The 55,565-nt window shown below is 60.3% G+C and carries 57 protein-coding genes and 1 pseudogene (2 of these 58 running past the window's edge); 21 read left to right on the top strand and 37 right to left on the bottom strand.

Going from position 1 to position 55,565, the window contains the following annotated elements; all coding sequences use genetic code 11:
- From KHU30_RS03475 to KHU30_RS03465, 3 genes are all read right to left on the bottom strand, one after another.
- Positions 1-149, bottom strand: partial view of a hypothetical protein gene (locus tag KHU30_RS03475; protein ID WP_211441231.1) — the 5' portion only. The gene continues 94 nt to the left of window position 1, outside the view; the window shows 149 of its 243 coding nt (coding positions 1-149); it begins with the start codon at positions 147-149; its stop codon lies off the left edge, out of view.
- A 99-nt stretch (positions 150-248) separates the two neighbouring features.
- Positions 249-587 (bottom strand): hypothetical protein, encoded by a 339-nt coding sequence (locus KHU30_RS03470; protein WP_211441230.1) that lies wholly within the window; start codon positions 585-587, stop codon positions 249-251.
- 9 nt (positions 588-596) lie between these two features.
- A complete protein-coding gene (locus KHU30_RS03465) occupies positions 597-1,652 on the bottom strand; it encodes a site-specific integrase (protein ID WP_230427167.1) in 1,056 nt (351 codons plus the stop codon).
- A gap of 135 nt (positions 1,653-1,787) precedes the next feature.
- Between KHU30_RS03465 and KHU30_RS03460 the strand changes: the two genes are divergently transcribed.
- Together KHU30_RS03460 and KHU30_RS03455 are read left to right on the top strand one after the other, a co-directional pair.
- Entirely contained in the window at positions 1,788-2,828 is a 1,041-nt protein-coding gene (locus KHU30_RS03460) for a DNA-binding protein (RefSeq protein WP_211441229.1), read from the top strand.
- The gene (locus KHU30_RS03455) at positions 2,825-3,679 is read left to right on the top strand and encodes a hypothetical protein (protein WP_211441228.1); all 855 of its coding nucleotides are present in this window, start codon (positions 2,825-2,827) and stop codon (positions 3,677-3,679) included. The genes KHU30_RS03460 and KHU30_RS03455 overlap by 4 nt, the downstream gene beginning before the upstream one ends.
- A gap of 127 nt (positions 3,680-3,806) precedes the next feature.
- Here the strand turns inward: KHU30_RS03455 and KHU30_RS03450 are convergent, their stop codons facing one another.
- From KHU30_RS03450 to KHU30_RS03405, 10 genes are all read right to left on the bottom strand, one after another.
- Positions 3,807-4,085, bottom strand: coding sequence for a hypothetical protein (locus KHU30_RS03450; protein ID WP_211441227.1), 279 nt, complete (start codon positions 4,083-4,085; stop codon positions 3,807-3,809).
- A gap of 183 nt (positions 4,086-4,268) precedes the next feature.
- Positions 4,269-4,973 (bottom strand): hypothetical protein, encoded by a 705-nt coding sequence (locus tag KHU30_RS03445; protein ID WP_211441226.1) that lies wholly within the window; start codon positions 4,971-4,973, stop codon positions 4,269-4,271.
- Positions 4,974-5,682: 709 nt separating this feature from the next.
- Positions 5,683-6,723 carry an ATP-binding protein gene (locus tag KHU30_RS03440; RefSeq protein WP_211441225.1) on the bottom strand — a complete coding sequence of 347 codons (1,041 nt, stop codon included), beginning with the start codon at positions 6,721-6,723 and terminating at the stop codon, positions 5,683-5,685.
- On the bottom strand, positions 6,723-8,708 hold the full coding sequence (locus KHU30_RS03435; RefSeq protein WP_211441224.1) for a hypothetical protein: 1,986 nt from the start codon (positions 8,706-8,708) through the stop codon (positions 6,723-6,725). The genes KHU30_RS03440 and KHU30_RS03435 overlap by 1 nt, the downstream gene beginning before the upstream one ends.
- Positions 8,705-9,385 carry a hypothetical protein gene (locus tag KHU30_RS03430; protein WP_211441223.1) on the bottom strand — a complete coding sequence of 227 codons (681 nt, stop codon included), beginning with the start codon at positions 9,383-9,385 and terminating at the stop codon, positions 8,705-8,707. Before KHU30_RS03430 ends, KHU30_RS03435 begins: the two co-directional genes overlap by 4 nt.
- A gap of 1,415 nt (positions 9,386-10,800) precedes the next feature.
- Positions 10,801-11,310, bottom strand: a complete 510-nt coding sequence (msrB, locus tag KHU30_RS03425) for a peptide-methionine (R)-S-oxide reductase MsrB (RefSeq protein ID WP_211441222.1) — start codon at positions 11,308-11,310, stop codon at positions 10,801-10,803.
- A 104-nt stretch (positions 11,311-11,414) separates the two neighbouring features.
- Positions 11,415-11,888: a DoxX family protein gene (locus tag KHU30_RS03420; RefSeq protein ID WP_211441221.1), complete on the bottom strand. Its 474-nt coding sequence runs from the start codon at positions 11,886-11,888 to the stop codon at positions 11,415-11,417.
- 33 nt (positions 11,889-11,921) lie between these two features.
- Complete coding sequence (locus KHU30_RS03415) at positions 11,922-12,674, bottom strand: HvfC/BufC N-terminal domain-containing protein (protein ID WP_211441220.1); 753 nt, start codon at positions 12,672-12,674, stop codon at positions 11,922-11,924.
- Entirely contained in the window at positions 12,658-13,506 is an 849-nt protein-coding gene (gene bufB / locus KHU30_RS03410) for an MNIO family bufferin maturase (protein WP_211441219.1), read from the bottom strand. Before bufB ends, KHU30_RS03415 begins: the two co-directional genes overlap by 17 nt.
- 21 nt (positions 13,507-13,527) lie before the next feature.
- Positions 13,528-13,806, bottom strand: a complete 279-nt coding sequence (locus tag KHU30_RS03405) for a BufA1 family periplasmic bufferin-type metallophore (protein WP_211441218.1) — start codon at positions 13,804-13,806, stop codon at positions 13,528-13,530.
- Positions 13,807-14,029: 223 nt separating this feature from the next.
- Here KHU30_RS03405 and KHU30_RS03400 point away from each other — a divergent pair, with 223 nt between their 5' ends.
- From KHU30_RS03400 to KHU30_RS03385, 4 genes are all read left to right on the top strand, one after another.
- Positions 14,030-14,671 carry a DUF1109 domain-containing protein gene (locus tag KHU30_RS03400; protein ID WP_211441217.1) on the top strand — a complete coding sequence of 214 codons (642 nt, stop codon included), beginning with the start codon at positions 14,030-14,032 and terminating at the stop codon, positions 14,669-14,671.
- A 140-nt stretch (positions 14,672-14,811) separates the two neighbouring features.
- A complete protein-coding gene (locus KHU30_RS03395; RefSeq protein WP_211441216.1) occupies positions 14,812-15,384 on the top strand; it encodes a sigma-70 family RNA polymerase sigma factor in 573 nt (190 codons plus the stop codon).
- Positions 15,381-16,022 (top strand): DUF1109 domain-containing protein, encoded by a 642-nt coding sequence (locus KHU30_RS03390; protein WP_211441215.1) that lies wholly within the window; start codon positions 15,381-15,383, stop codon positions 16,020-16,022. The genes KHU30_RS03395 and KHU30_RS03390 overlap by 4 nt, the downstream gene beginning before the upstream one ends.
- A 191-nt stretch (positions 16,023-16,213) precedes the next feature.
- Positions 16,214-16,843: a malonic semialdehyde reductase gene (locus KHU30_RS03385; RefSeq protein WP_211441214.1), complete on the top strand. Its 630-nt coding sequence runs from the start codon at positions 16,214-16,216 to the stop codon at positions 16,841-16,843.
- A gap of 167 nt (positions 16,844-17,010) precedes the next feature.
- Here KHU30_RS03385 and KHU30_RS03380 read toward each other — a convergent pair whose 3' ends face one another.
- The 4 genes and pseudogenes from KHU30_RS03380 to KHU30_RS03365 form a co-directional block, all read right to left on the bottom strand.
- A complete protein-coding gene (locus tag KHU30_RS03380; protein ID WP_211441213.1) occupies positions 17,011-17,382 on the bottom strand; it encodes a helix-turn-helix domain-containing protein in 372 nt (123 codons plus the stop codon).
- A 511-nt stretch (positions 17,383-17,893) separates the two neighbouring features.
- Positions 17,894-18,616: a formylglycine-generating enzyme family protein gene (locus tag KHU30_RS03375; protein ID WP_230427166.1), complete on the bottom strand. Its 723-nt coding sequence runs from the start codon at positions 18,614-18,616 to the stop codon at positions 17,894-17,896.
- Between the two features lie 17 nt (positions 18,617-18,633).
- Positions 18,634-19,350, bottom strand: a complete 717-nt coding sequence (locus KHU30_RS03370) for an aspartate/glutamate racemase family protein (protein ID WP_211441212.1) — start codon at positions 19,348-19,350, stop codon at positions 18,634-18,636.
- Between the two features lie 367 nt (positions 19,351-19,717).
- Positions 19,718-20,437 (bottom strand): annotated as a pseudogene (locus KHU30_RS03365) (GNAT family N-acetyltransferase); the annotation flags it as partial.
- 138 nt (positions 20,438-20,575) lie between these two features.
- On the opposite strand from KHU30_RS03365, the gene pdxR (KHU30_RS03360) reads away from it, so the two are divergent.
- The gene (gene pdxR, locus KHU30_RS03360) at positions 20,576-22,060 is read left to right on the top strand and encodes a MocR-like pyridoxine biosynthesis transcription factor PdxR (RefSeq protein ID WP_211441210.1); all 1,485 of its coding nucleotides are present in this window, start codon (positions 20,576-20,578) and stop codon (positions 22,058-22,060) included.
- A gap of 32 nt (positions 22,061-22,092) precedes the next feature.
- Here the strand turns inward: pdxR (KHU30_RS03360) and KHU30_RS03355 are convergent, their stop codons facing one another.
- The 6 genes from KHU30_RS03355 to KHU30_RS03330 form a co-directional block, all read right to left on the bottom strand.
- On the bottom strand, positions 22,093-23,037 hold the full coding sequence (locus KHU30_RS03355; RefSeq protein WP_211441209.1) for an AraC family transcriptional regulator: 945 nt from the start codon (positions 23,035-23,037) through the stop codon (positions 22,093-22,095).
- The gene (locus tag KHU30_RS03350; RefSeq protein WP_211441208.1) at positions 23,021-24,466 is read right to left on the bottom strand and encodes an aldehyde dehydrogenase family protein; all 1,446 of its coding nucleotides are present in this window, start codon (positions 24,464-24,466) and stop codon (positions 23,021-23,023) included. The genes KHU30_RS03355 and KHU30_RS03350 overlap by 17 nt, the downstream gene beginning before the upstream one ends.
- Positions 24,467-24,618: 152 nt before the next feature.
- Complete coding sequence (locus tag KHU30_RS03345; RefSeq protein ID WP_211441207.1) at positions 24,619-25,899, bottom strand: TRAP transporter large permease; 1,281 nt, start codon at positions 25,897-25,899, stop codon at positions 24,619-24,621.
- Positions 25,890-26,450, bottom strand: a complete 561-nt coding sequence (locus KHU30_RS03340) for a TRAP transporter small permease (protein WP_211441206.1) — start codon at positions 26,448-26,450, stop codon at positions 25,890-25,892. The genes KHU30_RS03345 and KHU30_RS03340 overlap by 10 nt, the downstream gene beginning before the upstream one ends.
- Before the next feature lie 31 nt (positions 26,451-26,481).
- Entirely contained in the window at positions 26,482-27,456 is a 975-nt protein-coding gene (locus KHU30_RS03335; protein ID WP_211441205.1) for a TRAP transporter substrate-binding protein, read from the bottom strand.
- Positions 27,457-27,865: 409 nt separating this feature from the next.
- Positions 27,866-28,018, bottom strand: coding sequence for a hypothetical protein (locus KHU30_RS03330; protein ID WP_211441204.1), 153 nt, complete (start codon positions 28,016-28,018; stop codon positions 27,866-27,868).
- A gap of 313 nt (positions 28,019-28,331) precedes the next feature.
- Between KHU30_RS03330 and KHU30_RS03325 the strand changes: the two genes are divergently transcribed.
- On the top strand, positions 28,332-30,152 hold the full coding sequence (locus tag KHU30_RS03325) for a phospholipase D-like domain-containing protein (RefSeq protein WP_211441203.1): 1,821 nt from the start codon (positions 28,332-28,334) through the stop codon (positions 30,150-30,152).
- Positions 30,153-30,210: 58 nt separating this feature from the next.
- Positions 30,211-30,591, top strand: a complete 381-nt coding sequence (locus KHU30_RS03320) for a tautomerase family protein (protein WP_211441202.1) — start codon at positions 30,211-30,213, stop codon at positions 30,589-30,591.
- Between the two features lie 67 nt (positions 30,592-30,658).
- On the opposite strand, the gene KHU30_RS03315 is transcribed toward KHU30_RS03320, so the two are convergent.
- Together KHU30_RS03315 and KHU30_RS03310 are read right to left on the bottom strand one after the other, a co-directional pair.
- Positions 30,659-31,912, bottom strand: coding sequence for a hypothetical protein (locus tag KHU30_RS03315; RefSeq protein ID WP_211441201.1), 1,254 nt, complete (start codon positions 31,910-31,912; stop codon positions 30,659-30,661).
- A 206-nt stretch (positions 31,913-32,118) separates the two neighbouring features.
- Positions 32,119-33,273 (bottom strand): tyrosine-type recombinase/integrase, encoded by a 1,155-nt coding sequence (locus KHU30_RS03310; RefSeq protein WP_211441200.1) that lies wholly within the window; start codon positions 33,271-33,273, stop codon positions 32,119-32,121.
- Positions 33,274-33,495: 222 nt separating this feature from the next.
- Between KHU30_RS03310 and KHU30_RS03305 the strand changes: the two genes are divergently transcribed.
- Positions 33,496-34,377, top strand: coding sequence for a DNA-binding protein (locus KHU30_RS03305; protein ID WP_211441199.1), 882 nt, complete (start codon positions 33,496-33,498; stop codon positions 34,375-34,377).
- 69 nt (positions 34,378-34,446) lie between these two features.
- On the opposite strand, the gene KHU30_RS03300 is transcribed toward KHU30_RS03305, so the two are convergent.
- Positions 34,447-34,716, bottom strand: coding sequence for an acylphosphatase (locus tag KHU30_RS03300; RefSeq protein WP_211441198.1), 270 nt, complete (start codon positions 34,714-34,716; stop codon positions 34,447-34,449).
- A gap of 222 nt (positions 34,717-34,938) precedes the next feature.
- On the opposite strand from KHU30_RS03300, the gene KHU30_RS03295 reads away from it, so the two are divergent.
- The 4 genes from KHU30_RS03295 (at position 34,939) to KHU30_RS03280 (ending at position 36,701) form a co-directional block, all read left to right on the top strand.
- Entirely contained in the window at positions 34,939-35,262 is a 324-nt protein-coding gene (locus KHU30_RS03295) for an ArsR/SmtB family transcription factor (RefSeq protein WP_211441197.1), read from the top strand.
- Positions 35,259-35,666: an SRPBCC family protein gene (locus tag KHU30_RS03290; RefSeq protein WP_211441196.1), complete on the top strand. Its 408-nt coding sequence runs from the start codon at positions 35,259-35,261 to the stop codon at positions 35,664-35,666. The genes KHU30_RS03295 and KHU30_RS03290 overlap by 4 nt, the downstream gene beginning before the upstream one ends.
- Positions 35,663-36,217 (top strand): cytochrome b, encoded by a 555-nt coding sequence (locus KHU30_RS03285; RefSeq protein WP_211441195.1) that lies wholly within the window; start codon positions 35,663-35,665, stop codon positions 36,215-36,217. The genes KHU30_RS03290 and KHU30_RS03285 overlap by 4 nt, the downstream gene beginning before the upstream one ends.
- 64 nt (positions 36,218-36,281) lie before the next feature.
- Positions 36,282-36,701, top strand: coding sequence for a DUF1801 domain-containing protein (locus KHU30_RS03280; RefSeq protein ID WP_211441194.1), 420 nt, complete (start codon positions 36,282-36,284; stop codon positions 36,699-36,701).
- Between the two features lie 72 nt (positions 36,702-36,773).
- Here the strand turns inward: KHU30_RS03280 and KHU30_RS03275 are convergent, their stop codons facing one another.
- The 4 genes from KHU30_RS03275 to KHU30_RS03260 all read right to left on the bottom strand — a co-directional run bounded on the left by KHU30_RS03275 (position 36,774) and on the right by KHU30_RS03260 (position 42,108).
- Positions 36,774-37,733, bottom strand: coding sequence for an alginate lyase family protein (locus tag KHU30_RS03275; RefSeq protein ID WP_211441193.1), 960 nt, complete (start codon positions 37,731-37,733; stop codon positions 36,774-36,776).
- 79 nt (positions 37,734-37,812) lie between these two features.
- Complete coding sequence (locus tag KHU30_RS03270) at positions 37,813-38,187, bottom strand: DUF427 domain-containing protein (protein WP_211441192.1); 375 nt, start codon at positions 38,185-38,187, stop codon at positions 37,813-37,815.
- Positions 38,188-38,388: 201 nt separating this feature from the next.
- Positions 38,389-40,857: a phosphocholine-specific phospholipase C gene (locus tag KHU30_RS03265; RefSeq protein WP_211441191.1), complete on the bottom strand. Its 2,469-nt coding sequence runs from the start codon at positions 40,855-40,857 to the stop codon at positions 38,389-38,391.
- Between the two features lie 216 nt (positions 40,858-41,073).
- Positions 41,074-42,108, bottom strand: coding sequence for an AraC family transcriptional regulator (locus KHU30_RS03260; protein WP_211441190.1), 1,035 nt, complete (start codon positions 42,106-42,108; stop codon positions 41,074-41,076).
- A 98-nt stretch (positions 42,109-42,206) separates the two neighbouring features.
- Here KHU30_RS03260 and KHU30_RS03255 point away from each other — a divergent pair, with 98 nt between their 5' ends.
- Positions 42,207-43,094, top strand: coding sequence for a sterol desaturase family protein (locus KHU30_RS03255; RefSeq protein ID WP_211441189.1), 888 nt, complete (start codon positions 42,207-42,209; stop codon positions 43,092-43,094).
- 31 nt (positions 43,095-43,125) lie between these two features.
- Here the strand turns inward: KHU30_RS03255 and KHU30_RS03250 are convergent, their stop codons facing one another.
- From KHU30_RS03250 to pdxR (KHU30_RS03240), 3 genes are all read right to left on the bottom strand, one after another.
- Positions 43,126-43,473: an EF-hand domain-containing protein gene (locus KHU30_RS03250; protein ID WP_211441188.1), complete on the bottom strand. Its 348-nt coding sequence runs from the start codon at positions 43,471-43,473 to the stop codon at positions 43,126-43,128.
- 41 nt (positions 43,474-43,514) lie between these two features.
- The gene (locus KHU30_RS03245) at positions 43,515-45,239 is read right to left on the bottom strand and encodes a S10 family serine carboxypeptidase-like protein (RefSeq protein ID WP_407928016.1); all 1,725 of its coding nucleotides are present in this window, start codon (positions 45,237-45,239) and stop codon (positions 43,515-43,517) included.
- 75 nt (positions 45,240-45,314) lie between these two features.
- Positions 45,315-46,745 (bottom strand): MocR-like pyridoxine biosynthesis transcription factor PdxR, encoded by a 1,431-nt coding sequence (gene pdxR / locus KHU30_RS03240; RefSeq protein ID WP_211441187.1) that lies wholly within the window; start codon positions 46,743-46,745, stop codon positions 45,315-45,317.
- Positions 46,746-46,951: 206 nt separating this feature from the next.
- Here pdxR (KHU30_RS03240) and KHU30_RS03235 point away from each other — a divergent pair, with 206 nt between their 5' ends.
- Together KHU30_RS03235 and KHU30_RS03230 are read left to right on the top strand one after the other, a co-directional pair.
- Positions 46,952-47,392, top strand: a complete 441-nt coding sequence (locus KHU30_RS03235; RefSeq protein ID WP_211441186.1) for a carboxymuconolactone decarboxylase family protein — start codon at positions 46,952-46,954, stop codon at positions 47,390-47,392.
- Positions 47,393-47,580: 188 nt separating this feature from the next.
- On the top strand, positions 47,581-47,913 hold the full coding sequence (locus KHU30_RS03230) for a TfoX/Sxy family protein (protein WP_211441185.1): 333 nt from the start codon (positions 47,581-47,583) through the stop codon (positions 47,911-47,913).
- A 22-nt stretch (positions 47,914-47,935) separates the two neighbouring features.
- Here KHU30_RS03230 and KHU30_RS03225 read toward each other — a convergent pair whose 3' ends face one another.
- From KHU30_RS03225 to KHU30_RS03215, 3 genes are read right to left on the bottom strand one after another with little or no spacing between them, the layout of a single operon-like run.
- A complete protein-coding gene (locus KHU30_RS03225) occupies positions 47,936-49,204 on the bottom strand; it encodes an MFS transporter (RefSeq protein ID WP_211442181.1) in 1,269 nt (422 codons plus the stop codon).
- Between the two features lie 40 nt (positions 49,205-49,244).
- On the bottom strand, positions 49,245-49,808 hold the full coding sequence (locus KHU30_RS03220; protein ID WP_211441184.1) for an isochorismatase family protein: 564 nt from the start codon (positions 49,806-49,808) through the stop codon (positions 49,245-49,247).
- Between the two features lie 48 nt (positions 49,809-49,856).
- The gene (locus tag KHU30_RS03215; RefSeq protein ID WP_211441183.1) at positions 49,857-50,306 is read right to left on the bottom strand and encodes a MarR family winged helix-turn-helix transcriptional regulator; all 450 of its coding nucleotides are present in this window, start codon (positions 50,304-50,306) and stop codon (positions 49,857-49,859) included.
- A 166-nt stretch (positions 50,307-50,472) separates the two neighbouring features.
- On the opposite strand from KHU30_RS03215, the gene KHU30_RS03210 reads away from it, so the two are divergent.
- From KHU30_RS03210 to KHU30_RS03195, 4 genes are all read left to right on the top strand, one after another.
- A complete protein-coding gene (locus KHU30_RS03210; RefSeq protein WP_211441182.1) occupies positions 50,473-51,246 on the top strand; it encodes a VOC family protein in 774 nt (257 codons plus the stop codon).
- A gap of 154 nt (positions 51,247-51,400) precedes the next feature.
- The gene (locus KHU30_RS03205) at positions 51,401-52,297 is read left to right on the top strand and encodes a TauD/TfdA dioxygenase family protein (protein WP_407928015.1); all 897 of its coding nucleotides are present in this window, start codon (positions 51,401-51,403) and stop codon (positions 52,295-52,297) included.
- An 89-nt stretch (positions 52,298-52,386) separates the two neighbouring features.
- A complete protein-coding gene (locus tag KHU30_RS03200; RefSeq protein ID WP_211441181.1) occupies positions 52,387-52,995 on the top strand; it encodes a cysteine dioxygenase family protein in 609 nt (202 codons plus the stop codon).
- On the top strand, positions 52,992-54,626 hold the full coding sequence (locus tag KHU30_RS03195; protein ID WP_211441180.1) for a rhodanese homology domain-containing protein: 1,635 nt from the start codon (positions 52,992-52,994) through the stop codon (positions 54,624-54,626). The genes KHU30_RS03200 and KHU30_RS03195 overlap by 4 nt, the downstream gene beginning before the upstream one ends.
- 10 nt (positions 54,627-54,636) lie before the next feature.
- Here KHU30_RS03195 and gcvT read toward each other — a convergent pair whose 3' ends face one another.
- Positions 54,637-55,565, bottom strand: the 3' portion of a protein-coding gene (gcvT, locus tag KHU30_RS03190; protein WP_211441179.1) for a glycine cleavage system aminomethyltransferase GcvT. Its footprint extends 202 nt past the window's final position; the window shows 929 of its 1,131 coding nt (coding positions 203-1,131); its start codon lies beyond the right edge, outside the window — the gene reads right to left on this strand; it ends in the stop codon at positions 54,637-54,639.

The following is a 55,565-nucleotide window of genomic DNA, read 5'->3' as shown; positions in this document are numbered from 1 at the left end:
ATTTTTTGCGCAACCCGTATTTTCACAACCATGCGTCTAGCTTCTTCCGCTTGGCGTTGCCGGCTTTCCGCGTCGGTATGTGACAAGGATACTTGCGCTGTTGCTTCCGCCATTTGTTTTTGAATGTCCCTGAGTTCCATCACGGCCATATCGCGCGCTGTGATCCCGGTCAGTCACCGGTATCACATTTTCCGTACCGCTAAAATTTGATCGTTTTTGACCGACACTCCCAGAGTGCCACCCTCGTCCTATTCCAATTGCATAAACAATTCATCAGGTAGCACTAAAACCGCGTCGCCGGAACCATCGCCAGCATCGACCAGCTTTGTCTGCCAGGTCGGTGGATTCGCTTCTAGCATTTTCGTATTGGGCAGGTGTTGGAGCAAGATGTTCAGTAATTCTTTGTCGTCATCTGGCAACTGTAGCCACATTGCACAGTGGTTTTCTGAATAATCCAGCCACATGCTCACAGCCTGCAGCGGCGTCACGGTGCGCGCACTGACCAGCAGGCAGTGTTGTATGCGTGCGATGTCGTTGCCGCATTGGTTAAGTAATTCCAGACGCTCTTTCCTGGATGTCGCCATCATCAGTTCCTGTCAAATTGTGGGCTTTTCGTCCGGTTCTTCGCCCGCCAGCTTCAGCGGCGGCAGCATGCGTTCAATGCGGCTTCTATTGAACGGATCTACACCGTCGACGTAGCGCATCGCCGATTGTATATTTTTCCATCCGACATATTCCATCAATGTTTTGAGATCCCAGCCGTTCGATGTCGCCCAGTTGGCAAATCCACGACGCAGTGAATGTGCGCTGTATTGGTCGGCATCGAGAATGCCGGCTTGGTCAAAGAGCGATCGCAACAGTGGAATAATGCTGGCTGGATTCAAGCCATCCTCATTGAGCCTTCCCCAGCGAGTAATCGATCGGAAGACAGCGCCGCTCTCCAGTCCGCTTAAGTCGATCCATGTTTGATAGGCCGCGACCGGACAAAGACGGGATAAGGCCGGCGCTTTAAATGTGCTGCCTTTGAATTGGCGGTCCCCCTTGGTCTGCGGCAAGTAACACGTTATGCCTTCGCCAGGTATCGCCTCGACGTATTGCACCTCCAGTCGCGCCAGTTCATCGCCGCGAAATCCGCGCCAGAAACCGAGCAGTACGAGCGCCTTATCGCGCGCGTGGCGCAATTGCGCAATCGGATCATGCGCGGCGCCTGCGGCGGCGATGGCCGCATCAAGCCAGGTCGTCACCCGTTCAAGTTGATCCAATTGCAAGGGCTTGGCGCGTTTTTCCTGCGCGGGATGCAGTCGCTGAATGCCGCGAAAGACTTTACGGACGATCGGCGCTTTTGTTGGGTCGGGAAAGCCCTGGTCTATGTGCCATTGGCCAAGAGCCGCCAAACGCTGTCGGAGCGTATTGATCGCCAAGGTTTCCGCATGGTCGGCTAAATAGCGGGCCACGCTGTCAGCGGTGGCTGGCAGGAAACCGCCCCACTCTACTTCGAAGTGATGAATGGCTGATAGATAGCTGCGCCGCGTATTGTCCCGGGTAGCGGCCTGTACGTATCGATCAATGTTTTTCATATGAGGTAAAAACGGCGACTTTTGAAAGATGTACGGCAAATTAAAATCGATTTTAGCATTTTCCGGCATTGACATGTGATAACGGTTGATTATCAATTCTTATAAATACTGCGAACTGGTCTTGAGTTTACCTTTCAAATGGTATGTAATTACGTGGTATGTAATTACGTGGTATGTAATACATTATGTTATTTCAACCAAGGAGAAATTGTGGCCCGCACCGGACTGTATAAATCGGACGTCAAAAAGGCGCGCGATTCGCTGCTCGCTCAAGACATCAACCCGTCGGTCGATGCGGTGCGCGTCGCGCTCGGCAATACCGGCTCGAAAACGACGATCCACAAGTATCTGAAAGAACTGGACGAGGATGACGGCGGCGCCGACGGCCGGAAAACCTCGATCAGCGAAGCATTGCAAGACCTGGTGGCGCGTCTGGCGGCCCAATTGCAGGACGAAGCCAATCTCCGCATTGATGCCATCCAGACACAAAGCGTCGAGAAAGACCGTCTACATTCCGAAGCGCTGAGCGCTCCACAGAGGGAAATTGCGGCACTGCGCGCACAACTGCAACAGGCTGAAACCGCGGCACACCAGGAAGCGGCAACGCACGGTCGCACCCGCGAGACGCTGCAAAGCCAAACGATCGCCCGCCATACGGCGGAACAGCAGGTCGCCGATCTGAAGGAGCGCCTGGCTGAAAACGACGCGCATCGCCAGTCGATCGAGGAAAAACACCAGCACGCCCGTGAAGCCCTGGAACATTACCGCCAATCCGCGAAGGAGCAACGCGATCAGGATCAGCGCCGGCATGAGCAGCAAATCCAGCAACTGCAGGCGGAGATGCGTCAGCTTCAGCAAAGCCTTGTCGTCAAACAAGACGAGGTGACGCGCCTCAACCAAGAGGGAGCACGCCTAGTTGTAGATCTGTCGCATGCGCAAAAATCGCTGTATGAGCAGCAATCTCACAACCGGCAGTTAACACAAAAACTTGAAGCATTGCAGGCGATCGAGCAGCGCTGTAAGACTGTCGAGGCGCAACTGGAGGACAAAGATGTGCAGATCAAGGAACTCGATGACCAAGCTGCCGGTGCCGCAAAACAAGTCGAGGGACTCGCCAAGCGGATTCACGAACTTGAATTGACATTGGCCGCAGCGCAAGCCCGACTGGAAGCGCAACTAGTCATGAGCGAGCAACTGCGCGCGTTTATGAGGCATCAAGATACATCGGAAGCGAAGAAACCGGCGCCATGAAGACCATCTATCTGGACCACAATGTCATCTCTAGCGTGGGTGGCATTCCGGCAACGAAGGATGCAGAACGTCAACGTAACCACGCTGCGGACCTAAGAAAATGCGGCTACCGATTTGCCTTGTCTGCATGGAATATGTATGAGTTGGCGCGCTCCAACGATATAAAACATATTGAACAGTGCTGCGACTTTGTCGATGAGCTAGATCCAGTGTGGGTCAATAACAATTTTTCAGTCAAGGCGCAGGAAATCGATCGCTACCTAGCTATCGAATTTGATCGTATCGGTCCTGTGCGATCAAGACCGGTCGTCCCGTTTAGTATGACGGTCTCCGACATGTGGTCGAGTTACCGGCTGCCTTCCCACGCCGGAGATACATTTCGAGCCAGTGTGTTGGGATTTCATCGCAGTCCGAAAAATATGAGAGAGATCGAGCGCGTCGCGAATGAAATGCCGGATGCCATCCTCGTAGCGCGACGCGCTCAGCAACTTGGCACATTGGATTTTTTTGACTCCATCGTCGATCGCCAGTATTTCGCAACCATGGCGCCGAGGAGTGCGCCACCAGAGCAAATCAACTTTTTGCTGAAAACCAAAAGAGCGCTACTCGCAGCATCGCCTGCGATCGCAGTAGAAGATGCGCTGACGGAACGCCGGCTTCAGGACTCATTCACGCCCAAGCCGAATGACGCTGCGGATTTGCAGCACTCCATAGCATCATTGGCTTACTGCGATTATTTTGTGACTGGCGACAAGAAGCTCTACGAGCATTGCCGCACGACCGTCAAGCAGGCCGGCGTCGCATGTCAGCTGTATAAAAGCATGCTGGAGATCACCAGTAAGTTCGTATAACCGAGAGAGCGGGACGGTGTACTGACCACATTTCACTGACCAACAAAATCGGGAACCCGAAGAGCCAGCATAAGGAGGCTAGCGGCAGCGCGCTGCAGTGTAGCTCTTGGAGTGGATCCGTCTTCAACTAGCTTGTTGTCGAGTTGAACATCGATGCAGCGTTGAAGGTTGCCGAGGCTTGTTTGCTGTCATGGCCGATGCCGTGACGATCAGCGCAATAGCCGGAAGCATGATGGCGCAAGGCGGGTTGCCTGGCGATTAAATAAATAACAACAAATGCATGGGTCAGAGGCGTGCCACATTTCTGACGTTGGAAATTTTCACAGGAGGGACAGGTACCTTGCCGGATGCTTTCAAAAAATGAAAGCGCACCAATTTGCACGAAAAGGACGATTACCCAGAACATCAATTGTCGACAGTGACGGGGGAAACATTCCTTTTAATTCATATGGTTACATCATTTTTGAAAAATTTTACATGGATCCCGGCCGCCCCTCGGCGCGATGCGCTTGCAGCAGCTGGTTTAAGCGGCAAATGCGGCAAAGGCACCGAGAAGTCCTGACGTGCGCGCCCAACGTCACAGGGTGTCTCAAGCGAGCTGACATGCCCGCTCAGTGCCTCCGTGGCGGACACGATCCCAGGGCGCCATCGGCATCCCTTCGACCCGCAGGAAGCACACCTTCCCGTTAAACCACGCCTCATCCGGTCCCATCACCTCACCTCCCTCATGCCAGATATTTCCACGACGACTGACCATGCTGTTCCTAGCAAAGATGTAGCATTCGTCGATCCTGTGCTGATTCTTTACAGCGGATAACTCTTTGTTCCTTGCCCTGCTGACGCGGTGATACCAAGACGCGTAAATGGCCAAGAAGATGGCGCGCCATGCCAGCCGCGGCTGCCGGTCTCGAAATGTCTCCGTCTGAACAATGGGAACGTCATCAAGTTGAGCCCGATCCAGCGGGCACGTCCAGAAATCGGGAAAATCCGTATAGCGACGCTCAAGTTGCCATCGCATGCACAAGAGTGCCAACAATGCTGGCGGGTAGGCGGCGACCGCCATACCGCGGTCAACGCGCATCTCGCCCCAAAGTTGTTCGTTGCTCCAGCCAACGAATTGGGCGATCCAGCGCCCCAACAGCCGCAGCGTACAACGATAAACCGCTCCTACGGTGCGAACTCGCTTCTGCCAGTTCGACCTTTCACGAAGTGCGTGGTCGCGTGGGCCGACATGGATGCGGTATCGCCACGCCAGTTCTACGAACTCACGTTCGTTGTAGCGCGATCTGCGCACATAAGGGGGGGCTGCATCCCCCTGCAGGCCACGCCTCGTAGAAATTCTCCAATATCGCACCATGTGCTCTGGTCGCCGGAGCAGCCGTTCCTACGCAACCCTTGCACACGTGGTATCGCAATTTCGTGAATGTTATTTGACCACTCTGCATAGGGTTCAAGGGCGCGTACGAGCCCTGACTCGATCGCACGCAAAGCCAGGTGTTCGTCCAAGTTCGGCATAACGCCAGCCAATGGCCTTCCGCACACCATGCAACGATATGGGGCGGCTAGCAACTCCTTGCCGCCGATTTGCGGACTCGTCCCCGAGCACCACATACACCTGGACGACAACTCGACATGATGTAGCGGACAACACTGCAGTTGCAGACACTGAAAGAGGAAACTGTGGTAACCCGCTTCCAGACATAGCGGGCAATGGCGAAAGACCCTGGTTACCCAGTCCGTTTGAGTCCATTGCAATTCTCGCTCTACCTCGCTGCGGCCGTCGCCGATAAGATTCCAGCCCGTTTGCTCGAGAAACTCCTGGCGGTCAAGAACGATGTGGGCCTTGGACAAACTGAAATGCCGTAGGAACGCAGCGCGGTTGATGGCGTTGCGCCATGCAAAGCGCATCAGGCAGCTGATCTCGGACTCGTACGGCAGTGGCGTCAGGTCGCGGCCGGCCCAGCCTGGCTGCCCTCCCACTGCAATCGATTCATCATCTATCGTCATTTCGATGAGGCTTTCATTCGCGCTACCGCATCTTGAATGAGCGCATAACGCACAGCGTCGGACCATGCCTGCTCGGGAACTTTCATGGCAGCGCCGTCGATTCCAGACAGAGCGACTAAGAAGCTCCGGACGGCTAGAAAAACCTGCCTAGCGGGAAATTCGGCCAATTTCGACGCGTCCTTGCAAGCGGCTCGCATCGCGGCGAGGCAGCGTTGCGCTTCCTGCTCCAGTCGAAAACCTTGCCTCCAGGCAATTGGCACAAAGAATGCCGTCCAGGAGATTTCTGAACCTATCGGGTATTGGCAGCGATCGATGCCGCCTAGGATCGCCTGAAAATCCGATAGACTGTTGTAGCCACGGATGGCGTGCACGCGCATAGCGAAGCGCCCGACCAGGTCATTACGCCCCTCCGTACGGAGCATGTCGATGACGTGCAGGAGCTCCGGCGACTGCCCCATCAGGATGGTCACCATCTGAACGCCTTCGCGTACCAAATCATTAAACACGTCCTTCAGGAATAAGAAATCCGAAAGCAGCATTGCGTTGGCTTCGTCGATGAACAATACGATCAGGTTGGTGCCGGAGATGCGCGCCTGGTCGACGAGGATGTTGACTAGGCGCGTGCGCAAGTCGTAGGTCTCGCCTTTTTGCTCCTTCTTCTGCCCGACGCTCTTCAGAAAGTGTTTGAAGAACGCCCGGATGGATGGGATTTCGTGATTATGTGCGTCGTGCGTGAAGACACAAAGGCGCGGATACTGCCGCAGGAGCATGGCCTGCACCATGTCCACCGCGAAGCTCTTACCGATCCCACTCTCTCCTTGGAATACACACCCGGTCTCACGGAGGAGTACCGCCCGCTTGACGACAAGGAATACTTCGTCGATCGATGGTGTCCGCAGCATTACCGTCTCCGTGAATAAGGGATGAAACATGATTGGGTCTCCCTCGACCGGCAACGGCACATCGGCGTCCGGCGATCGTGCCCGCCGTTGGACGCCAACATGCTCCATCCCGCTCGCTTCTTGATAACGTTCCATTATTGCCCTCCTTTCTCAGTCGCGCCCATGCAAGGAATGGACAAGAAGCCAAATCTATCGACCGCTGTGGTCTGCTGAGGTGCCGCTGTCGGAAAAACAGGGGCGGCAGGCGGCAGGTTGTCGGCCGCGAGCGCGGCGACGCGGCCTCGTTGGATATCGATCTTTGCAACCTCGAGCGCAGTCCGCGACGATTTCTTACGTCGCAATAGTCGTAAGGCCGCGAGCTGCTCGACCTTCTCTTGCCGGACGGCTTCGAGCGGATCTTCGCCTTCGGCATGGTAGCGCAGTGTCATGCCTGCACGCGCCATCAGCTTCCGGTCACGCCAGGAGCAATCGCTCTTGGCCCACGGTCCGGATAGAATCATCTGGCCCAATGACTCGCCAGTGTCTTTGACCGACGCATACACAATGCGCGCCAGGCGACGGTCCACATAGACGACCAGTTGCCGCCCGATGAGCCACGGTGAGTTGGCCAACTTAACATTGGTGTGCTTGTGGCGATCCAGGTTGAAATAAGGACGTATGTTCTTCGCAACACTTCCCAGCACAGTTACCTCTTCGACATGCATCATCAGGCGCGGGTACGTCTGCACCGATCGCGGCAACGGCTGCGGATGCAGGCCGCTGGCGGATTTGGCGAGCGCCAATTGCAGACACTGTATGGGCGAGGTCCACTGCAGCCCTTCTGAAGCCACCAAGTTATGCTCGCGCAGGCAACGCTGGAATACTTGGACCAAGTCCGGTAGGCCGATCCTGAACTTCACAGCCTGGGCATTTGGATCGCTGATGCGCGTGTCGCCAGGGCCTCTTCCATGTGTGGACGGAAGCCGCTGCAACCCCCGGCGTGTAAGCTCGCCGAAAATTCTCTCGATCAGCGCGCGCCGCCACCATGCGCGCGTTGGACCAAAGTTGACGGCACAGCCGACTGTGTCGATGATGTTGTTGACCACCTCATGCGCAGCATTGGCCCATCCATTGTCGACCTTGAGCACGGCAAACGTCTGATGTGCCAGTTCCGGCATCAGTTGGTGGACGAGCACCTTACCTGCGGAAACCGTGATCGCACCGACAAAGCTACCGTAGTCAATGCCTAGGGCGCTACTTACTATCTCAAGCGTGCTGTCGCCGCTGGGTGTCAATTCCAGGGCAACGCAGTAGCCCAGCGCCGCGCCGAAGCGCTCTTCCACCATTAAACCGAAATGCCAGCGCGGGAGCGGGATCTCGAATTCGATGCCATGGTCGTTCTCCAGAACGATAACGGAGGCGCTATCAACCTTGTGAAAATCAAGCTGGACGGCGCCATAGGGACGCAGCGCCGGAAGGATCGGCAGCACGCCCGTGCCGATTGCACCTCGTCTGGCGGCATCCAGGCCTGCACGTGCGGGAGCCGCAGCTTGTGCATTTTCCTGTCTGAGACTGGTGCAGTACTTCCAGAGCGATTTGTAGCCGCAATTTGCAGTATTAAAAGGCCAGTCCATATCTGTCAAACCATGCTCGCGCAGAGCCGCCTTGAATTTGTCGTGTAAGGCCGTAATCGTGATGCGCGCTTCCGGCATGCCGCCGTGCGCCTGCTTGAAGAATTCGTCGTGCAACAGAGAGGCCACTTCTGGAAAACGCGTGAGAAGCTGGGTCATGGCGCCGCTGCAACCCCCGGAGCCGCTTCCTGGGGCGTGCAGTACGGGACTGGAGCGCTGGTATCCCTTCACAGGAGTGTGCGCCGTTAGCGCGCGGAATCCGAAGATTAAACCGTCGTCGGCGATTGCAACGCAACGGTCGAGCAGCCGCCTTACCTCGGACTTGACCTTGCCGGTAGCTTGCCGGATGTCGTCGTATGGGCGGCCGGCGGCATACATCTCCACGGCGGTACGCCGTTTAATAAAGGAGTCGAGTTGCGGACGACTCAAAACGCATGTATCCGGATGCGGCCATAAGGTAAGGTCCTGGTATTGCAACGGCACCGGGGTGCGGCGTGCTCCGCGGCTCATGATCGGCTCCGCGATAGGATGGATGAACTTCCAAAGAGTCGGTTTGTCAAGTCGGTGTGCACCTGCCCTATCCGGATGGCCTGAGCGATGACTGCCAACATGCATGCCACATCGATACCAGAGATGCTGGTTAGATTACCTACGACAAGTTCTCGCTGCGAGCGCAGGCCGTCCGTGACGATGGACAGCTCCCGCACCAGCGATTCGCTCCGGCAGCGCGTGATCGCGGCGCACAGGTGCAGCCAGTTGTCGAACAGGAGCTCCTTGCCGACAAGGTCTCGCTCGGTTTTCACGATATATGAGGCACCTGCTGCACTCGCGGCCAACGCGAGTGCAGCGTCGCATCCGATGCCGCCTGCTTGCCGCGGCCTTCCGGCACGGCGAAAGCTCCACCACTCCATGCCTCCATTGAGCCGGTAGATCGTTACCGCAGGCTGTTCGCAGACTTTGTCCTCTGGTCGTGTGAGGACGTAGCGAGCGACGCTCGTATCGCCTTCCAGTAAGACCAGATGCATGAATGCGAGATCGGATGTGATTGCCAAGCGCTCGTTGTTCTTGGGAGATTCGAAGAACCAGATGTTCGACCGGTGCTGCCGTCTGCGCTTCAAGACTGGGAAGACGTCGACGTGGTGTGATGGCCCCACCGAGCTGGGCGTGAATCGGGATGACTCGATCATGGCGCATCCATCTAAGATTGGCGCCATGCCGTGGCGCCCGAATTCGGGGGCACAGTAACCTTGCTCATGCATTAGGATGCGAGCACAATCACCGTGCTATCTATGAGTTGTAAGAAGGGGTTCGTTGTTGGCGCAACGAGCTCTTTTTATTCGTCAGGTTACATGGATATCTCCTCCTAGCAGGACGCAGAAGAGTCAAGGTTCTGAACAAGCACCATACAATTTAATCCATCGCAGCGAATTTGCAATTTCGGATTGAGGAGTGCGCAGGTCCGTTCAATGAGTTGCTAGCAAGACACGGGTTCTAGCGGCCCTCAGGGTGGCGCGCTCTACATATCGAACCAAGGCGATCGCGTGACGATTAGGCAGCCCTTACATTCGACTTGCCTCTTCCAGAGCTTATCCCGTGCCGCCAGGAAATAACATATTATTAACCTTGATCAGCGCATATCGGTTAAGAGGCGCAGATGGGAATTCGAGCGGGGTTCGACAGGTTCCTAGTGTATCTGGCCGAGCAACATGCCCCGGACGACGTTCGCAGTCTTGGAAACATTGTGCTGGCGCACCTACCACATTTGGCCGAAGTTAGTTGCGCGCGACGTGCTAGATCTTCTCGCTTAGCGCCCATCGCGATTAACGAACTGCCCGGAGGGGTAGTTGAACGGTGTAGTCGGATCACATTCACAGTCCGGCCGAATTATTAGGTAAATCGATTTTTGCGCGCAAGCCGTCTGGAACTTTAGGTAAACTGTACGTTGTGACAGGAGCCTTAGGGGTACCGTTATTTACCTAAAAGTGCTGACGTGTACTGAAGGAAAGACGCCGTAGCAGAAGGCGGCGTCGATCGCCATCGTATCGACTTTTAGGTAAGCGCGTTCAAAATTGCTTACCTTTATCAAGTGCCCCTGCGTAAGTGATCCTCCATTCACAAGGGAGAAAAATAATCACCGGTAGATTCTGGAGCTGAAAAAGGAAAACGCCCAGCTAAGGGCGCTCTCGGAAAAGCTGATGCAAACCGGCGACTTCGGGACCTCTTAATGACCCGTTGTGTCTTTAATGCTATATTGCCCATTCGCAAACCAACCTTGGGAGGCTTCATGGAATCAAGCAACACGGAAGCAACAGTCAACGACAGGCTTGTACTGTGGCTGGTGGTTAGCCATACAATCGCTTTTTTGATCGGTGCCGTCATCCATGCCTGGATCACTAGAATCTAGTTCGGCTTCAAAATCTCAACGCTAAACCGCTCCAGCTGGCTGGGTTTCAGTCGTTACCGCCAGCTGGCTACCATATACGGTCGGCAATTCCCCTACCCTCAATTCAATAATCCAAGAAGCCTTTCGGGCCATCACTGAGCCAGCTGCTGACGCTCCAGCTATCGATAGCACCCAAGACAAGAAAATCAAAATCCTTGCTCAGGTTGCGGATTCGGTGAAATTCATCGCGATTCCGTTCATGCAATAACGCAGCCCGGTCGGCTTGGGGCCATCGTCGAAGACGTGGCCGAGATGGCCGCCGCAGCGTTGGCAATGGACTTCTGTGCGCCGCATGCCAAAAGTACTGTCTTCGCGAGTGCGTACAGCGTTCTCCAGCGGCTGCCAGAAACTGGGCCAGCCGGTGTGGCTGTCGAACTTGGCTCTGGAAGAAAATAAAGGGCGGGCGCAGCCGGCGCAGGTAAACACGCCGGCGCCATGCTGTGCATTGAGCGGGCTGCTATACGGACGTTCCGTGGCCTCCTGCCGCAATACAGCGTAACTGCCGGCGCTCAGCAGACTACGCCATTCGGCGTCCGTATGCACGACGTCGAAATGTTCTTGCGTTTCGGCGGCGGTGACGCGGGAAGTCGTTGTGAGCAAGGAGCCCAGCCCGACAGACAAGCCGGCAAACAAGCCGGCGCCCAGAAAAATTCGGCGAGTAGATTTCATCGTTCATCTCCAAGATAAATGCATCTCAACCGGCCTCGCGCAATCGGCGATATGTCCGGAACAGCAATCGACCGCGCTTTGCCCGGCAAATATCGCCAGGGTATTTATTTGATGCCAAGCCAGTTATCCATGGACAGTCCGCCGCCGCCGCGCCCGACAAGATAAAGCAGCAATCCGGCCCAAGACAGATGGATGGGCCAGGCATCCGGATACACGAATACCTCGATCACCAGCGTCATGCCGAGCAGAGCCAGCGCGGCAAAGCGCGTAAACAGGCCGAGCACCAGCAGCAGCGGGAAAAGGTGTTCGGCATAGGCGGCCATATGCGCGGCGATTTCAGGCGGGATCAGCGGAATCTTGTATTCCTCGCGGAACAGGGAGTAAGTGCCTTCCGTTAAAGTCAGGAACCCCGTCACCTTGGTGCGTCCCGACAGGAAAAACATGGCAGCAATGCCGATGCGTGCGATCAGCGCCAGCAAGGAATGACTGACCAGGCCGGAAAGTCTGTCGGCGATGCTGTTCCAGCGGTGGCGCCAGCCGGTTGGGATTGCAGCGGCGGCGATGGCGGATGTGTTCATAGTGATCTCCATGGATGAATGAGTGAGTGGTTGTTATGTTGCGGAAAACGCGCCGGCGGTCATCAGGTGCGCCAGCGTACGCGCCACATCCTGGGCGGGGTCCGCTTGCGCGGCGCGGCTGGCGGCAGTTTCCAGCGGCAGGCCGGCCGCGCAGGCGTCAAGCAGCACGCAGCCTGAAAAATCCAGCGGCTGCCAGCAGACAACGCCATCACGGCGCGTCAGCAAGGCGCCTTCCGCTTGCCAGGCCAGATCGCCGGGCATCTCTTGCTGCGCCCGGTTGACGCTCCAGATGGTGTAAGCCGGATGTTCTGCGAACCACTGCCAGCGCGTGCTGGCCCGAGGCCGCAGGACGGTCTGCGCCAATGCTTGCGGCGCCAGGGCGCTAAGCACCGCGGCGTCGAGCCGGCTGTCATCCGATGCGGCATGAGATTCAATCCAGAATCGGTCCAGCCGGGCGACGCCGGCCAGATAAGGCAGCTCCGCCGCCGGTGGAAATTGCTCTAGGAACTGCGGGAAATCCGCGCCGTACTCCATCATGCTGACGGCGCGCGGCGGCGTCGCCCGCACATACAGCAGCGCGGCGGACCGAAACCATTGCTCGCCTACCAGCCGCTGTACGGTCAGGAAATTTGCCGCCAAGGTATCGATGCAGCCCTTGATCACCGTATTCCGGTAGACCGCAAAGCCGGGTTGCGCGCTCAATGCCGCCAGGTGCGGGCTTGCATCTCCTTCGCCATACAAGGCGCGGATAAAATCATCCTGGAACTGCTTAAGCAGCGCGTTCATGCGATGCTCCTTGCAGATCGAGGATGTCTTGCGCCTGCCCGCGCTCGGCCAGCAGGACGCTGAAATCAGGTAAGCGGTCATCCCGCTCAATCAGCGTGGGACGCGCGCCGATGCGCTCGACCAGGCGGCGGTACAGCTCCCATACCGCCGGCGCTACCGGGGAATCGTGCGAATCGATCAGCAAAGCCGCGCCGATATCGGCATCCGCGCTGTAGCCGGCCAAGTGAATTTCCATGATGGCGGCAGCCGGCAGGCTGTCGATATAGGCAGCGGCATCGAACTGCAGATTGTGGGCGCTGATGAAAATATTGTTGACGTCGGTCAGCAAGCCACAGCCTGTGCGGCGCGTCAGCTCGGTCAGGAAATCGACTTCGCTCCAGGCATGCTGTTCCATGCGCAGGTAATGGGTAGGGTTTTCTACAGCGATGCGGCAACCCAGGGCATCCTGGGTGCGCGCAATATTGGCGGCGATGCGCAGCAGTGCTTCGCCGGTGCGCGGCGCCGGCAGCAGGTCGGGATAGTAATTGCCGTTCCATGCCGACCACGCCAGATGCTCCGACACCAGCGCCGGCTGGAAACGCCGCACCAGCTGCGCCAGCTTGCGCAAGTGCGCCTCATCCGGCGCGGCATCGGCCGCCAGCGACAGCGAGACGCCGTGCAAGGCCAGCGGATGACGCTGGCGGATTGCTTCCAGCCAGGCCAGCCGAGGGCCGCCGGCCACCATGTAGTTTTCCGGATGGACCTCGAACCAGAGGCCGTCCCCGCTGCACTCCAGCGCATCGTCGTAGTGCTGGGGTTTCAGGCCCAAGCCTGCGCCAAGTCGGTTGTCCATGATGAGCCGGCCGCGTCTGCATCAGGCTGGAGTCAGGGAACCCATGCCATGCGGCGTCTTGATGCTGGTGCAGGTGCCGGCCGGGACGTTTTTCCAGGCATTGCCTTGATAATCGACCTTGGCGGTGCCGGCGCAGGTGGTGCCCTCGCCCGCCTTACAGTCGTTCTTGCCGGCGGCTGACACGCCGTAGCATTTTTCCACGGCCGGTTTGGCCGGCGTGGCGTGGTCTTGCGCCATGGCGACGCCGGAAGTCAGGGCTGCCAGGGTAAAAGCGGCGGTAACGAGATTACGTGCATTCATGATGTCTACTCCAGAAAAGGTGAGGTAAAAGAACCGATCGCTTGCACTGGAAACTGTGTTGTGCAAGCGATCTGTCAGGTAATTCGCCAGAGCGCGGCATCCGGTTACAGCGGCGAGCAAAAATAATTGAAAAAAATATTTTTTGCGGCCGCTGTAACCAAAGGCACGGCTGCGACGAATAACTATCCATGCGCGCCCGCGCAAGCCTGTCTGGAGAAACACCATGAATACCCCTGAACTAGTCGCCATGCTGGCGACCGGCGTGCAGCCCGCCGATCCCCATGTACTGGCCAAGCGCTTCGGCATCGCTTTGATCATGGGATTGCTGGGCGCAACCGCCCTGCTGCTGGCGATTTACGGCGTCCGCAGCGACATGCCGCAAATGCTGGCGACGCCGCTGTTCTGGCTGAAAGCGGCATTTCCGCTGGCGGTGCTGCTGGCCGCGCTGCTGATCGCCAGCCGCCTGGCGCGCCCTGGCATGGACAGCAAGCTCGGCTGGCTGATGCTGGCGTTGCCTTTGCTGGCGCTCTGGAGCGCTGCCGCCGGCTTCCTCCTGGCGACGCCGCCGGCGCTGCGGCTGGGCCTGGTGCTCGGCAGCACTTGGCGGATCTGCACCTTGAACATCGTGATCTTGTCCGCGCCGACCTTCTGCGCCGTATTCTGGGCAATGCGCGGCCTGGCGCCAACCCGGCTGCGGCTGGCCGGCGCCGGCGCGGGCTTGCTGGCGGGAGCGCAGGCGGTGCTGGTCTACACCTTGTATTGCATCGAAATGGCGCCGCCGTTCTGGGGCGTATGGTATGCGCTCGGCATGCTGATCCCGACGCTGGCGGGGGCCTGGCTCGGTCCGCGCTGGCTGCGCTGGTAAACGCCGCTACGGCGGTTTCTCTTGTCACAACGGAATAAAGCGGCGACGATGAGCTAATCTCCACTCTTGCCGGTCGCCGCGACGATCGGCAACACAAGCCTCCCTCCGACTGAATTAAGGTTCGTTTTAATCAAAATGCCATGAAGCGAATAAGCGAAACAGAAGCCATGCAGCCGATAGAAGAGCGCTTGAAAATGCTGCTGCTCGCGGGGCTGGACGGCGATGCAGCGGCATACCGCAGCTTCCTGGACGAACTGAGCAGGCGCTTGCGTGCTTTCCTGAGAAAGCGCCTATATCACCTGCAGGACGACGTGGAGGACGTGGTGCAGGAAACCTTGCTGGCGGTGCATAACGGCCGACACACCTTCCGCGCCGACCAGCCCCTGACAGCCTGGGTCTACGCGATTGCCCGCTACAAGCTGAGCGATTTCCTGCGCGCGCGGTCACGCCACGAGGCTTTGAATGAACCGCTCGACGATTACCTGGAGATTTTTACCGCCAGCGACGAACAGCCTGCAGCCGCCAAGCGCGATATCGGCAAATTGCTTGAATTATTGCCGGACCGTCAACGCCTGCCGATCGTGCACGTCAAACTGGAAGGCTTGTCAGTGGCGGAAACGGCACAGCTCACCGGCCTGTCAGAGTCCGCAGTTAAAATAGGCGTGCACCGCGGCCTGAAGGCATTAGCGGCGAAAATCAGAGGTTTGGCATGAAAACAGACGACTTTGTTTCCTTATTGGCGGCCGGCGTAGCGCCGGTGGACCGTCACGCATCTGCCAAAAGCTTCGGCCGCGCGCTGCTGCTGGGCGGCCTGGGCTCTGTCATCCTGACCGTGCTGCTTTACGGCGTGCGGCCGGATATCCACGCCATGCTCGGCACTCCCCTGTTCTGGCTCAAACTGGCCTTCCCGCTTCTGTTGGGCGCTGCCGCCCTGCTGCTGGCTTCACGCCTGGCGCGTCCCGGCCTGGCCGCGGGCCATGCCGGGCCAGCCTTGGCATTGCCGCTGCTGCTGGTGTGGAGCGCCTCCGGATTGATCCTCTGGTCGGCGCCGCCGGAGCTGCGGGCTTCCTTGCTCATGGGCGCGACCTGGCGCAGTTGTCCGTTCAATATTGCGCTGCTGTCGGCGCCCTCGCTGATCGCCGTATTCTGGGCCATGCGCAGGTTGGCGCCGACACGCTTGCGCTTGGCTGGTGCGGCCGCTGGCCTCCTGTCCGGTGCAATCGCCACCGTCGCTTACTGCCTGCACTGTCCGGAAATGGGCGTGCCGTTCTGGGGTGTCTGGTATGTGCTGGGCATGCTGATTCCGACCCTGGTCGGAGCGCTTTGCGGGCCGCGTTTCCTGCGTTGGTAGCAGCACCGCAACCGGAATGATTCCGGTTGCAGGTTGCATGCAGTTTGCAGCCTGATGCGTTAATTTGGACCATGTCCTTCCCCGATTGCTGCCCAACTACAGAATCAGACAGCTATTCCATTTTCATTCCTGCCAACTATACTGGTGTACTGAACGCACCGATCAATCTGACCAACATTGAGGGAAAGACCATGAGCCAGCAATTAAGCGAAGAAGGACTAGACCTGCTGTTTTTTAAAGCCCGCACTCATAATGCGTGGCTGGATAAGCCAGTAAGCGACGATATTCTGCGTCGTCTTTACGATGTAATGAAATGGGGGCCGACCAGCGCCAATTGTTCGCCGGCACGGATTTTGTTCTTGCGGACAGCGGAAGCCAAGGAACGGCTGCGGCCTGCGTTGGCCCCTGGAAATGTGGATAAGACCATGGCGGCGCCGGTCACGGCCATCATTGGTTACGACGGAAAATTCTATGAGCAGTTGCCCAAACTATTCCCGCATGCCGACGCACGCGCCTGGTTTGCCGATACGCCGGAGCTCGCTGGCGTCACGGCGAGGCGCAACAGTTCCCTGCAGGGAGCGTATTTCATGCTGGCGGCACGCGCCCTCGGATTGGATTGCGGACCGATGTCAGGATTCGACCAGGTGAAAGTGGATCACGAGTTTTTCCCCGATGCGACATCGTCGAACTTCGGGTATGAGTATTTCCCGGACAGTCACATTAAAACCAATTTTCTGTGCAATCTGGGTTACGGCGACCCGGACAAGCTGTTCCCGCGCAGCCCTCGCCTCGATTTCGACGAGGCATGCAAACTACTTTGATTGGCGTGCCGTAGTGTGCGTTCCGGGCCGATGTCCGCCCCCTGCTCTTCAACTTGCAGGGGGGGGCGTGACAACGGGTCGGTCAGCAGCATAAAACGGATGCCTTGCAAGACCTGGCGCTTGTTCAGCTTGGGAGTTGCCTCCTGCTTGCACTACAAGGTGCATCATCAGTGGACATCATCGACCTCTCCGGATTTCAGCCACTTCAACACCTCCTCCGGCACTCCTTTCCCGTCACTCACTTTCCGGGCGAAAGCAGCTACAAGATTTCGCTCGTCGACCTGCAACTCGGAAACAGGAACCGCTTTCATCGATTGGGCGAGTGCTGTCTGCAGCTCGTCATATTGTTCCACGCTGATTTTTGGCGCTAGAAAAGCAAGCGCCTGGTCTCCGATCTTGTAACTAAGCGCCTTTTCTCCGAGTTCAATCGAACTCAGGTAAGCAGAGCTCACGGATAAGGATGCGGCCATATCTTTCAGAGCAAGGCCTAGCTCCAATCGAATCTTTCTTACGCATAATCCATATGGCGTTAATTTCATTTTTTTCCTGATTCAATCGTTAAATAACTTAGATCCATTGAGCAAGCTGAATGGTGTGCCGGGCAATTGGCGAAAGTCCGGCTGTTTTTTTGCTCATCGAATTCTTCTTGTCGTCCCTGAAATTCAATTGAGAAATTTCAACAAGACCAGTCTCACGTAATTAAGCCCACAAAGCAGAAATTTTATTCTACTGCATCTATATACCGTTGTATGGCTGTCAAAAAGCACAGGGAGATACGTTTCGCAAGGCGGATCGCAGATTGCATCTCGATGAATCAAGCTTCGCAAAAATTCGCGGCTTGCCGAACCGCATATCCATCGGAGCTGACAACCGGATCCGGCGATCATACCGAGAAACAAGGGGTTCAACTGCCGACAAACAGACAGATCTGTATATTTTACCAGATATGGTTTTCGCCGAATTGCGGCGTATGCGCGCCTAGATTGGGGACGAATTTAATATGGGTTCTCGGCGCATTCTCTACGCCCGCTGTAACGTTGGTGCGCGGGATCACCTGCGGCTGACGTCAAGCGAGCGTGCAACCCGGAAACCCAGATCGTCGATGGCAAATGTGGGATGGCTGCGGCGGCGGTTCGTGGCCAGGCAGCCTCTTTCAAGATCGGACCAGCCACCGCCACGAAACACACGATACGAACCATAGACCTCGGGATCGTATTGATCCGCGCACCACTCCCAAACGTTGCCTAGCGTGTCGTAAAGTCCCCAGTCATTGGGCCGCTTCTGCCCTACTTCGTGCGTACGCTGCGCGGAGTTTTCTCGATACCAGGCGATATCGTCGAGTTCGCCGTACCTGGGGCCGTTTGTTCCGGCGCGGCATGCGTATTCCCACTCGGCTTCGGTCGGCAGGCGATAACCGCGGCTTTCCGCAACAAGAGAGGCTCCCGTTTCGTCATCATGGATTTTGTAGCTGTCGTCAAGGCCTGCAGCCCTTGACAGCAAGTTGCAGAAGCGGACGGCGTCAATCCAGGAGACATTCTCTACCGGACTGCGAGCGCCGGCATATGACGAAGGCCGCAACCCGGTTATCTCTGCATATTGCGCCTGGGTGACGGGATAGCGGCCAATCGCATACGGCGCCAGTTCAACCAGCCATTTGCGGCCGGTTCTGTCATCCCGCATTGCAATAGTCCCCGCGGGGATTTGTACTGTTTGCAGATCGCTTGTTTCTGATGTTTCTGATGTTTCCGATAAATGTGCGATTTTCTTCATCATGGCGGCATGGGCGGGGTTTATTGTTTTGAATGCGACATTACCTGCGCTGCTGTCGCTTTGTGCAAGGCGGCGCGCGCCAGCAACCTGGTAGTGTCCAGCGTTGGCAACGGTGAATTATGGTCGTTGATAATCAGCGGTATCTCTGTGCAGCCAAGGATGACGCTGTCGCAGCCCCGCTCTTTCAGCCCGGCGATGACGCGTTGAAAGCAGGCCACGCTGTCTGCCTTGAAGACGCCGTGCACCAGTTCATCCATGATGATGCGGCCGATCCGCACGCGTTCATCATGGCTGGGTAGCACGCAATCGAGCCCCTTCGCACTCAGAGCGTCCGGGTATACCTGGCTGTCGAGCAGCCAGCGCGTACCGGTGACGCCCACTTTCCTGAAACCCTGCGCGACAGCGGCTTCGGCGGCGACGTCGGCAATATGCAGCCATGGCAACGGAGAGCGCGGCTGGACCAGGGCGAAGGCTTGGTGGATGGTGTTGTCCGGACAGATCAAGAAGTCTGCGCCGGCCGCTGCCAGTTTTTCTGCGGACGACAGCATCAGGCTTGCCACGCCATCGAGGTCGCCGCGTTCCAGGCAATGCACGTATCCGGCCAGCGACGGTGTGTGCATCGACACTTCCGGGTGGGCATACGGCCCGAGCGCCTGAGCGCCCTCTTCACAGATAGTCCGGTAGCAGAGAGCCGCGCCCTCGGCGGAGCAACCGACGATGCCTATATGCAGTGGCATGGATGAACTCTTCCATTTTAGCGATGACGCAAGGCATGAATCTCAGCGAGGCCGCAAATTAGCCGCGAAAGCTGTTCATTCAATGCCTTGCACGACATCTGTTTTTAAAAAACCTGAGCCAAGTCAAGGCCGCATGGCCATCAACAGCGGCACTCTGAATCGTTGTACACAAAATTATTCTACAACGATGGAGACCTCATGATATTCAAATTAAAGCTGCTGCATGCCGCATTGCAGCGGCGAATCCAGCTGCACCGGCTGCAATGTTCCCGGCAGCGGCGGCGGCTCAGGGCACTACGACCTTGGCGCCGGAGGGCGCGGCGCGCAAGCTTTTATAGTAAAACCATGGCGAGCAGCGGAACTAGCCGGCGATGGATTGCACGGCGCGTATCTGCGTCAGGGATAGCCGCTGCTGCCCCTGGGCGTCGAAATTTTCCGGCGCCAGCCACGTTTCAAAGGCCGTGCGCAGCGCCGGCCATTCGCGATCGATGATGGCGAACCAGGCGGTATCGCGGTTGCGCCCCTTGTAGACCACGGCCTGGCGGAATATGCCCTCGAACTGGAAACCGAGCCGCGCGGCCGCCTGGCGCGAAGGTGCGTTCAGGCTGTCGCATTTCCATTCGTAGCGCCGGTAGCCCAGCTCATCGAACACGTGCTTCATCAGCAGGTACTGGGCTTCGCTAGAAACAGGCGTGCGCTTCAAGAGCGGCGAGAACGTGACAAACCCGACTTCGATGACGCCGTTGGCCGGGTCGATCCGCATCAGCGCCAGGGTGCCGACCGCCTTCCCGCTCTGGCGCTCGATGACGGCGTAGTGCAAGGGATCGGTGCTGGCGGCGGCGCGCTCGGCGTATTCGAGGTAGCCGGCGGCATCGGCGAACGGGCCGGTCGACAGATAGGTCCAGTCGCGCTCATCCGCCGCCTGGCTGTAGGCCTCGTACAGCTCTGCCGCATGGCGCTGCGGATCCAGCGCTTCGAGGCGGCAGTAGCGTCCTTCAATCGGCTGGCGCGGCGGCCGCGCGCGCGGGGTCCAGCCGGGTACGGCTGCGCCTATCGGTTGCTGGTACTGGTTCAAGATGCTGGTCATATGCGGTTCCTTGGCTGGTCAAGCCCGGCGTGTGCAGGGCATGTGCTAAAGTACCCGTTTCGTGGCTCCAGAAAAAGTGCCACATCAGGTATATTTCATAGTGCCACGCGATCTCGCTCAAACCCTCCCGCCTTTTCCATGACGACCTCCTCAGTTCTCGTGCCGCAAGCCTTGCTCGAAGCCCCGCTGGACAAAGACCGCGATGCAGCACCCATGCAACGGCAGCTATACCGGCGCATCAAGGAAGCCATCCTGGACGGCGGCCTGATGGCTGGAAGCCGCCTGCCGGGTTCGCGCGCCTTGGCCGAGGCGCTGTCGATTTCACGCAACACGGTAACCGCCGCCTACGATCTGCTTGCCGCCGAAGGGTATGTGCAGCCCGACCGCCAGGGAACCAGGGTCGCGGCCTTGCCGCGGCCGCCGCGGTCGCTTTCTCCGCGCAAAGCACCTGACGCGCCGCCTGCGCCCCTGATCGCGCAACGCCTGACGCGCATCCAGCCAAGTGCGCCGCGCAGCGATGCCTGCGCAATCTTACGCCCGGGAACGCCGGCCTTGCCACATTTTCCGCTGGCGGCCTGGCGCCGCGCGCTTGACCACGCGATCCAGCGCGGCGGCTCAGCAGCCCTGGGCTATGGCGATCCCCTGGGCGAGCCGGCCCTGCGCACCGCCATCGCCCGCCACCTGGGCATGGCGCGCGGCGTGCGTTGCGAGCCGGCCCAGGTGATCATTACCGAGGGCGCGCAGGAAGCACTGCTGCTGTGCGTGCGCCTGCTGAGCAATCCTGGCGATACCGGCTGGATCGAGGATCCGGGCTATCGTGGCGCCAAGGCCGCCATGCATGCGGGCGACCTGCGCATAGTCCCCATGCGGGTCGATGCGGAAGGGCTGGCCGCAACCACAGAGGACTGGACATCGCGGCCGCCGCGCCTGATCTATACCACGCCCTCGCATCAATATCCGGCCGGCGCCGTGCTGGCAGTGGCGCGCCGCCTCGACCTGATTGCGCAGGCGCGCCGCCGCCACGCCTGGATCATCGAAGACGACTACGACAGCGAATTCCGCCATGCCGGCGAATCCATCGGCGCCATGCAGGGGTTGGTGGAGCAAGCGCCGGTGCTGTACGTCGGCACTTTCAGCAAGACCATGTTCCCGTCCTTGCGGCTGGGCTTCCTGGTGCTGCCAGCCGAGCTGCTGGCCGGATTGCAGACGCCGCTGGAAGAAATGCTGCGCGGCGGCCACCGTTACGAACAGCTGGCGCTGGCGGAATTCATCGAAAGCGGCCAGTTCAGCCGCCACCTGGGACGCATGCGGCGCCTCTACCGCGACCGCCAGCAGGCGCTGCGCGAGGCCTTGGGCCGGCACCTGCAAGTGCCGCATGCTATCGAAGGCGGCTATTGCGGCCTGCATCTCACGGTACGGTTGCCGGCGTGTTATCCCGATCGCAAGATCGTGGAGGCAGCCCGGCGCTACGGCATCGCGCCCTCGCCGCTATCGGCTTTCGCGCTGCAGCCGCGTCCCGAAGACAACGGCCTGGTGCTGGGATACGGCAATACGGCGGCGGAACTGTTCGAGCCTCTGGTCAAGCGCCTGTCGCTGCTGGTCCGCGCGGCAGAATTTTCCTAGCTGACAGATTCGGCCGCAAGCCGGCCCAGGCGCTATTGATCCAGCTCATGATGCTTCAGGTACTCCATGTCTTGCAACGGCGAGGCGCCGAACAACCTGCGATATTCCCGGCTGAACTGCGACGGGCTTTCATAGCCCACCTTGAAAGCGACGGTGGCCGCTTCGATGCTGCCGCCCAGGAGCAGCTTGCGCGCTTCCAGCAAGCGTACCTGCTTTTGATATTGCAAAGGACTCATCACGGTGATGGCCTTGAAACGATGATGCAGATTGGACACGCTCATGCTGACCGTCTTGGCCAGCTTCTCGATGTGCATCGGTTCAGCGTAGTTGGTCTTGATCCAGTGGATGGCCTGGTTGACGCCCTTTTCCTGATCGTGAGCCAGCACAGTCTGGGCCAGCAGGCCGCCATTCCTGGCGCTGATGAGGCGAAACAGGATTTCCTGCTTGACCAGCGGCGCCAGGACGGCCAGGTCGCGGGGTTTCTTCAGCAGCCTTGCCAGCCGCAGGAAGGCATCCTGCAGCTCGGCGTCCGCGGCTTCCACATAAGCAGCGGCGCGCGGCTGGGAGTTCTTGGGAACCGCAAGCTTGTGTTCAATGATCTGCGCCGCAATTTCCCGGGCATCCAACGCAATCCTTACCCCCAGGTAGGGCTCGGCAAGCGAGGCGTCCGAGACCTGGCCGGAGACCGGCATATCGATGGCGGAAAGCACATAGCTGCCGCGTCCGTAGTGCGAGATCTCGCTGCCGATGAGGACCTTTTTCTTCCCTTGCAGCACCAGGCACATCGACGGCTCCAGGATGCCCCTGGTGAGTTCGGTCGGACGGGTGAAGCGGATGAACGAGAGATACGGCAGCGCCGTGCGCACATCCCTCTGGGTCTCGGGAACGCCGCCGAAATGACTGAGCGCTTCGTCCCGCAGGAGATCCAGCGCGACGGACGGGAATCCGGGGTTGTCGCCGTTACTGTGTATTTTCATTGCTCGTTTCACCGTGGCCCATGACGGCTTTGGGTTCCAGATAGGCCTCCAGTCCATAGCGGCCAAATTCGCGGCCGATGCCAGACTGCTTGAATCCGCCGAACGGCGCGCGCGGTTCATCGTACATGCCGTTGATGAACACCCGGCCGGCGACGATCTGGGCAGCCACCCGGTTCGCCCGTCCCAGGTCGGACGAACTGACGAACGCATGCAAGCCGTAAATCGTATCGTTTGCCATCTCGATAGCTTCGTCCTCGGTTTTATAGCTAAGGATCACCAGCACCGGCCCGAAAATTTCTTCCTTCGCAATCCGCATATCCATGGTGACGTTGGCGAACACGGTCGGCTTCACAAAGTAGCCGCTTTCGAGACCGGCCGGATGTCCGGGGCCTCCGGTCAGCAATTCCGCGCCTTCTTCTATGCCCAGGCGGATATAGCCTTGCACCCGATCATACTGCGTTTGCGTCACCATCGGCCCGATCGCCGTGGCGCTGTCGCGCGGATTGCCTACCCGCAAAGACTGCATCGCATCTTTCGCCAGGCGCTTGACTTCATCGAGCCGGCTTTCCGGCACGATCAGGCGCGTTCCCGCCATGCAGGCCTGGCCGCTGTTGACCGTCGCCGCTGCCACGGCCAGCGGAATGGCTGTTGCAAGATCGGCATCGTCCAGGATCAGGTTGGGCGATTTGCCGCCCAGCTCCAGCGTGACCCGCTTCATGGTATCCACCGCCCCGCGGGCGATGGTTTTCCCGACCAGCGTCGATCCCGTGAACGAAATCTTGGCGATATCGGGATGGCGAGTCATCTCTGCGCCTACCGTCGCCCCGCGTCCAGTCACGATATTGATCACGCCAGGCGGCAATCCGGCCGTATGCAGGCACTCGGTCAGCAGCTGGGTCTGGAGGGCGCTCAGCTCGCTGGGCTTGATGACGGCAGTGCTGCCGGCGGCAACCGCCATCGCCAGCTTGCTGCAGATGAAGCTGTAGCTGGCGTTCCAGGGCGTAATCAGGCCGACTACGCCCAAGGGTTCCAGCACGACTTTCGAGATGCCGACATGCTGGACGAACTCGAAAGTCTTCAACAGCTCTCTAGCCTGGAGAAAACTGTCGGCCGCGCGCTGCGTGCTCGCCCTGCTGATCCGCAGCGGACCGCCGTATTCTTCAATCATGACCTCCAGCAGTTCCTCCGAGCGTGCCGCCACGGCGTCGTGCAGGCGCTGCAAATACGCCATGCGCTGCTCTTTGCTGGTGCGCGAAAAGCTCTGGTAGGCAGCTTTTGCCGCGGCAATCGCTGCTTGCGCATCCTGCTCGTCAGCCAGCGTAACCCGGGCGATGGCAGCCCGGGTCGACGGATTGACGAGTTCGAGCACTTCCTTGCCGTGAGGTTTAATGAAGCTGCCGTTGATATAAATGTGGTCTACCGTTTTCATGGAATCTCCGCTGATGAGTGAAAGCTTGATTTCATCTTAGGCGGAAGGCCGGAAAACGGGGTAGATCAATGCTGTTCAAGGATTGCCTGATCCTGCCGAAATTGAAAAACCTCTCGACCCTGGAAACACTATCAAAAAGGCAATCTATATCGCTAGTTCAGCAAAGCCGGAATCCACAGCGAAAACCCGGGCACGAAGGTCACCAGCAGCAAGGTCAGCAACAGCGCCAGGTAAAACGGCCAGATGGTGCGCATGATCTGCCCCATGCGGATGCCGCCGATAGTGCAGCCGATGATCTGTGCTGCGCCGATAGGCGGCGCATTCAATCCCAGCGAACAGTTAATCAGCAGCATCATGCCGAACTGCACCGGCCCCATGCCGAAATGCTGGCAGATGGGCAGGAAAATCGGCGTGCAGATCAGGATGTGCGCGGCCATGTCGAGGAAAGTCCCGAACAGCAGCAAGGCCAGGTTGATCAGCAGGAAAATCACGATCGGATTGCTGCTCACCGCCATCAGCGCCGCGCCGACCGTGTCGGCCACGCTGTACAGGCTGATCAGATAGCCGAAGGCGGAGGAAATGCTGATCAGCATCAGGATCACGCCGGTGGTCTTGACCGACTTGACTGCCGCCTTCAGGAAGTTCTCCCAGCTCAGGCTGCGGTACACCAGCGTGGTCAGCAACAGCGCGTAAAACACCGCAATCGCGGCCGATTCCGTGGCGGTGAAGATGCCGGACGTGATGCCGGCGATGATGATCACCACCACCATCAAACCCGGCACCGCGCGCAGGACGCTATGCAAGGCCACCCGCCAGCCGAGGAAGGCACCGGCCGGATAGCCGCGGTGCACAGCCACCAGGTAGGCGACGGCGAGGTTGGCCAGGGTCAGGATCGCGGCCGGCAGCAGCCCGGCCAGGATCAGCGTGGTGATGGAAACGCCGCCGCCAGCCACCAGCGCGTAGATGATGATGTTGTGCGACGTCGGCATCAGCACGCCCACCAGCGAGGAATGGGTGGTGACGTTGACCGCATAGTCGGTGTCGTAGTTCTCCCGTTTCATCATCGGAATCATGACCGCTCCCATGGCCGAGATATCCGCCACCGGCGAGCCGGAAACCCCGCCGAACAAGGTGCAGGCCAGCACATTGGTCATGCCCAGGCCGCCGCGGATATGGCCGACCGCGCTGCGCGCGCACTGGATGATGCGGTCGGCGATGCCGCCGTACAGCATCAGTTCGCCGGCAAAGATGAAGAAAGGAATGGTGAGGAAGGAAAACACGCTCATGCCGGCGATCATGCGCTGGAAAATCACGGCGATCGGCAATCCTTCATAGAAGATGGCGGCAATTGCCGACAGTCCGATGGAAAACGAGATAGGTACGCCCAGCAGCAGCAATACCAGGAAACTGACGGACAGCAGGGTCAATGCCATGATGGAAGTACCTTTGTATGTTGCAGCAAGGCGATGATGTGCTCAACCGAAAACAGGACGATCAGGCATCCGGACAGCATCAGCGGCCAGTAGGTCAAGCCTTGGGAAAGCCCGAGGTTGGGGATCATGTAATCCATGATCTGGCGGCCCAGGATCCAGCCGTTCCAGATCATCAGCAACGCAAACACGATGACCAGCAGATGGATTCCTATCTTCAGCACTACCCTCGCCTTCGGCGGCAAGGCGCCGGTCAGCAGTTCGACGCCCATGTGGCGGTCGTCGCGCACGCAGACGGCGACGCCGATATTGGTCACGTACAGCACCATCAGCAGAGCGAAAGCCTCGGTCCACGAGGGGCTGCTGTTGAGGACATAGCGGCCGAAGATCTGGCCGAACACTGCCAGCGCAATCAGGATCAGGCCGGCTACCGCCAGCCTCATGCACATCAGGGAGAGCCAGGCGTTGCAGCGGGTGAGGAAGGCAAAAGGCGGCAGCAAGGCGGTCGCCGCCTTGCCGTCAATTGCATCCGCCGGGATTTTGGCATTGGTCATAAGCGGTTCCTGGATGGTTTGGAGGGCGCGCTTATTGCGTGTCCTGCATGCGCTTGAGCAAGTCTTTCATGTTCGGCGTAGTGACGAATCTGGCATACACCGGCGCCATGCTCGCCTGGAATTCAGCCTTGTTGGCGGCGGCGATATGCACCCCGGCCTTTTCGGCAATGGCGCGCGAAGAAATTTCCTGCGCGTCCCACAGCTTGCGCATGTAAGGCACGGATGCCTTGGCGCTCTGGCGTATCATTTTCTGGTCATCGGGCGACAGCTTGTCGAAGATCACTTTCGACACCAGCAGTATTTCCGGCGTCATGTCATGCTCGTCCAGCAGCACATACGGAGCTATTTCGAAGTGATGGGCGGTCTGGTAAGTCGGCCAGTTGTTTTCGGCGCCGTCGACGATGCCGCTCTTGATGCCGGTGTAGACCTCGGAAGTCGCCATCGGCGTCGCATTGGCATGCAGCGCCTGCAGCATGGCCACCGACAATTCAGACTGCGGCACGCGGATCTTCATGCCTTTCAGGTCAGCCAGGTTCCTGACCGGCTTCTTGGTATAGAAAAAGCGCGCGCCGGAATCGTAGAACGCCAGGCCGACCAGGCCGTGGGCCTCGCAAGAACGCAGGATTTCATCGCCGATCGGGCCGTCCAGCACGTGCCGCATATGTTCCTTGCTGCGGAACACGAACGGCAAGGAAGGCAGCATCGTTTCCGGACAGATGGCGTTGAGCACGCTGGCATGGGTACGGGTAAATTCAATCGCCCCCAGCTTGACCTGCTCGACCGTGTCCGGCTCGCTGCCCAATTGGCTGTTCGGATACACCTTGATGCTGTATTTGCCCTGGCTGCGCTGCTTCATCAGGTCGGACATGTAGTTGACGGCGACGACGGTCGGATAATCGGCCGGCTGGACATCGGCGTCGCGGAACTCCCTGGCATGGCCCGGCACAGCGCTCAGCGCCAGCGACGCCACACAGGCGGCGCACAGCATGGAAATAGCTTGCTTCATTGGTTTGTCTCCTGGTTTTTATGTATTCACAACCGCTGGCTGATCCACGGTAAAAGCGATTTAGTGATACGTTATCGTACAACGTTAGTTTCAGCGGTGCAATCACTTAAATATTGGCATCGCCAATTTCCTGAATTCCTGGTCAGACGGAGCCAGGATTATTCAACACGAAATGCCTCAATGCCAAGATCGTCACTCAGCTTGTATGACGTCGCATAACATCGATACTAATTATTTTGCGTCGAAGAAAGCCGTGACATCCGTTATTCCGCCATGATCGGTTTTTTCCGTTGCTGGCCATACGCACGGACGGCTGCTGAGACGGCAAACAATCTTCAAGTGAAATATTAAAAGTAAAATATCATCGTTGACGTATAAATGAATTAAATCATATAGTTATAGATTATTTTTAATAATTTACATGAATATGTTCGTTGATCCACTGCTGCCCCGCCCGGGGTTCGGCCAGACCGAACAACCGCCCGCCTGCAGCCTGGGCGCACCGACCCGGCAGCGACTTGCCATCGATTTGAATCGCCGGATCGATGATGCCGATCCGCATCACCTTCTGAGCTGAGCTGCCAGCCGGCAACGCTCATCTTGCGGCACGATTCCGGCAGCATGGCGCCGGGACGCCAGCTTGCAACTCCCCTCACCCGCATCCGCACCCGCACCCGCTGGCTTAAAGCGGGACATGCTTCCGTGCGCCATTTATTTCCAATTCAGCAAGTCATTGCACTGTAATAATTTCCCGTTAGTATTTTTCAATGCTTTTTGAATTGAGTGGAAGGCAACACGCAGAAACTCATCCGTCGTCAAACGCGGCGCTTGCGGCGCCCGTTCATCAGGTGCTCAACTGAACCAGGAGAGTCGTAATGGCGTCTGTCACAGAGCAATCGAAGCTGCTGTCCGTTACCGCCCACATCGGGGATTGCAAGACCCTGCTGGCATTCGATCTTTTCGATGCGCAAAGCGCCGTCAATCTGGCGGGTTTCACCATCCAGTGCCAGCCCGATGGCCTGCCGCCCTACTACCTGTACAACACCCTGCAGTTCGAGACCCCCGCCAGCCACGCCCAGGATCCGCACGAACCGCCGAATTCAAGCGTGAACGCGCCGGTGCACAAGTTCCGCTGGCTGCATGTTCCGGGCTCCAATCATCAGGGCACGGATCCGTTCTTCGGCGAGTACACCTATACCGTTACCCCGCGCTATTTTGACGACAAGCAGTCGCTGATCGCTCTCGACCCCGCGCAGGGAGTCGCGCTCAAGGTCTATGTGGGGCCGTTTGCAAAGAACAAGTTCAAGCTCGGCTTTACGCGCGGCTACACGCAGTCGCAGGCGTTTACCCACCATTTCGGCGTCAACGCCCTGATCCGCCCGAAGAACGAGGAGCTGCTGTTCGATACCGCGCAGGTGTCCGGCAGCGACTCCTCCGGTGCGCATTACACTTTTGCCGATGAATACGCCTGGCTGGGGCTGACGGCGCGCACGCAGATTTTTGCGCTGCTCAACGAGGTGCTGCAGGATCCGTCCCAATATCTCGATGTGTTCGCCTACGACCTCAACGAACCGGACATCTGCAAGATCCTGCTGGAGCTGGCCAGGCAAGGCCGCGTGCGCATCATCCTGGACAATGCGGCGCTTCATCACTCGGCGGCAAAGCCCACGCCCGAGGACCAGTTCGAGGCGCAGTTCCGGGCGCTGGCCAAAAGCCCAGCCGGCATCCTGCGCGGCCATTTCAAGCGCTACGCCCATGACAAGGTGTTCGTCAGCTTCAACAAGGACAGCGCGCTGAAGGTGCTGACCGGCTCGACCAATTTCTCGGTCACTGGCCTGTACGTCAATTCCAACCATGTGCTGGTATTCGACGACGCGGCCGTCGCCGCCGAATACGGGCAGTTGTTCGAAACGGTATGGCAAGGCGGCGTCAAGCTCACGCCCTACCTGCAATCGCCATTTTCCTCGGCCACCTTCTCGGTGCCGCAGGGCGCGTCGCCCGAGGCCGACATCACTTTCGCCCCGCATACGGCCGAGTTCGTCACCAAGAATCTGGGCGATATCGCCACCCGCATCCAGCAGGAAGGGTCGAAATCGGCAAAACAGGCCAGCGTGCTGTTTGCCGTCATGGAAATCGACAACGGCACCAGCCCGGTCTACACCGCCCTGAAGAACCTGCATGCCGATGAGCATATCTTCAGCTACGGCATTTCAGACAGCAGCAGCGGCATTGCGCTGTATGCCCCGGGCAAGAAGACCGGCGTGCTGGTGACCGGCAAGCCAGGAAAGACGATTCTGCCGCCGCCATTCGACCAGGTGCGCAGCATCGGCGGCATCGGCCACCAGATCCATCACAAGTTCGTGGTATGCGACTTCAACGGCAGCGATCCTGTGGTTTACTGCGGCTCGTCCAACCTCGCCCTGGGCGGCGAGCAGGCCAATGGCGACAACCTGCTGGCGATCTACGATGGCGATGTCGCCACGGCGTTCGCGATAGAAGCGGTGGGATTGGTCGATCATTTCCAGTTCCTCGACCGGATGGCTAGCGTGGCGCCGCCGGCAGCGGCTAAAATGCCTGTATCCAAGCAACAGGCTGCGGTTGCCGCGGGCTGGTTCTTGTCTACCACGGATAACTGGGCCAAGCCCTATTTCAATCCTGACGATTTTCACTACACCGATCGCTTGCTGTTTGCCTGAACAGACGGCGGCGGCTGTGGCGCTGTAGCCAGGATCCATAACCTTTCAAGGAGCCCGCATGCCGCTCGTCACAATCACCGTCCGCAAACCGAAATCCGCTGAATTCAAGGCCGGCGTTCTCGATGCAGTGCACGCCGCGCTGGTTTCAAGCGGCGTGCCGGCGACCGATAAATTCCAGCGCGTCCTGGAACTCGACGCCGAGGACTTCCGCTACGATCCCGGCTATCCGGACCTGACATCGGCGCGTAGCGAGAATTTCGTCCTGATCGAAATCCTCTGGTCGGTCGGACGCAACGTCAAGATCAAGCGCAAACTGCTGGAAGAGCTCATGGCTACCCTGGCCGGCCAGGGCCTGGACACCGAACAAGTGATGGTGTGTTTCAAGGAGACCGCCTGGGAAAACTGGTCGTTTGGCGGCGGCCGCCTGATTCACGTGTAGCTGGCAGCGCTGGACAGGCAGCTGGCCGGAATGCCCGGTGCTCAGCCTGCCAGCTCAGCGCAGGCGATCAACTGCCGCTGGCTTGCGCGGGTTTGACATAGCGCCGGTTTTTCACCCACAGGAAACGCGAAAACTGGTCGATCCGGCCAGTCGCCTTGCCGATGGTGAAGTCCGCGGCAACCATGTTCTGATACTGCTGCGGCAAAAACTCGGCCAGGAACAGGTAGCCGCTTCTGACGGTGGTGGTCGGGGCGCTGTTGCCGGCGCCGTCGCTGCCGTTGATTCTTCCCGCATAGTCCCGCGGCCCGCGCGTCACCACATCCACAAAGGTATTAGCGAACCTGGTCATCTCGGCGCTGGTGATTGCGTAGCGGCCGGTGGCATAGGCACGGTAGAAACCGGCGATGTCGAGACTGCCATGGTTGTTGTCTTCGCCGCTTTTGTCGGGCAAGGTATAGCCCCAGTCATAGACGTCGTTGCCCTTCTTGCTCTTGTACGAAGTCACGCCTGTAGCAAAAAAGGAAGCAATGCTGGCGCCGACAATCGCATTGTATTTGGCGGCGCGGGACGGATCGTCGCCGAGGATCTCGTGGCAGGCTGCCAGGTTCTGCAAGGCGTAGTTGAACATCATCTGCTGGTTCCATGGCACCGGCAGGCCCGACTTGTAGGGCGACGCGTCGGAAAAATAGTACAGGTTATTGCGGGTCAGGTTGAGCAGGGATTTGAAAATGTGGCGGTCCAGGCTGTAGTCCGCTTCCGTCACATATTTTTTTGCCCGGCTGTAGTAGTCGGCGCCGTAGTTTTTCGGATCGCCGCTGCCGACCTTCAGGTGCCAGATCGACGGCGTAGCCAGGATCAGCCTGGCGCAATAGCCGAGGTGCCCGACCGGGTCGCCCTGCTCGCCGCCGGTGCCGATCGGCGCCGTTGTCACATCGTTGGGCCAGACCGGATCTATCCTGCCGGTCCAGATCTTGTGCTGGCCGACCGGCGCCGGCGCCAGGTCGTTGCGCTCGGACAGCACGCTGTCGCAAAACACCAGCATCTTGTCGAGGATGGCGCGGTCGCCGTTGATTTCGTAGACCAGCCCCATCGCCTTGGTCTGCTCGCCGCTGGCGCCCTGGGCCCACTGGTTGCCGATGTTGTCCGTCGCCGGAACCAGTGTCTGGATATACGCCTTGAAGGAATTGATCTCCCTGCCGGTAACCGGGCCGCTGAAACTATCAACCACCATGCCGGCGCTGGCAGCGGGATTTGCGGCATTGCTTGCCACAGGAAAAATCGCGGCGCATGCAAGCAGGCCGGACAGTATGTTTTTCAGCATCGATTGTTTTCTCCGATTGTCAGCCCGGATCAGCACGACGCCGGCCAACGGGCCGGTTGCCGCTGCCGGACTGGATTCAGCTTGAGCTGCCCGCAGCGGGATGCGCCCAATAGATATTTCCAAAATACAATATTATAACAACACAAATATTGCTCAATGGAATTTTTTATGGAATGCCCGCAGGAGCAGCGATGCCCTCTTTCCGCTTAGCGTTTGCGCGCAAACGAGCCTATCAATTCATCGTGGCGCTCCTTATCGCTCTTGTGTAGGTAGATCGCAGTGGTCGAAATGTTGGCGTGGCCCGCCGTATCCTGCAGCGCCTTCAGCGAAACATCGTTGTTGGCGTGCATGGTCAGCATGGTATGCCGCAGCCAGTGCGCGGATGCCTGGCGCAAGGCCGATGCGCTATCCGGTTCGCCGGCCGCTTCGGCCAGGACTGCGGCGGCGGAAAACAAGGACTTCATGGCATTGGCAGCGGCCTCGCCGGTGATCGGGACCGGCGCCTGTCCGCGGCTGGACAGCGCCAGCGGCGTGGCATCGTCGCGCGCCGCATGGGCCGGCAGCCCAAACGCGGTACGATACTCGCGAAACGCCGCCAGCATGTCCGGCGCCACCGGCAGCCTGCGCGGCTTCGCGCCTTTGCCGACGACATCCAGCCACCAGCGCCCGTCTCCCTCGGTATACATCGCGCCCATTCTTGCCTCGGTCAGCTCGGACAGCCTGGCGCCGGTGGTGATATAGCCGAGCAGCAAAAAGCGGTCGCGCGCCCTGGCTTTCGCCTTGGCGAGAGTGGTTGCGGGCAGCTCATCCATCGCCGCGTATACATAAACTATGGCTTGGGCGCTCAAATAGCGCGTGACCCGCGCATCGCGCGCCGTCTTGACATTCTTGACCAGGGCGCCGGCGTTGCGCCGCAGATATCCTGCGTTCTTGGCAAACTCCAGCAAGGCTTTCACTACGCGGAAGGCCTGCCGCACGCTCGGCTCGGACAGCGGCCCGGAAAACGGCCGCCAGCGCGCATCTTCGCGCGGCCACTTGGTGACCGAGATCCAGGTTTCCTCCGGCTGCGGGTCTTTCAGGAAAGCCTTGTAGGCGATCAAGTCTTCGATATGCAGCTGGTACAGCATTTTGCCGTGATGCTGGCACCACAATAGAAAGCGCCCCAGGTCTTTCTTCGCGCTCTTGATCGAATTTTCGGAGAGTTCGCTGCTGTACAGGAAGGCGCGCGCCAATTCGGAGTCCGAACGCGCCGCCACCAGCGGCTCGGTCTCGCCGCTGCCGGCAAACAGGTCCAGGGTCAGCGCCGGAGCTTTAACGTTCCTGTCCGGCCGTTCCAGGTCTATTACTGCGAAGTGATCCATAAGCTGTTAACCGTTGCGGCGTTCAATAAAGGATGAAAACGGAATCTTCTCGGGAGATTGGGCAGAATATCACGATAGTTTATTTAATCGAGATTATTAACGTAATCTCGATTAAATATATAGATACGTAATTTCAATTACTTTTAATTTACGTAATTATTATTACTTTATTGCGATTTTTTAGTAAAATCCCAGCATTAAGATCCCTTTCAAGGAAAAAACATGTCCGAACGCCAGAATCTCAGCTGGACTGCCTGCGATACGCTCGCCGCCCAGGGCAAAAAGCCTTCCATCGGCCTGGTGCGCGAATGGACGATTGCCACCACCGGCGCCAAGAAAGGATCCGACGGCGACGTGCAAAAGGACATCAACGAGTGGTATGCCGACCTGCTCAAGCTGAAACGGGACAAGGGGGTCGCCGGACTGCCCGACGCCGTAGCCACCCTCACCCGCGAGCTATGGCGCTACGCCGTGGAGTCGGCCAACGACACGCTCGCCGCCGAGCGCACTGCACTTGCCGGAGAAAAGGCGGAAGCGGAAAAACTGATCGACCTGGCGCAGGAAGACACGCTGGCCGCCATCGACATCGCCAACGAACTGAAGGGGAAGCTGACCATCGCCAACGCCGACCTGCTAGGCCGCGACCAGCAGATCAAGCGCCTGGAGCAGGCATTGGCGGAACAGCGCGCCACGCTGCAGGCAAAAGACGAGCGCATCGCCGGCCTGGCTGCCGAACTGAGCCGCAAGGCTGAGGAGCATGCGGGCGGACAGGCCGAACTGGATGGACTGCGCAAGCACAGCTTGCTGGAAATCGACAGGGCGCGCGCCGAATCACGGCAATGGAAAGCCGAGTTCACGCGCATCGAGGCCGAAAGCAAATCCGCCGCGCACGCCTATCGCGAAAAGATATCGACGCTCGACAGCGAATTGTCGGGCGCAAAGGGCCGGCTGGGCGCTGTCGAGGAATCGCTGGCAGCCGCGAACAGGCGCGTGGAAATCGTGGAGGCAGAGTTGTCTGCCGCAAAGCCGCTCAATAGCGACGCCAGGCTGCGCGCCGGCAGCAGCAGGAAACCTGGCGCAGGCAGGCTTGTCCGGCGGCGCTGATGTTAAAACCGCGGCCCGGGTCCCGGCGTTAAAGGACCCACTGCGAGAGCTGCCGCGAGACCCGCTGCGTCAGCAAATCCTGAATGCCCCATCCGAAGGCGCCGGCTCTCCGACTTCCTCGACGGTCACATTACGCACCAGAGCGGCGGGCGGGCCTCGCCTTGCCCAAAGGATGATCGCCTCAAGCGCCGCCGCTTCGCCATGAACGCAGGCTTCCACAGAGCCGTCTCGCCGATTGCGCACCCAGCCGGAAAGGCCCAGGGCAACCGCCTGGTCGGCAAAGGAAGCGCGATAACCGACACCCTGTACGCGCCCTTCTATCATCAGCCGCTTAGCCATCGCCAGTCTCGCTTTGTCGAATTGAAGCAAATGCCAATTTTGACACGCTTCCTCTTTTCAGTCAGCGCGCAGCCCAACCTTCCCAAGCCGGGCACGCCGCGTGCGATACCCCCCCAAAAAAAAATGAGGCCCTTGACATCCATAACCATTTGGTTATGATTGATCGTGTGAGGCAGCACTTCACAGAAATCAAAACGAAGCTCGCATAAGCAAGGATTCACGATGCACGCAGAACCGACGGCTGTTCTAAAAATCTTGTCCGATCCAACCCGGCGCGCAATTTTCGAGCGCTTGAGCAGGGACGGTGAAATGACGGTGCATGCCTTGACCGATCCGTCCGGGGTATCGCAACCCGCCATTTCGAAGCATCTCGGCGCGCTCAAGCTAGCCGGCCTGGTGCGGGGCCGGCGCGATGGACGCGAGACGTATTACAGCGCGGAACCGAAAGCGCTGGCGCCGCTGATTGACTGGATAGATTTTTATTCAACCTTCTGGAACAGCCGATTTGACCACTTGGAAACCCTACTGAAAAGGATGGACCAATGATGCAGACCAACGACACCAAAACGCTGATTGTGGAAAGGGAAATGCCGCATTCTCTCGACAAAGTCTGGCGCGCGCTCACGCAAAGTCCTCTCATTGAAGAATGGCTGATGCAGAACGATTTCAAGCCCGTCGTGGGTCACCGTTTCGATCTTCGGGCCGACTGGGGCGTGGTCGAGTGCCTGGTTCTTGCGATCGAGCCGAACAAAACGCTGTCTTACACATGGGAAGCCCTGGGCCTCAAGAGCGTCGTCTCCTGGACTCTCACCCCGACCGGCACGGGAACCCACCTGCGCATGGAGCAATCGGGCTTCCGGCCGGACCAGCAGCAGGCCTACGCGGGCGCCAAGTACGGCTGGCAGAAATTCTTCGCAAGCCTCGAACGCGTAGCAGGAGGCCTTTCGTGAGCCGCGCCCTCGCCTCGCGCTACCAGCCCGTGCTGGTAGCGCTGCACTGGCTGCTGGCGCTGATGATCATCGGCCTTCTATGCATCGGCTTCTTCGTCCTTGCGGATATGCCCAATACCAACCCGAAGAAACTCGACATCCTCGTGTGGCACATGTCGGGCGGCATATGCGTGCTTGCATTGATGATCCTGCGCTTCCTCATCCGCATGCGGAGCGCCCGCCCGGCAACGGCGACGACCGGCTCACCCCTACTGGACCGACTGTCCTCCATTGCGCATCACGGCTTGTATTTGATCGTGCTCCTGATCGTCGCCAGCGGCTGGCTGACCGGCTGGTTCATCCGCAGCGTGTTCCAGCACCCGGGCGAACTCCTGCCCGGTAATTTCGCCATATTCCCCACGTTCCAGGTCCACGCATTCCTGGCAACCTTGCTGGCGATTCTGATCGCAACCCATGTCGCGGCCGCGCTCTTCCATCAGTTCGTGTTGAAAGACGGTCTTTTCCACCGCATGTGGTTCGGGCGGCGCACAGTCGTTCCGTCAGAAAAATAAAAAAATAGAAAGAAATGGCCGCCATCTTGCAACCGTATATATCTGCAATTTTTAGGACAAGAACATGAAAAAATCAGACACGAGCGAAAGTCAGCCGGCATCGGAACTCATCTCCAAAAGAATCGCCGAGCTGGGGGACTGGCGCGGGGAAACCCTCGGCAGAATGCGCCAGCTCATCAAGGAAGTGGATCCGGACGTCGTCGAAGAGTGGAAGTGGATGGGCACCCCGGTTTGGGCGCGCGACGGCATCATCTGCACCGGCGAATCCTACAAGGACAAAGTAAAACTTACCTTCATCAAGGGCGCGTCGCTGAAGGATCCGACTCCTCTCTTCAACTCGAGCCTTGATGGAAATGCACGTCGCGCAATCGACATTCTCGAAGGAGAAGAAGTCGACGAGTCGGCCTTCAAGGCGCTCGTCCGCCAGGCGATTGCGCTCAACAGCGCCAGCAAGTCGAAACCTTCGAAGAAAGCGAAGACTTAGGAAATTTCGCCATTGAACAGGTCCGGCATCGGGATCGCAAAGCGATGCCTGCGGCGTACGTTCACGCAACGCTCATTGGGGCGGCTCACCGTCCCATGCGACGGTGACGTTGCCGCCAAGACGCCATTCGCGGAACGGACGGCGCGGAGCCATCAGCGCGGGGACTCGGGGGTCGCGCGTGCGCGTGTAATACGGCTCCATCCACGAAAGCTCATCCTGAAATGTCCAGGGGAAGAGATTCTGTTTGACCGGGGTGATCTCGGCGAAGCTGTCGGGATTCTGCACGGCCTTGATCACCAGATCCGCCAGCCGGCCGATTGCGCCGTAATTTTCCTGGTAGAGATTCACACCTTGCCGCTCGGCCAGTTCCGCTGTGAAGACCAGCGGAATCAGCGCGAAGGTATGGTAATGCAAAGCGCGATCGCCACGCTTGATCTCACGCTCCAATTCGCCGTGCGGACCTATATCGCGGATCCCCTCCCGGGCGCGTGCAAGTCCGGCATCGATTAACTTCTGCTGCTGCGCCAGCGTGCCGATAGCGACAAGGTTCAGTCCGGCCCAATAGACCAGATTGTTGTGCAAATGGTTGATCGCATCCGCGTCCCGCGTAGCGATGGCGATGCGGGTCAGCCACGACGTAATGACGCGCAACTGGTCCGCATTAGCCTCGCTGACTTCCCGGGGCAGCCGCAGCAGCACGAGCGCGAAATCCGTCCCGGCCCAGGAACGCTCATAGTAGCCCTGGTAGCCGCTGATAGGACCCATCAAGGCATCCGCGCGGGCCCAACCATCCAAAAGCGCGAGAACGCAGTTCCATTGTTTCGATTCCGCGGCCTTGTTGAGCTGGTAGATATAGTCACGCATCGGCTTGACCGCCTGCGCATAAGCGGCCGGATCGTCGTAAAACCCGGCTGGATCGATTGATGTCACCGGGGCGGGTACGGTGCAAGCAGCGTCAGCATGGCTACTGCCAAGACCCATGAGAATCGCCGCTAATCCAACGCTCACCATTTGGATGAGTCGATTACGCATAACTACTCCTTGCCGTGCATATTCTGTGGAAGTTGAGTCGGAACTGAGGCAACAGAACAATCCCAGCGTCGTCCCCGTCCTAGCGCTCTTCTATCGAATCAACCCGCCCCGGATAAAAAGCCAGGTAATTCTTGATGTCCTTGACCGCCGCATAAGGGGCCTCGTAAGACCACACGGCATTGACCGAGCGCTCGCCGCCGGATGGGATGCTGTAGTAAGCGCAGTCGCCCTTGTACGGACAATAGGTAGCGTGCTCCGTCCGTTCCAGCAGTGCCATGTCGACATCCTCGCGCGGAATGTACTGGACAGCGGGATAAGCCGCTTCTTGCAGCGTCAAGGCCCTGCGCGTATCGGCAATGACGCGGCCGCCGAGGGTGACGACGACGCGCGCCGCGTTGGGCGTTATCGTGATGGGATGATCGGGACCAGGAATTTTGACAGCCTTGGACATCATGATTTTTCCTTTTGCGCTATGGATTCGAAATCTTGCGCCGTCGCCGGCTTGTCAACCTCGCCGGCCGCTTGCGTGACTGAGAGAATACTAGGAATCCAATAAACGCGCCGGCGCGGCAACGCAGGACGATGAAAAAATGGATGTTCTACTGCACGGACCGGACAGTGCCCTGCCCGGTCCGCCGCTCGATACCGGGGAGCCTCAGGCCGTGACGGTAAACACCACCGGCCCTGCCAATTGCTCGGCATAGCCGTCGTTGGCGAGGAACCAGGCCTTGTAGGATCCGGCCGCCAGTCCCTGCGTCTTCAGCGTCACCTGGCCGCCAAGTGCCGCCGCGTATTCATACACGCTATAAGCCTTGTAGCCGGCCTGGTCGGGGACAGTGCTGGAGGCTGGGAACACCCCGATCCAGTTGCGCGGATTCTGCTTCTGCAGCGCGGTGCTGTAGTTGAATGCGATCGCGCTGCCCCGGCGTACGATCGGCGTCGGCGTCGACAAGGTCGAAGGCGCGATGACGCCGATCTGCGGATCCGTCCAGCTGCGGGCGGCGCTCTCGACGTGGCCGGCGATGCGGCGCAGGAAGCCGGCATCGGAGTCCGCCGTCACGCTGAAGTCGTACCAGCCTTTGGCCGCGGCCAAAGGCACCATCAGGCGCAGAGACCTGCCGGCCTCGACCCGATACGGCGCCACAAAGCCGCGCGACGGACCGGCATTGGCGCTTACCGTGAAGGTGCAAGCCTTGGCGCCCGCCTCGTTGGACAAGACCAGGACGATGGCGTGGCGTTCATAGTCGTCGCGCACCAGTATTTCAGGCCGTGCCGCGGCGGCGCTGCCGGCAGCCGCAAAGCTGCCTTTGATTTCCCTGAAAAAGCCGTTCGGACCATGCACCCGCAATTCATATTGATCTGTGCTCCAGTTGCCGAGCTTGACATCGCGCAGCGCTTTCCCAGCTTCCACCGCGTAATGCCATGGGCCGTCCTGGCGCAGATTCGAATAAGCAATGAAAGCGGCGCCGGCCTTGCCGGTATTGCCCAGGCTCAGCGTCAGTTCGCGATGGCCGGCCTGGGCGGCGGCGCGGGCGTCGACATGGAACTGGTACGGCAAGCGGCAAGCCGGGCGCGGTTCGCGATTCGACTCCTGCAGCGGAAAAACCTGCTGCGCCGGCGGCGTGGCGCTGACCGGCGAATCGACCTTTTGGTAAGGCGGCGCCGGCGTGATCTGCGGCCAGGCTTTGTTGGGCGTCTTGAAATCGAAGGCGGAGGTGAGGTCGCCGCATACCGCACGGCGCCATGGCGAGATATTCTTGCAAGTGACCTTTTCGCGATCCAGCCCCTTGCCTGTCGACAGCCATTCCTCCAGGAAGCGCAGCACCGAAGTATGGTCGAACAACTGCGAACAGACCCGGCCGCCGCGGCTCCACGGCGAAATCACCAGCATCGGCACGCGCGGCCCCAGGCCCTTCGGCTGCTGCTGGTAAACCTCACCGATGCTCGGATCGGCCAGGGTGGTCATGCCCTTGTCGGCGCTCAGCGGCGGCACATTGGACGGCATATGATCGAAGAAACCGTCGTTTTCGTCATAGTTGATCAGGAACACGGTTTTCGACCAGACCTCCGGATTGCTCGCCAGCGCACCCAGCAGCCTGGATGCAATGTCTTCGCCGGCATTGGGCGACGCTTCCGGATGCTCGCAATATTCGTAAGGCGCAAAAATCCATGAAACCTGCGGCAAGGCGGTCTTGCCGTCGACGCCGTCGATGTCGCGCTTGAATGCCTTGATCAGCAAATCGCCCTTGGTGCCGGCGGCATTGTCTTTAGTGGAACCGTCCGCCAGCGCCCTGCCCTTCAGATACAAAGGCGAGCTGGTCTTGAGCCGGCTGCCGTCGCTTTCAACCCGGAAGTTCCTGAAGTAGGCCAGGTAGTTGTCGCCATAGTTGTCGAACTCCTGGTAAGCCTTCCAGCTGACGTTGTTGGCTTCCAGGACTTCGGCGTAAGTCTTCCAGTTTGGCACCGCGGCCGTGGTGGCGGCGCTGATGTCGTCGTTGTTGAGGTCGCCGTTATAGATCGGGTTGGCGTTATACAGGTTGCCGTCGTTGAGCCCGGTGATATTCTCGCCGGCGCTGCCGGACAAGGCATAGAAGCGGTTCGGATCGGTCGGGCCGAAAATCGAACAGTGATAGGCGTCGCAGATGGTGAATGCGTCTGCCACCGCGTAGTAGAACGGCAGGTCGCCGCGGTCGAAATAGCCCATGGTGTAGGCCGTCTTCTTGGGCACCCAGGCATCCCAGTTCTTCCAGGCGTCCTCTGTGCCTTTCCAGCTGTGGTTCAAGCCGACGCGCGTGGCGTTGGTGCCCTTCGCATCGAAATGATAAGGCAGCACGTAGGAGCCGCCATTCGGCTGGTACCACACCGACTGCCCGCTGGGCAGCGAGATGGCGCGCGGATCGCCGAAGCCGCGCACGCCGGCCAGCTTGCCGAAGTAATGATCGAAAGAGCGGTTTTCCTGCATGAAAATCACGACGTGCTCGACGTCTGCAATCGTGCCGGTCTTGCAGTTGGCGGGGACGGCCAGCGCTTGCCGGATGGTGTCGGGAAAGACGCCTGCGGCCGCTGCGGCGGCTGCCGTTTTCGCCGTCAAGGCCAGGAAATCACGCCTGCTCTTTTGTGTCATGTGCTTATCTCCGGAAAATACATGGTGATGGTTGAATGCGACCGACAGGCTATAGCGCTTATATGACGCCCTCATGACGCTGCGGCATGCGGCGGCGCTGGCGTACGAGATGCTTGCCAACGTAGCATCCAGGCGGAGGGGAAACTTGCGACGAGGCGACAGGAATCAGCCGCATTGCGTCTGCGGCGCGCACTTTGCGGATCTGGCGGGGGAAACTTATCCGGCGTCGGGATTGAGCAAACTGAGCCGGTAAGCGTACGGCGCCTGCCCGCTCCAGCGCCGGAATGCGCGGGTAAACGCGCTTTGCTCGGAATAGCCCAGCAACTGGGCGATTTCACCCAGCTGCAGGCGCGGGTCGGCCAGATAATCTTCGGCCAGGCGCTGGCGGATACTCTCGCGCAGCTCCCTGAAGTTGATGCCGGCGGCGGCCAGCCGGCGATGCAAGGTGCGCGCAGAAACGTGCAGCTCGTTGGCGACCAGGTCCAGCTCCGGCTGGCCTTCGCGCACCAGGCGGGCGATGCAGCGCCGCACCGCCTGTTCGAAATCGTCGCTGGGCGGCAATTGCGCCAGCAAGTCATCGGCCTGTCGTTCCAGCACATTCAGCAGGACCGTATCCGGCTGCCGCAGCGGCAATGCCAGCAGCGCTTGCGGAAAGCGGATCGAGGTTTCCGGCTGGTCGAACAATACCGGACAGCCGAACCACTCACGATATGGCTGGACGTCGGCCGGCGCCGGATTGACGAAGCGGATTTCGGTGGCTACGATGCGGCGGCCGGTGGCGTTATGGGTCAGCTGCAGCAGCGCGGTGATGGCGCACTCGTCCACCAGCGGTCCGGGACGGCCCTGGTCGACGCCCCATTCCAGCAGCAGGTCGCTGCCCTCCACGCTGCTGCGCATGGGATTGACGTCGTACAGCAGGCGCTGGTATTGCAAGGTGCGGGCCAGCGCCGCGCCGAGGCTGGGACAAGCCAGCAGCACATAGCCCATCACGCCGAAATGGGCCGGCGTAATAGTCTGGCCCAGATGCAGGCCGAGCAAGGGGTCTTGCAGGTACTCGGCGGCGCGCTGCAGCAAGGTGCGCCAGGCAGCCACCGGGTAACGCAGCGAGCCGCGGTCAGCTGCTTCCGGCGCGGCGACGCCCAGCAAGGCGGCCGCAGCCACACCTCGCTTTTCAAGATACTCATACAGCAGCCGCACATAGGTGCTGGGGACCACGCCCCGTGGAGGCTGTTCGGCTATGGTTTGGTGCATGGCGAGAATTGTCAAATAATTGTCTGTCGCGGTCAAGCCTTTAAGCTGGCCCGGCGCTAAAATCCAGCGCATCGACTACGCGCGTGGAGCAGTACATCATGATGGATCTGATTGCCTGGATGGAGAGCACTTTCGGTTCTCATATAGAGTGGAAACAGGTGGTGCTGATCGGCATGACGCCCTTGTTCCTGGTCGGCTTTGCCATCGAATGGCAGGTCATGCGCAAGCGCGGCGCGCGCCAGCAGTTCTATTGGAAAGACATCCTCACCAACCTCACCCTCGGCAGCAGCTACCAGCTGTTTGAACTGGCGGTGCACGTGCTGTTCGTCGGCGCCGCCATATTCTGGTTCTGGCATCACCGTTTCTTTACGATCCCGATCAACGGCTGGACCCTGCTGCCGATCTTCCTCGGCGTCGAATTCTGCTATTACTGGTTCCATCGCAGCAGCCATCGCGTACGCTGGTTCTGGACCGCCCACGTGGTGCACCATAGCGGCGAGCACATGAACATGACGACCGCCATGCGGCAATCGATGCTCTACCCGATCACCGGCTGGTGGCTGTTTTTCATGCCCCTGGTGCTGCTGGGCGTGCATCCGGCGGTGGTGTTCATCCTGTACGCCTGCGACCTGGTGTACCAGTTCTTCATCCACACCGAAAGCGTCGGCAAGCTGCATCCGGTGCTGGAGTACCTGTTCGACACCCCCAGCAACCACCGCGCCCATCACGGCCGCAACGACTGCTATATCGACAGGAACTACGGCGGCGTGCTGATTGTTTTCGACCGCCTGTTCGGAACTTATGTGGAAGAGCGGGAAGCCGTGGATTACGGCATCAAGCGCCAGGTCCACAGCCACAATGCGCTGACCCTCAATTTCCACGAATTCATCGCGATGTGGCGCGATGTGGCGCAGCCGGGCAGCCTGGCGCAGCGCCTGAAGCATCTGTGGGCGCCGCCGGAATACGAGCGCGCGCCCTTGCCTTGAACCTTGCCTTGAATTTTCCCTTCAGCCGCGCCTATCTCTGCATCTGGATATAGCGCTTGACGTCCTCAAAGGTCACCTTGCCGCGCTTGGCGGTATCGATCTTGCTGAAGTTGTTGCTGACAAAACCGAGCCCGGCTTTCTGCGCCTGCTCCTTGGTCAAGACGCCCTTCTTGTCGACATCGGCGGCGTCGAAATCCGCTTTCAGGCCCTGATCCACCTGCTGCTGCAGATCGGCGCCTTTGCTGATCGGGGTCGGCGCCGGCAACGGCGCTCCCGGCGGCAGCAGCGGTCCTTCCGTGCCTGCCTGGGCGATGCTCATGGCGCTGCTGAGGCCGGCGGCGCACAGCACCGCGCTGATTGAATGCCAAGAATTTTTCATGCTCGCTTCCTTTTCATCCGCATATTTCATCATAGGCGCTTTTAGCGCAGCGTTATGGCTTTCAAGCTGGCAGCGGCCGGCGTGGTGTTGTCCGGCCACGGATCCGGCAAATCGGCAAAGCCCATGGCGCCGGAAATCGGCGTTCCTTTGTAAAAACTTGCCAGGTCGGCCTTGATCAGCGGCCGCGAATCGTTGTCCAGGTAAGTCATATGGCCACCGTTGTAGTGGGTCAGCTGGATGTTGGGCGGGTTTTGCTGCAGGCTGGGGAGCGTTTTCAGGCGTCCCAGGTCCTTTTCGGTGGCAAAGAAAGGCGTCACGAAATCATGGTAGCCGTTTATTGAAAATATCTTGATTTTCGGGTTCAGCGCAATCTCCTGGGCCAGGTCGGGAATGGTATCCGGATAAGCCTTGCCGCCGTGGCTGAAATCCCAGGTCCAGCCTGGCGGCCGGCCTGAGGAATAGCTGGTGTTGGGCGCGCTGTACTTCAGGTAGTTGGGCAGCACCTGCTGGCTCTGTATATTGAAAAAACTGCTCACCAGCGAACTGGACGGATCGCCTCCCTGCGCCATGGCGCTGCCGTTGGCGGCGGCGACGCGGCCGTCATAGGAGCCGATCAGGAAACCGGGCTTGAGCTGGTCGCCGTAGCTGTTGCTGTTGGTGGCGACGGCAGTGCCGAAATACAGCTTGAGCGCTTCATTGCCCAGGCCGGACAGGCTGGCCAGGGTCGCAAACGATTGTGCCTGGCTGGCGCTGGGCGGGTCGCCATAGGTGTAATTGGCGTCGTCGGTGAAGGAGGCATACTGCTGCAGCACGACGCCGCGCATGGTCGCCATGTAGCCGGGCGTGCTGGCCGGCGCCGGCGCCACCTTGTTGTAATACGCCGCCACTGCGCCGAAAGTCGGCAAGGATGAAGCGTACTGGTCGCCGTTGCGGCCCATGTCGTTGTAATCAAGGATCGATGAATTGAGGACGATCCCGCTCAGATGCACGCCGGCGCTTTCCAGCAGATGCGACAGTACTGCCGTGCGCGGCGTGCCGTACGACTCGCCATACAGGTAGATGGGCGACGCCGAACGCTGGTTGGCCGTGATATAGCGCTGGATAAAGTCCCGCATCACGCCGGCATCCTGGTCCACGCCCCAGAACGTGGCGTTGGTGTTGGGCGCGATCGCTTCGGAATAGCCGGTGCCGGGCGGATCGATGAACACCAGGTCGGTAGTGTCGATCAGGCTCTCCTGGTTGTCGACCACCGAAAAGTTCGGATAGCCGGTCCCTAGCGGATCGGCAGTATCGACGCGGGTCGGGGCGAACGAGCCCAGCCGCAGGTAGATCGCCGGGCTGCCCGGTCCGCCGTTATAAAAAAATGTCACAGGCCGGGTCTTGGGGTCCTGGCCGTCCGCTGTGTAGGCAACATAGAAAAACGAGGCCTCCGGATTGCCTCGGGCGTCGCTGGCAGTCAAGTGCCCGGTCGTGGTCGTATAGGCAATATTGCTGCCTGCCAGGGCAAGGGTATGGTGCGCAACGGCGGCATTTTCGCTGGCGCTGGGCAAGGAATCTTTCGGATTGACTGAATAGGCCACCGGATCGGTATATGGCTGATCCACCGCCGCGTTGGCTGCGGCATTGCCGCCGCCGGAATCACTGCCGCCGCCGCAGCCGGCCAGCAGCGCTGCCATGCATGTACTGAGGACCGCCAGTTTCAATCGCCGATGAAGACTACCCATGAATTTCTCCCAGATATTTCCGTCGTGAATATTGACCCGCATGGCCTGCCTGCGCGGGCTATTGTATAGCGCTTACAGGATATGCCCGACGAAACCGCAAAAAGGGCCATCGCGGCGTCAGGCGATCTCGCTCAAAATCGCTTTGACGCGGTCCAGCGCCGGCGCGATATCCAGGGTTTCAATCGCGCCATAGCCAAAGAACAGGCCCTGCAGCGGCGGCTGCGCGTGATAAAAGACGTCGATCGGATACAGGCCGACGTCGACCCGCCGCGCCAGCTTGAGCAGCAATGGAAGATCGATCTCGCGCTTGGTCAGCGCAGTCATATGGAAGCCGGCGGTGGCGGCGATCGGCTGCAGCCAGGGCGCCAGGTCGCCGGCAAAGCGCGCCAGCATCTGCTCGCGGCGGCTGCCGTAGATCGCATGGCAGCGCCGGATGTGCTTTTGCAGATAGCCGTCGTCGATGAACTTGGCCAGCGCCCATTGCATCATGGTGGGCGCATGCCAGTCAGAGAGGTGCTTGGCGATGGCCACCGCCTCGCGGATGGCGGGCGGCGCAATCAGGTAGCCGATGCGCAGCTCCGGCTGCATGACCTTGGAAAAAGTGCCGACAAAGGCGACCAGCCCTTCCGTATCCATGCTTTGCAGGGAATCGGTGGGCCGCCCTTGGTAGCGGAACTCGCTGTCGTAGTCGTCTTCGATGATGATCGCGCCCAATCCGCCGGCGCGCTTCAGCAGCGCCTGGCGGCGCGCCAGGCTCATCGGCATGCCAAGCGGGAACTGGTGCGCGGGCGTGACATAGATCAGGCGCGTCTGCTCAGGGATCTGGTCCACCATCATGCCTTCGGCATCCACCGGAATGCAGGCAATGCGGGCGCCCTGGCTGGTGAAGGCGATGCGCGCCGACGGATAGCCCGGATCTTCGACAGCCACGGTGCAGCCCGGCTCAAGCAGGACGCGGGCGATCAGGTCGATGGCCTGCTGGGCGCCATTAGTGACCAGCACATCCGCCGGCACGCAGCGCACGCCGCGGGCAAACGAGGTATGGCGGGCGATGGCCTCGCGCAATACCGGCAAGCCTTCCGGATAGGAGTAGAAGCCGCGGTCGGCCTGGCTCTTGCGCAAGCCGTGCAGCACGCACTGGCGCCATTCGCTGATCGGGAAATGGCTTTTAGTGCCGCCGCCGACAAAATCATAGCCTGAGCGGCGGTCCGGCCCGGGCGCCGGCAAGGGAATGGAACGCCCCAGCCAGGTTTTCAGGGTGGCGCCGCCGGCCAGGTCCTTGCCGGCAAACTGGCGCGGACGCGGCTGCATTGTCGCGTTGACAAAAGTGCCGCTGCCGACCTTCCCCACCAGAAGCTGGTCGACGGTCAGGCGGGCGTAGGCTTCCGACACGGTCTTGCGCGACACCCGCAGCTGCTGCGCCAGCAGCCGCGAAGGCGGCACCTGTTCGCCGGCCGCCAGGCGTCCGGACCGGATCGCTTCCCTGATCTGCCGATAGACCTGCCCCGCCAGGTCCTTATCGCCGTCGATGACGACATGCAACTCCATAAGCGCTCCACATACGATAGATAAAACAGGCAAGAACCCGCTGTGCTGGATGCAACCCAGGCAACCCAGCGTTTTAGCATGTCCGTGCAGCCAGTGCAAACGCGCCCAGTGGCCTCCTGTTTTTTAGCGGAATTGGTTATCCGCGGATGTCTTTGGCTCCCCTATCATGCAGTCTCTTACCCACCAAGCAAATATAGGAGAATATCTTGGAAGCACGTATCGATTTCTACACGGCCTCGCCGGAAGTGATGAAAGCCATGATCGCGCTGGAAGGCGCCGTCAACAAGCTGGGCCTCGAACCGTCGCTGCTGGAGCTGGTCAAGCTGCGCGCATCGCAGCTCAACGGCTGCGCCTTTTGCATCGACATGCACACCGCCGATGCCCGCAAGGCCGGCGAAACCGAACGCCGTCTGTACGCCGTCACCGCCTGGCGCGAAGCGCCCTTCTTCAGCGACCGCGAACGCGCCGCCCTGGCCTGGACCGAAGCCGTGACGCTGATCGCCCAGACCCATGCACCGGACGCCGACTACGCGCTGCTGCGTGCCCAGTTCAACGACACCGAAATGGTCAACCTGACCCTGGCGATCAACACGATCAACAGCTGGAACCGGCTGGCAGTCGGCTTCCGCAAGATGCCGGCAGCCTGACAGCCAGCTTGCCTGTGCTGTTCGCCGTTGCGCTTGGACGACGCCGAAATCAAGGACATTGCGGCGTTCCTGAAAACGCTGGACGACGGCTATCGGCCAGGCGCAAGCCGGAGCGCTGCTGCCAAACAGGACAATATGCAATAAACTCTGCTTATTTTTTTGCAAACAGCTAGCGGCGACCGACAACCATGAGCACAGACACAGCACGCGCCAGGGCCCTTGAACTGGCGGATTACCTGGCCCCTCTCGGGGAGATTACGGTATCGCGTTTTTTCGGCGGCGCCGGGCTAAGCATCAACCAGCTGCAGTTCGGATTCGTCATCAAGGGCACGCTCTACCTGCGGGTAGACGACAGGAGCCGGCCGGTCTTCGAAAAGCTGGGTTGCGAGCCGTTTCGCTACGCGACCAAGGCCAAGACGGTGACGGTCGCCAGCTACTATCAGGTGCCGGCCGCGATGGAAGACGATCCGGAGGCGCTGCTGGACTGGGTAAGCCGCCTGCGTCGCGGCACCCTGGCCTGAGCGCCGGCCGATCAAGACCTTTTCACTTGGCCTCGGGAAATGCACGGCCAAGGCTGAAACGCAGCTTGCCGCCGACCATGCGCACACGCAGCTGGCGATACTTCATCAGGTAATGAATCCCGACCCACGCTGCCGCGAAGCCGGAAGCGGCGCCGACGCCCATTGCCCAGCGCGGGCCGAAGGTGTCTGCGACCCAGCCGACCACCGGCGCGCCGAGCGGCGTGCCGCCCAGGGCCAGCGCCAGCAGGATCGCCATCACCCGGCCGCGCATGGCGGGCTCGGTCGAGAGCTGCACCATGCTGTTCGCCGTAGTGGTGAATGTCTGGGCAGCGACGCCGATCAGCACCAGCGCGATCGCAAACAGCCCGTAGCCCGGCATCAGCGCCGCCAGCACCAGGCCGCCGCCGAAGACGCCGGCGCCCGTCAGCAGCCAGGTCATGCGCGGTTTCTCGCGGCGCGCGGCAAGCAGCGCGCCGGTCACCGATCCAAGCGCCATGATCGAGGACAGGAAGCCATACTGGTGTGCGCCGGCGTGGAAGACGCTGACCGACATGGTTGAAATGAAGATGGGAAAATTCAGTCCGAAGGTGCCGATCAGGAAAAACATCAGCAGGATGGCTTTCAGGTCGGGCCGCCTCCATATGTAACGGAAACCCGCCGCCAGGCTGCCGCGTGCAGGGGCAGCGCGAGCGCGCAGATGCAGCTCATCAAGCCGCAGCAGGCTGAGCGAGGCCAGCACCGCCGCGAACGAAGCGGCGTTGAGCAGGAATACCCAGCCGGCGCCGACCACCGCGATAAGGACGCCGGCGATGGCCGGTCCGATCATGCGCGCGGCATTGAAGGAGGTCGAATTCAACGCCACCGCATTCGACAGCTCGTGTTCCTCCACCAGTTCCGAAACGAAAGTCTGGCGCGCCGGCGCATCGAACGCAGTGACACAGCCAAGCAGCAAGGCAAACAGATAGACCTGCCACAGTTGCACCACGCCGGCCACGGTAAGAATCCCCAGTCCCAGCGCCAGCGCTCCCATCGCCGCCTGGGTGACGATCAGCAGCTTGCGGCGGTCGAAATGATCTGCTGCATAGCCGGTCAGCGGCAGCAGCAGCGCCTGCGGCCCGAACTGCAGCGCCATGACTATGCCGACGGCAGTCGCGTTATTGTGGGTCAGCTGGGTCAGGACAATCCAGTCCTGAGCGGTGCGCTGCATCCAGGTGCCGACGTTCGACACCAGCGCGCCGCCGGCCCATAGCCGGTAATTGAAATTGTTCAGCGAGCGGAAAGTACCCGTCAGCACAGCGCGCTCCCGCCTGCCATCCGGATGGCAGGCATGTTCATGGCAGGCGGCTATCCAGCAGAGCGATGATCTGCTGGCTGCTGCCGGTCTCGCCCAGGCGCGGGAAGATCCGGGCGACGCTGTTGTCGTGCGCCTCGGCGCTGGTGTCGGTCATGGCGTCCAGCGCCAGCGCGACGTTGAAGCCAAGTTCGTACGCCTGGCGCGCGGTCGACTCGACGCCGATGCTGGTGGAAACGCCGGCCAGCACCAGCTGCGTGACGCCCAGTTTTTTCAGGTACGCATCGAGCCCGGTGCCGGTAAATGCGCCCCAGGTGCGTTTGCTGACCAGATGGTCTTGCGGCTGCTGCTTCAGTTCCGGCACCAGGTCGGTCCAGCCGGCCGGCAGCGCATCGAGCTTGCGCGCCTGTTCCGCCCGCCCCGGCGCGCCGCCGGTAACGTTGACCAGCACCACCGGCAAGCCATGCCGGCGGAAGGCTTCAGCCAGCGCTGCAGCGTGCTGCACCACCTGGCCGGCCGGGTGTACGGTCGGATAAGCGACGATGCCTTTTTGCAGATCGATGACGACTAGTGCGGTGTTCGGATCCAGCGTGCTTACGGTCATGGAATGCTTTCTGTTATTCAGGTTAAGCGCCGCACGGCGCAGGATGGTTCAGGCGTCGGCCAGGCGTTTCAACAGTTCGACGCTGGCCGCCAGCTGGTCCAGCTCGTCTGCCGCGAACCTGGTCCGGATCGCGCGCAACAGCCAGTCTTCCCTTGCCGCCCGGCTGGCCCGTATCATTTCCCGGCAGGCGTCCGTCAGCGACAAAATGGTTTGCCGGCCATCGGCCGGATCCGCCGCACCGGCCACCAGCCCGGCAGCCTCAAGCACCGCGATGGTGGCGCCCATCGATTGCGGCCGTACGCCTTCCGCCTTGGCCAGGCCAGTGACAGTCGCCGGGCCGTCGCGCTCGAGCCGGATCAGCACCGACTTTTGCGAACCGGTGAAATCCCCCGCATGGGCCTGTTCGCGCAGCCGCCGGCTGAGGCGGCCGAGCACTACCCGCAGCTCTCCTGCCATGGCGGATGCGTGGGCGATATCCGGATCGTTTTGTTCATTCATGCCGCATAGTCTAGTACATATGAAGACAAACTACAAAGTTTTCCTTCATATAGTGTTTCAGGCCTTTTCGCTTGCCGCCTGATCGCCTACATTGATTCATGCCTCTGCAAGTGCAGCTGTGGCTATAATTGCAACTTCACCCACCCCACCCAAAGGAGCAGTCGACATGTCAGCTAACCAGGCAAAATTCGTGTGGTACGACGTCATGACCAGCGACACCAAGGCCGCCGAGGCTTTCTACAGCAGCGTGGTCGGCTGGAAGATGCAGGACGCCGGCATGGGCGGCCCCGCCTACACCATCCTGTCGGCGGGCGACATCATGGTCGGCGGCCTGATGGCGATTCCGGAGGAGGCGCGCGCCATGGGCGCCAAGCCTTGCTGGATGGGTTATATCGCGGTCAGCGATGTCGACGACTACGCTGCGCGGGTAACGGCCGCAGGCGGCTCGATCCGCCGCGCGCCGGCCGACATTCCCGGCGTCGGCCGCTTTGCCGTGGCGGCCGATCCGCATGGCGCCGGTTTCATCCTGTTCAAAGGCAATAGCGAGGCCCAGCCGGCGCCGCCGGCTCCCGGCACGCCCGGCCACTTCGGCTGGCATGAGCTGCATGCCGGCGATCTCGACAGCGCTTTTGCCTTCTATGCCGGCCTGTTCGGCTGGACCAAGGCAGAAGCCATCGACATAGGGCCTATGGGCGTCTACCAGACTTTCGCCACCGGCGGCGCGCCGCTCGGCGGCATGATGACCAAGACTGCCGACATGCCGGCGCCTTGCTGGCTGTACTACATCAATGTAGAAGCCATCGACGCCGCGGTTGAGCGCGTGAACGCCGGCGGCGGCAAGATCATCATGGGACCGCACCAGGTCCCGGGCGGCAGCTGGATACTGCAGGGATTTGACCCGCAAGGCGCAATGTTCTGCCTGGTGGCGGCAAAACGCTAACTCAGGTCCCCGGCCAGGCAGCCGGCGGCTGCGGACCGCATATGGATATGAGAATCCATTATTTGCCGCTGCCAGGCTTAAGCGGGTGTAATGTTGTTTTTGACAGACGCCGCCTGCGAAAACCATGCACCCGCTCCGTTACCAAAGCCATCTTATGTCTATTGCCATCGATACAGCCACTCCTCCGGGCATGCCCTCCCAGGCATTCCAGATCACGCCGATCAGTGGCCCGCTGGGCGCGGAAATCACCGGCCTCGACCTCAACTTGCCACTGTCCGGGCTGGATCTGGCGCGCATACGCATGGCCCTGGTCAAGCACGGCCTGCTGGTGTTCCGCGAGCAGCGCATCACACCCGAGCAGCACGTGGCTTTCAGCCGCTGCTTCGGTCCGCTGCAAATCCATGTGCTGAACCGTTTCCACCTGCCCGGCCATCCTGAAATCCTGATCGTTTCCAATGTCATCGAAAACGGCAAGCCGATCGGCCTGGTCGATGCCGGCGCCGACTGGCATTCCGACCTGTCGTACATGCCCAGGCCCAGCCTGGGCTCGCTGCTGCACGCGCAAGAATTGCCGGCGGAACAAGGCGACACCCTGTTCGCCAACATGTTCAGAGCCTACGACACCTTGCCGGCCGACGTCAGGCGGACGCTGGAAGGCCGGCGCGCGGTGCATTCCTATGTGTACCGCTACCGGCGCCTGCAGAAGCTGTCGCCGTGGCGCGCCGACCTCACGCAAAGGCAGATCGACGAGGTGCCGGAAGTCGAGCATCCGGTGATCCGCGTGCATCCGGAAAGCGGCCGCAAGGCGCTCTTCGTCAGCGAAGGATTTACCTCGCACATCGTCGGCCTGCCGCCGGATGAAAGCGCGGCGCTGCTGCGTTTCCTGCATGAACACACGATACGCGCCGAAAACGTCTACCGCCATCAATGGCATGCCCATGACATGGTGTTCTGGGATAACCGCAGCACCGTGCACTATGCCGCCATCACGCCCCAGCATCTGCGGCGCACCCTGTACCGGACTACGGTTGAAGGCGACGTGCCGGTCTGAGGCCCGCGCCGGCGCAAAACCGACAGGCAAGCTGGATTACAATACAAGGCCAAGTCCCTCCAGCATTCATCGACGAAGTCAGGCCAAGCATGTCCCCATCCCACAACCCCGCCAGGCTGCGCAACTTTATCCGCTCTTTGGCCGAACTGCTTGACAGCAAACCTGCCGAAAGCCGCATCCTGCAAGAAGGCGGCACCCTGCTGCGGCAACTGATCGCAAGCGACGACTGGCTGCCGGATGCTTGCGCGCAGGCGCTGCCGGAGCGCTACCAGCAATACTTGCTGCACGTCGATTCGGCCGAACGCTTTTCGATCGTCAGCTTCGTCTGGGGGCCGGGACAGGCGACGCCCATCCATGACCACACGGTATGGGGCCTGGTCGGCATGTTGCGCGGCGCCGAATACGCGCAGGCATACAAGGCCGGAGACGACGGCTGCCTGCGGCCGGACGGTGCGGCGGTCAAGCTGCTGCCCGGCATGGTCGAGGCGGTATCGCCCGCCGTCGGCGACATCCACAAGGTCTGCAATGCTTGCCCGGACCAGGCGTCGGTCAGCATCCACGTATACGGCGCCAACATCGGTGCGGTCAGGCGCTCGGTGTACGCGGAGGATGGCAGCAGCAAGCCTTTCATTTCCGGTTATTCCAACTCCCAGCTGCCGAATATCTGGGACCTTTCCAGCGAACTGAAGAATACATGACAGCCAATATTGCCGGCCATCCCGCAACAGCCATCCCCACCCTCTCATTCCAGCAAATCCGTGCCGCACTGGTGGCACGGCAAGAACTGGCCTTGCTGGACGTGCGCGAAGAAGCGCCGTTCGCCGAAGCGCATCCCCTGTTCGCCGCCAACCTGCCGCTGGGCCGCATCGAGCTGGAAGCCTATGCCCGCATTCCGCGCCGCGGCACCGCCATCGTTGTCTATGACGACGGCGAAGGACTGGCGTTGCCGGCAGCGCGGCGCCTGCTGCAGCTAGGCTATGACGCGGTGCATTTGCTGGAGGGCGGCTTGCAAGGCTGGCGCGCCGCCGGCGGCGAGATTTTCCGCGACGTCAATTCCGCCAGCAAGGCTTTCGGCGAACTGGTTGAATCGCAGCGTCATACGCCGTCTCTATCGGCGCCGGAAGTCAAGGCCTTGCTGGATGCCGGGGCGGATGTAGTGGTGCTGGATGCACGCCGCTACGACGAATACCACACCATGAGCATCCCCGGCGGCGTCAGCGTTCCCGGCGCGGAACTGGTGCTGCGCGCACGGGCGCTGGCGCCGCGCACGGAAACCAGGATCATCGTCAATTGCGCCGGCCGTACGCGCAGCATCATCGGCAGCCAGTCGCTGATCAACGCCGGCATTCCGAATCCGGTCAGCGCCCTGCGCAACGGCACGATCGGCTGGACCCTGGCCGGCCAGCAGCTGGAACATGGAAAAACGCAGAGATTCTCAGGCCATGCCGACGCGCTGAACGCGGCCGGACATCAGGAACAGGCAAAGGCCGCCAGCCGGAACGTTGCGGACCGCGCCAAAGTCGGCCGCGCCAGCCTGGCGCTGCTGCAAGGCTGGCAACAGGAAAACGGCCGCACCACTTACCGCCTGGATGTACGTACGCCGGAAGAATATATTGCCGGTCATCTGCCCGGCTTCAGCTGCGCGCCGGGCGGCCAGCTGGTGCAGGAAACCGACCATGTTGCGCCGGTGCGCGGCGCCCGCATCGTGCTGGCGGACGACGACGGCGTGCGCGCCAACATGACGGCTTCGTGGCTGGCGCAGATGGGATGGGATGTCCACGTGCTGGACGGATTGCAGCAGGCCGATTTCAGCGAGGCCGGCCAGCCGCAGCCGACGCTGCCGCCCTTGCCGCCTTCCGCTCCGGTATCTGCCGCAGAACTTGCGCAATGGCTGGACGATTCCAGCAATCAGGCAACCGTGCTGCTCGACTTCAGCAGCAGCGCCAGCTATGCCAGGCAGCATATTCCCGGCGCCCGCTTCGCCTTGCGCTCGCAGCTGGCAGCGGTATTGCAGCAAACACCGGGTGCCGCACGCTATGTCCTCGCCAGCGGCGACAGCCTGTCGGCGCATTATGCCGCCGGCGATCTGCAGCTGCTGACGGAACGCCCTGTATTCGTGCTGGCCGGCGGCACCGCCGCATGGATCGCCGCCGGGCTGCCTGCGCAGTCGGGCGAGACTGCGCTAGCCTCGCCCCGCATCGACCGTTATCGCCGCCCGTACGAAGGCACCGGCAATCCGGCCGCCGCCATGCAAGCCTACCTGGACTGGGAATACGGCCTGGTAGCGCAGCTGGCGGCAGACGGCACGCACGGGTTCTTCGTGATTTGAGCAGCCTGGATCAGCCGCGGAAATAGCGCGCCGGCGTAAACGGCATGGCCGCCACTTCGATCGGCACCGGTTTGCCGCGCACCAATGCATGCAGCTGGGTGCCGACCTTGGCGAATGCCGTCTCGACATAGCCCATTGCCACCGGCTTATCCAGCGTCGGCCCGAAGCCGCCGCTGGTGACCTTGCCGATCACCTTGCCGCCGGCATCGACCAGTTCCGCGCCTTCGCGCACCGGCATGCGTTCCAGCGGCAGCAGCCCTACTCGCTTGCGGCTGACGCCTTGTGCCAGGTGCTGCTCAATCTGCGCAGCGCCAGGATAAGCGCCGGCACGGGCGCCGCCGGGACGCCGCACCTTGGACAATGCCCAGGTCAGGCTGGCTTCGACCGGCGTGGTGGAGCCGTCCATATCGTGCCCATACAGGCACAGGCCGGCTTCCAGCCGCAGCGAATCGCGAGCGCCGAGGCCGATCGGCGCAACTTCTTCCTGCGCCAGCAGCAGCCGCGCCAACGCTTCCGCCTGAGCGTTCGGCACGGAGATTTCAAAACCGTCTTCGCCGGTATAGCCGGAACGGCTGATGAAACATTCGGCGCCGGCCAGCGTGACTTTGCCGGTCTGCATGAAGACCATCTGCGCCGTTTCCGGCGCCAGGCGCGCCAGCACCGCAGCGGCGGCCGGCCCCTGCAAGGCCAGCAGGGAACGGTCGCTCAGTTCTTCGATCTGGCAACGGCCGGCAAGATGCTGGCGCAAGTGCGCGGTATCCTGCTGCTTGCAGGCGGCGTTCACCACCAGGAACAGATGGTCGCCGCCGTTGCTGACCATCAGGTCATCCAGGATGCCGCCTTGCGGGTTGGTAAACACGGCGTAGCGCTGGCGGTTTGCCGGCAGGTCGACGATATCGACCGGCACTAGCGATTCCAGCGCAGCCGCGGCGTCCGGGC

It is taken from the genome of Collimonas humicola, assembly GCF_018304945.1.
Classification (GTDB): Bacteria; Pseudomonadota; Gammaproteobacteria; order Burkholderiales; family Burkholderiaceae_D; genus Collimonas; species Collimonas humicola.
This window is presented reverse-complemented; position numbering and strand designations above follow the sequence as displayed.

Excerpts from the sequence above, each read along its gene's own strand:
- KHU30_RS03275 (WP_211441193.1), bottom strand. The coding sequence starts at position 37,733 with ATGCGTAATCGACTCATCCAAATGGTGAGCGTTGGATTAGCGGCGATT.
- KHU30_RS03255 (WP_211441189.1), top strand. The coding sequence starts at position 42,207 with ATGATGGATCTGATTGCCTGGATGGAGAGCACTTTCGGTTCTCATATA.
- KHU30_RS03265 (WP_211441191.1), bottom strand. The coding sequence starts at position 40,857 with ATGACACAAAAGAGCAGGCGTGATTTCCTGGCCTTGACGGCGAAAACG.
- KHU30_RS03250 (WP_211441188.1), bottom strand. The coding sequence starts at position 43,473 with ATGAAAAATTCTTGGCATTCAATCAGCGCGGTGCTGTGCGCCGCCGGC.
- KHU30_RS03220 (WP_211441184.1), bottom strand. The coding sequence starts at position 49,808 with ATGACCGTAAGCACGCTGGATCCGAACACCGCACTAGTCGTCATCGAT.
- KHU30_RS03390 (WP_211441215.1), top strand. The coding sequence starts at position 15,381 with ATGAAAACAGACGACTTTGTTTCCTTATTGGCGGCCGGCGTAGCGCCG.
- KHU30_RS03375 (WP_230427166.1), bottom strand. The coding sequence starts at position 18,616 with ATGATGAAGAAAATCGCACATTTATCGGAAACATCAGAAACATCAGAA.
- bufB (WP_211441219.1), bottom strand. The coding sequence starts at position 13,506 with ATGGACAACCGACTTGGCGCAGGCTTGGGCCTGAAACCCCAGCACTAC.
- KHU30_RS03280 (WP_211441194.1), top strand. The coding sequence starts at position 36,282 with ATGAAAAAATCAGACACGAGCGAAAGTCAGCCGGCATCGGAACTCATC.
- KHU30_RS03330 (WP_211441204.1), bottom strand. The coding sequence starts at position 28,018 with ATGCGGATCGGCATCATCGATCCGGCGATTCAAATCGATGGCAAGTCG.
- KHU30_RS03355 (WP_211441209.1), bottom strand. The coding sequence starts at position 23,037 with ATGAAAATACACAGTAACGGCGACAACCCCGGATTCCCGTCCGTCGCG.
- KHU30_RS03345 (WP_211441207.1), bottom strand. The coding sequence starts at position 25,899 with ATGGCATTGACCCTGCTGTCCGTCAGTTTCCTGGTATTGCTGCTGCTG.
- KHU30_RS03260 (WP_211441190.1), bottom strand. The coding sequence starts at position 42,108 with ATGCACCAAACCATAGCCGAACAGCCTCCACGGGGCGTGGTCCCCAGC.
- KHU30_RS03195 (WP_211441180.1), top strand. The coding sequence starts at position 52,992 with ATGACAGCCAATATTGCCGGCCATCCCGCAACAGCCATCCCCACCCTC.
- KHU30_RS03350 (WP_211441208.1), bottom strand. The coding sequence starts at position 24,466 with ATGAAAACGGTAGACCACATTTATATCAACGGCAGCTTCATTAAACCT.
- KHU30_RS03370 (WP_211441212.1), bottom strand. The coding sequence starts at position 19,350 with ATGCCACTGCATATAGGCATCGTCGGTTGCTCCGCCGAGGGCGCGGCT.
- KHU30_RS03310 (WP_211441200.1), bottom strand. The coding sequence starts at position 33,273 with ATGGATCACTTCGCAGTAATAGACCTGGAACGGCCGGACAGGAACGTT.
- KHU30_RS03435 (WP_211441224.1), bottom strand. The coding sequence starts at position 8,708 with ATGAGCCGCGGAGCACGCCGCACCCCGGTGCCGTTGCAATACCAGGAC.
- KHU30_RS03270 (WP_211441192.1), bottom strand. The coding sequence starts at position 38,187 with ATGATGTCCAAGGCTGTCAAAATTCCTGGTCCCGATCATCCCATCACG.
- KHU30_RS03335 (WP_211441205.1), bottom strand. The coding sequence starts at position 27,456 with ATGAAGCAAGCTATTTCCATGCTGTGCGCCGCCTGTGTGGCGTCGCTG.
- KHU30_RS03245 (WP_407928016.1), bottom strand. The coding sequence starts at position 45,239 with ATGCGGGTCAATATTCACGACGGAAATATCTGGGAGAAATTCATGGGT.
- KHU30_RS03415 (WP_211441220.1), bottom strand. The coding sequence starts at position 12,674 with ATGAACGCGCTGCTTAAGCAGTTCCAGGATGATTTTATCCGCGCCTTG.
- KHU30_RS03305 (WP_211441199.1), top strand. The coding sequence starts at position 33,496 with ATGTCCGAACGCCAGAATCTCAGCTGGACTGCCTGCGATACGCTCGCC.
- KHU30_RS03380 (WP_211441213.1), bottom strand. The coding sequence starts at position 17,382 with ATGAAATTAACGCCATATGGATTATGCGTAAGAAAGATTCGATTGGAG.
- KHU30_RS03210 (WP_211441182.1), top strand. The coding sequence starts at position 50,473 with ATGTCAGCTAACCAGGCAAAATTCGTGTGGTACGACGTCATGACCAGC.
- KHU30_RS03470 (WP_211441230.1), bottom strand. The coding sequence starts at position 587 with ATGATGGCGACATCCAGGAAAGAGCGTCTGGAATTACTTAACCAATGC.
- KHU30_RS03385 (WP_211441214.1), top strand. The coding sequence starts at position 16,214 with ATGAGCCAGCAATTAAGCGAAGAAGGACTAGACCTGCTGTTTTTTAAA.
- KHU30_RS03315 (WP_211441201.1), bottom strand. The coding sequence starts at position 31,912 with ATGCTGAAAAACATACTGTCCGGCCTGCTTGCATGCGCCGCGATTTTT.
- KHU30_RS03295 (WP_211441197.1), top strand. The coding sequence starts at position 34,939 with ATGCACGCAGAACCGACGGCTGTTCTAAAAATCTTGTCCGATCCAACC.
- KHU30_RS03200 (WP_211441181.1), top strand. The coding sequence starts at position 52,387 with ATGTCCCCATCCCACAACCCCGCCAGGCTGCGCAACTTTATCCGCTCT.
- pdxR (WP_211441187.1), bottom strand. The coding sequence starts at position 46,745 with ATGGAGTTGCATGTCGTCATCGACGGCGATAAGGACCTGGCGGGGCAG.
- KHU30_RS03465 (WP_230427167.1), bottom strand. The coding sequence starts at position 1,652 with ATGTCAATGCCGGAAAATGCTAAAATCGATTTTAATTTGCCGTACATC.
- KHU30_RS03325 (WP_211441203.1), top strand. The coding sequence starts at position 28,332 with ATGGCGTCTGTCACAGAGCAATCGAAGCTGCTGTCCGTTACCGCCCAC.
- KHU30_RS03420 (WP_211441221.1), bottom strand. The coding sequence starts at position 11,888 with ATGAACACATCCGCCATCGCCGCCGCTGCAATCCCAACCGGCTGGCGC.
- KHU30_RS03300 (WP_211441198.1), bottom strand. The coding sequence starts at position 34,716 with ATGGCTAAGCGGCTGATGATAGAAGGGCGCGTACAGGGTGTCGGTTAT.
- KHU30_RS03440 (WP_211441225.1), bottom strand. The coding sequence starts at position 6,723 with ATGGAACGTTATCAAGAAGCGAGCGGGATGGAGCATGTTGGCGTCCAA.
- KHU30_RS03405 (WP_211441218.1), bottom strand. The coding sequence starts at position 13,806 with ATGAATGCACGTAATCTCGTTACCGCCGCTTTTACCCTGGCAGCCCTG.
- KHU30_RS03205 (WP_407928015.1), top strand. The coding sequence starts at position 51,401 with ATGTCTATTGCCATCGATACAGCCACTCCTCCGGGCATGCCCTCCCAG.
- KHU30_RS03320 (WP_211441202.1), top strand. The coding sequence starts at position 30,211 with ATGCCGCTCGTCACAATCACCGTCCGCAAACCGAAATCCGCTGAATTC.
- KHU30_RS03215 (WP_211441183.1), bottom strand. The coding sequence starts at position 50,306 with ATGAATGAACAAAACGATCCGGATATCGCCCACGCATCCGCCATGGCA.
- KHU30_RS03230 (WP_211441185.1), top strand. The coding sequence starts at position 47,581 with ATGAGCACAGACACAGCACGCGCCAGGGCCCTTGAACTGGCGGATTAC.
- KHU30_RS03290 (WP_211441196.1), top strand. The coding sequence starts at position 35,259 with ATGATGCAGACCAACGACACCAAAACGCTGATTGTGGAAAGGGAAATG.
- KHU30_RS03340 (WP_211441206.1), bottom strand. The coding sequence starts at position 26,450 with ATGACCAATGCCAAAATCCCGGCGGATGCAATTGACGGCAAGGCGGCG.
- KHU30_RS03400 (WP_211441217.1), top strand. The coding sequence starts at position 14,030 with ATGAATACCCCTGAACTAGTCGCCATGCTGGCGACCGGCGTGCAGCCC.
- KHU30_RS03430 (WP_211441223.1), bottom strand. The coding sequence starts at position 9,385 with ATGATCGAGTCATCCCGATTCACGCCCAGCTCGGTGGGGCCATCACAC.
- KHU30_RS03395 (WP_211441216.1), top strand. The coding sequence starts at position 14,812 with ATGAAGCGAATAAGCGAAACAGAAGCCATGCAGCCGATAGAAGAGCGC.
- msrB (WP_211441222.1), bottom strand. The coding sequence starts at position 11,310 with ATGAAATCTACTCGCCGAATTTTTCTGGGCGCCGGCTTGTTTGCCGGC.
- pdxR (WP_211441210.1), top strand. The coding sequence starts at position 20,576 with ATGACGACCTCCTCAGTTCTCGTGCCGCAAGCCTTGCTCGAAGCCCCG.
- KHU30_RS03450 (WP_211441227.1), bottom strand. The coding sequence starts at position 4,085 with ATGTTCTGGGTAATCGTCCTTTTCGTGCAAATTGGTGCGCTTTCATTT.
- KHU30_RS03455 (WP_211441228.1), top strand. The coding sequence starts at position 2,825 with ATGAAGACCATCTATCTGGACCACAATGTCATCTCTAGCGTGGGTGGC.